This window comes from Streptomyces sp. NPDC045470 (assembly GCF_040646595.1).
Classification (GTDB): Bacteria; Actinomycetota; Actinomycetes; order Streptomycetales; family Streptomycetaceae; genus Streptomyces.
On the sequence record NZ_JBEZAN010000010.1, the window covers coordinates 1 to 57,671 of the forward strand.

Annotated in this window: 46 protein-coding genes and 2 pseudogenes (1 of these 48 running past the window's edge); 14 read left to right on the plus strand and 34 right to left on the minus strand. The window is 71.2% G+C overall.

The genetic code is table 11. From position 1 onward, the window contains the following. Positions 1-361: 361 nt before the first annotated feature. A complete protein-coding gene (locus AB0A97_RS25250) occupies positions 362-2,185 on the minus strand; it encodes an FG-GAP-like repeat-containing protein (RefSeq protein WP_361154018.1) in 1,824 nt (607 codons plus the stop codon). A 249-nt stretch (positions 2,186-2,434) separates the two neighbouring features. Here AB0A97_RS25250 and AB0A97_RS25255 point away from each other — a divergent pair. Continuing rightward, positions 2,435-3,273 (plus strand): IS5 family transposase gene (locus tag AB0A97_RS25255; RefSeq protein ID WP_361154022.1). Its coding sequence is split into 2 segments (ribosomal slippage): positions 2,435-2,759 and positions 2,759-3,273, totalling 840 coding nucleotides; the frame shifts between segments, so codons are not numbered across the junction. A 46-nt stretch (positions 3,274-3,319) separates the two neighbouring features. On the opposite strand, the gene AB0A97_RS25260 is transcribed toward AB0A97_RS25255, so the two are convergent. The 4 genes from AB0A97_RS25260 to AB0A97_RS25275 form a co-directional block, all read right to left on the minus strand. Continuing rightward, positions 3,320-4,618: a haloacid dehalogenase-like hydrolase gene (locus AB0A97_RS25260; RefSeq protein ID WP_361154025.1), complete on the minus strand. Its 1,299-nt coding sequence runs from the start codon at positions 4,616-4,618 to the stop codon at positions 3,320-3,322. A 129-nt stretch (positions 4,619-4,747) separates the two neighbouring features. Continuing rightward, positions 4,748-5,560 (minus strand): 3-oxoacyl-ACP reductase, encoded by an 813-nt coding sequence (locus AB0A97_RS25265; protein ID WP_031011077.1) that lies wholly within the window; start codon positions 5,558-5,560, stop codon positions 4,748-4,750. Continuing rightward, positions 5,561-6,928: an aldehyde dehydrogenase family protein gene (locus tag AB0A97_RS25270; RefSeq protein WP_361154027.1), complete on the minus strand. Its 1,368-nt coding sequence runs from the start codon at positions 6,926-6,928 to the stop codon at positions 5,561-5,563. A 13-nt stretch (positions 6,929-6,941) separates the two neighbouring features. Then, positions 6,942-8,309: a glutamine synthetase family protein gene (locus AB0A97_RS25275; protein WP_361154029.1), complete on the minus strand. Its 1,368-nt coding sequence runs from the start codon at positions 8,307-8,309 to the stop codon at positions 6,942-6,944. Between the two features lie 142 nt (positions 8,310-8,451). On the opposite strand from AB0A97_RS25275, the gene AB0A97_RS25280 reads away from it, so the two are divergent. The 4 genes from AB0A97_RS25280 (at position 8,452) to AB0A97_RS25295 (ending at position 12,209) form a co-directional block, all read left to right on the plus strand. After that, on the plus strand, positions 8,452-9,162 hold the full coding sequence (locus tag AB0A97_RS25280) for an FCD domain-containing protein (RefSeq protein ID WP_361154568.1): 711 nt from the start codon (positions 8,452-8,454) through the stop codon (positions 9,160-9,162). A 114-nt stretch (positions 9,163-9,276) separates the two neighbouring features. Further along, positions 9,277-10,749 (plus strand): ethanolamine permease, encoded by a 1,473-nt coding sequence (gene eat / locus AB0A97_RS25285; RefSeq protein ID WP_361154032.1) that lies wholly within the window; start codon positions 9,277-9,279, stop codon positions 10,747-10,749. Between the two features lie 49 nt (positions 10,750-10,798). Further along, positions 10,799-11,494 carry a gamma-glutamyl-gamma-aminobutyrate hydrolase family protein gene (locus AB0A97_RS25290; RefSeq protein WP_361154035.1) on the plus strand — a complete coding sequence of 232 codons (696 nt, stop codon included), beginning with the start codon at positions 10,799-10,801 and terminating at the stop codon, positions 11,492-11,494. A 181-nt stretch (positions 11,495-11,675) separates the two neighbouring features. Further along, complete coding sequence (locus AB0A97_RS25295) at positions 11,676-12,209, plus strand: hypothetical protein (protein ID WP_361154037.1); 534 nt, start codon at positions 11,676-11,678, stop codon at positions 12,207-12,209. Positions 12,210-12,225: 16 nt separating this feature from the next. On the opposite strand, the gene AB0A97_RS25300 is transcribed toward AB0A97_RS25295, so the two are convergent. After that, entirely contained in the window at positions 12,226-13,173 is a 948-nt protein-coding gene (locus AB0A97_RS25300) for a LysR family transcriptional regulator (RefSeq protein ID WP_361154040.1), read from the minus strand. A gap of 71 nt (positions 13,174-13,244) precedes the next feature. Here AB0A97_RS25300 and AB0A97_RS25305 point away from each other — a divergent pair. Beyond that, positions 13,245-14,369 (plus strand): annotated as a pseudogene (locus tag AB0A97_RS25305) (TDT family transporter); the annotation flags it as partial. A 269-nt stretch (positions 14,370-14,638) separates the two neighbouring features. Here the strand turns inward: AB0A97_RS25305 and AB0A97_RS25310 are convergent. The 3 genes from AB0A97_RS25310 to AB0A97_RS25320 form a co-directional block, all read right to left on the minus strand. Beyond that, positions 14,639-15,382, minus strand: a complete 744-nt coding sequence (locus AB0A97_RS25310) for a helical backbone metal receptor (protein ID WP_361154043.1) — start codon at positions 15,380-15,382, stop codon at positions 14,639-14,641. 97 nt (positions 15,383-15,479) lie between these two features. Then, positions 15,480-18,077 (minus strand): ABC transporter permease/substrate binding protein, encoded by a 2,598-nt coding sequence (locus tag AB0A97_RS25315; RefSeq protein ID WP_361154046.1) that lies wholly within the window; start codon positions 18,075-18,077, stop codon positions 15,480-15,482. Then, positions 18,070-19,383 carry a betaine/proline/choline family ABC transporter ATP-binding protein gene (locus tag AB0A97_RS25320; protein WP_361154049.1) on the minus strand — a complete coding sequence of 438 codons (1,314 nt, stop codon included), beginning with the start codon at positions 19,381-19,383 and terminating at the stop codon, positions 18,070-18,072. The genes AB0A97_RS25315 and AB0A97_RS25320 overlap by 8 nt, the downstream gene beginning before the upstream one ends. A 255-nt stretch (positions 19,384-19,638) precedes the next feature. Here AB0A97_RS25320 and AB0A97_RS25325 point away from each other — a divergent pair, with 255 nt between their 5' ends. The 3 genes and pseudogenes from AB0A97_RS25325 to AB0A97_RS25335 all read left to right on the plus strand — a co-directional run bounded on the left by AB0A97_RS25325 (position 19,639) and on the right by AB0A97_RS25335 (position 22,445). Beyond that, positions 19,639-20,553, plus strand: coding sequence for a 5'-3' exonuclease (locus tag AB0A97_RS25325; protein WP_361154570.1), 915 nt, complete (start codon positions 19,639-19,641; stop codon positions 20,551-20,553). Between the two features lie 48 nt (positions 20,554-20,601). Next, on the plus strand, positions 20,602-21,459 hold the full coding sequence (locus tag AB0A97_RS25330; protein WP_361154052.1) for a siderophore-interacting protein: 858 nt from the start codon (positions 20,602-20,604) through the stop codon (positions 21,457-21,459). A 182-nt stretch (positions 21,460-21,641) separates the two neighbouring features. Then, positions 21,642-22,445, plus strand: a pseudogene (locus AB0A97_RS25335) (ADP-ribosylglycohydrolase family protein). Between the two features lie 321 nt (positions 22,446-22,766). On the opposite strand, the gene AB0A97_RS25340 reads toward AB0A97_RS25335, so the two are convergent. After that, positions 22,767-24,248: a PLP-dependent aminotransferase family protein gene (locus AB0A97_RS25340; protein WP_361154055.1), complete on the minus strand. Its 1,482-nt coding sequence runs from the start codon at positions 24,246-24,248 to the stop codon at positions 22,767-22,769. A gap of 28 nt (positions 24,249-24,276) precedes the next feature. Here AB0A97_RS25340 and AB0A97_RS25345 point away from each other — a divergent pair, with 28 nt between their 5' ends. After that, on the plus strand, positions 24,277-25,167 hold the full coding sequence (locus tag AB0A97_RS25345; protein ID WP_361154058.1) for a methyltransferase domain-containing protein: 891 nt from the start codon (positions 24,277-24,279) through the stop codon (positions 25,165-25,167). 150 nt (positions 25,168-25,317) lie between these two features. On the opposite strand, the gene AB0A97_RS25350 is transcribed toward AB0A97_RS25345, so the two are convergent. The 11 genes from AB0A97_RS25350 to AB0A97_RS25400 form a co-directional block, all read right to left on the minus strand. Next, the gene (locus AB0A97_RS25350) at positions 25,318-28,131 is read right to left on the minus strand and encodes a DEAD/DEAH box helicase (protein WP_361154061.1); all 2,814 of its coding nucleotides are present in this window, start codon (positions 28,129-28,131) and stop codon (positions 25,318-25,320) included. 476 nt (positions 28,132-28,607) lie between these two features. Then, positions 28,608-29,561, minus strand: coding sequence for a twin-arginine translocase subunit TatC (tatC, locus tag AB0A97_RS25355; protein ID WP_361154063.1), 954 nt, complete (start codon positions 29,559-29,561; stop codon positions 28,608-28,610). Between the two features lie 68 nt (positions 29,562-29,629). Next, entirely contained in the window at positions 29,630-29,917 is a 288-nt protein-coding gene (tatA, locus tag AB0A97_RS25360; protein ID WP_361154066.1) for a Sec-independent protein translocase subunit TatA, read from the minus strand. 207 nt (positions 29,918-30,124) lie between these two features. Beyond that, positions 30,125-30,328 carry a hypothetical protein gene (locus AB0A97_RS25365; RefSeq protein ID WP_361154068.1) on the minus strand — a complete coding sequence of 68 codons (204 nt, stop codon included), beginning with the start codon at positions 30,326-30,328 and terminating at the stop codon, positions 30,125-30,127. A gap of 87 nt (positions 30,329-30,415) precedes the next feature. After that, positions 30,416-30,676: a hypothetical protein gene (locus AB0A97_RS25370; RefSeq protein ID WP_361154071.1), complete on the minus strand. Its 261-nt coding sequence runs from the start codon at positions 30,674-30,676 to the stop codon at positions 30,416-30,418. A gap of 21 nt (positions 30,677-30,697) precedes the next feature. Next, positions 30,698-31,648, minus strand: a complete 951-nt coding sequence (locus AB0A97_RS25375; protein WP_031011131.1) for a WYL domain-containing protein — start codon at positions 31,646-31,648, stop codon at positions 30,698-30,700. Positions 31,649-31,669: 21 nt separating this feature from the next. Then, a complete protein-coding gene (locus AB0A97_RS25380) occupies positions 31,670-32,659 on the minus strand; it encodes a WYL domain-containing protein (RefSeq protein WP_361154073.1) in 990 nt (329 codons plus the stop codon). A 195-nt stretch (positions 32,660-32,854) separates the two neighbouring features. Next, the gene (locus AB0A97_RS25385; protein ID WP_361154076.1) at positions 32,855-33,229 is read right to left on the minus strand and encodes an FKBP-type peptidyl-prolyl cis-trans isomerase; all 375 of its coding nucleotides are present in this window, start codon (positions 33,227-33,229) and stop codon (positions 32,855-32,857) included. A gap of 57 nt (positions 33,230-33,286) precedes the next feature. Continuing rightward, a complete protein-coding gene (locus AB0A97_RS25390) occupies positions 33,287-34,279 on the minus strand; it encodes an FKBP-type peptidyl-prolyl cis-trans isomerase (protein WP_361154573.1) in 993 nt (330 codons plus the stop codon). A gap of 198 nt (positions 34,280-34,477) precedes the next feature. After that, complete coding sequence (gene pafA / locus AB0A97_RS25395) at positions 34,478-35,839, minus strand: Pup--protein ligase (RefSeq protein ID WP_361154079.1); 1,362 nt, start codon at positions 35,837-35,839, stop codon at positions 34,478-34,480. Positions 35,840-35,848: 9 nt separating this feature from the next. Further along, entirely contained in the window at positions 35,849-37,117 is a 1,269-nt protein-coding gene (locus tag AB0A97_RS25400; protein ID WP_361154081.1) for an MFS transporter, read from the minus strand. 121 nt (positions 37,118-37,238) lie between these two features. Between AB0A97_RS25400 and AB0A97_RS25405 the strand changes: the two genes are divergently transcribed. After that, the gene (locus AB0A97_RS25405) at positions 37,239-38,285 is read left to right on the plus strand and encodes a LacI family DNA-binding transcriptional regulator (protein WP_361154084.1); all 1,047 of its coding nucleotides are present in this window, start codon (positions 37,239-37,241) and stop codon (positions 38,283-38,285) included. Between the two features lie 172 nt (positions 38,286-38,457). Here AB0A97_RS25405 and prcA read toward each other — a convergent pair whose 3' ends face one another. From prcA to arc, 6 genes are all read right to left on the minus strand, one after another. After that, a complete protein-coding gene (gene prcA, locus AB0A97_RS25410) occupies positions 38,458-39,252 on the minus strand; it encodes a proteasome subunit alpha (protein ID WP_361154086.1) in 795 nt (264 codons plus the stop codon). A gap of 63 nt (positions 39,253-39,315) precedes the next feature. Continuing rightward, the gene (prcB, locus tag AB0A97_RS25415) at positions 39,316-40,161 is read right to left on the minus strand and encodes a proteasome subunit beta (RefSeq protein ID WP_361154088.1); all 846 of its coding nucleotides are present in this window, start codon (positions 40,159-40,161) and stop codon (positions 39,316-39,318) included. Continuing rightward, entirely contained in the window at positions 40,142-40,474 is a 333-nt protein-coding gene (locus tag AB0A97_RS25420) for an endonuclease domain-containing protein (protein ID WP_361154090.1), read from the minus strand. Before AB0A97_RS25420 ends, prcB begins: the two co-directional genes overlap by 20 nt. Before the next feature lie 100 nt (positions 40,475-40,574). Beyond that, a complete protein-coding gene (locus AB0A97_RS25425) occupies positions 40,575-40,793 on the minus strand; it encodes a ubiquitin-like protein Pup (RefSeq protein ID WP_003981605.1) in 219 nt (72 codons plus the stop codon). 177 nt (positions 40,794-40,970) lie between these two features. Beyond that, positions 40,971-42,482 (minus strand): depupylase/deamidase Dop, encoded by a 1,512-nt coding sequence (gene dop / locus AB0A97_RS25430; RefSeq protein ID WP_361154094.1) that lies wholly within the window; start codon positions 42,480-42,482, stop codon positions 40,971-40,973. A 276-nt stretch (positions 42,483-42,758) separates the two neighbouring features. Further along, the gene (gene arc, locus AB0A97_RS25435) at positions 42,759-44,525 is read right to left on the minus strand and encodes a proteasome ATPase (RefSeq protein ID WP_125057258.1); all 1,767 of its coding nucleotides are present in this window, start codon (positions 44,523-44,525) and stop codon (positions 42,759-42,761) included. A gap of 241 nt (positions 44,526-44,766) precedes the next feature. Here arc and AB0A97_RS25440 point away from each other — a divergent pair, with 241 nt between their 5' ends. Further along, entirely contained in the window at positions 44,767-45,054 is a 288-nt protein-coding gene (locus AB0A97_RS25440) for a ferredoxin (RefSeq protein WP_030017428.1), read from the plus strand. 15 nt (positions 45,055-45,069) lie between these two features. On the opposite strand, the gene AB0A97_RS25445 is transcribed toward AB0A97_RS25440, so the two are convergent. From AB0A97_RS25445 to AB0A97_RS25455, 3 genes are all read right to left on the minus strand, one after another. Continuing rightward, positions 45,070-45,663 carry a hypothetical protein gene (locus AB0A97_RS25445; protein WP_361154097.1) on the minus strand — a complete coding sequence of 198 codons (594 nt, stop codon included), beginning with the start codon at positions 45,661-45,663 and terminating at the stop codon, positions 45,070-45,072. A gap of 225 nt (positions 45,664-45,888) precedes the next feature. Next, positions 45,889-46,797 (minus strand): tRNA (adenine-N1)-methyltransferase, encoded by a 909-nt coding sequence (locus AB0A97_RS25450; RefSeq protein WP_003981600.1) that lies wholly within the window; start codon positions 46,795-46,797, stop codon positions 45,889-45,891. A gap of 827 nt (positions 46,798-47,624) precedes the next feature. Further along, complete coding sequence (locus AB0A97_RS25455; RefSeq protein WP_361154100.1) at positions 47,625-48,935, minus strand: site-2 protease family protein; 1,311 nt, start codon at positions 48,933-48,935, stop codon at positions 47,625-47,627. A gap of 570 nt (positions 48,936-49,505) precedes the next feature. On the opposite strand from AB0A97_RS25455, the gene AB0A97_RS25460 reads away from it, so the two are divergent. Both AB0A97_RS25460 and AB0A97_RS25465 read left to right on the plus strand, forming a co-directional pair. Beyond that, on the plus strand, positions 49,506-50,396 hold the full coding sequence (locus AB0A97_RS25460) for a PD-(D/E)XK nuclease family protein (protein ID WP_361154576.1): 891 nt from the start codon (positions 49,506-49,508) through the stop codon (positions 50,394-50,396). 13 nt (positions 50,397-50,409) lie between these two features. After that, positions 50,410-51,081, plus strand: coding sequence for a response regulator transcription factor (locus AB0A97_RS25465; RefSeq protein ID WP_003981597.1), 672 nt, complete (start codon positions 50,410-50,412; stop codon positions 51,079-51,081). Between the two features lie 170 nt (positions 51,082-51,251). Here AB0A97_RS25465 and AB0A97_RS25470 read toward each other — a convergent pair whose 3' ends face one another. The 4 genes from AB0A97_RS25470 to metH all read right to left on the minus strand — a co-directional run. Then, complete coding sequence (locus AB0A97_RS25470; protein ID WP_361154104.1) at positions 51,252-52,841, minus strand: ABC transporter substrate-binding protein; 1,590 nt, start codon at positions 52,839-52,841, stop codon at positions 51,252-51,254. A gap of 164 nt (positions 52,842-53,005) precedes the next feature. After that, a complete protein-coding gene (locus tag AB0A97_RS25475) occupies positions 53,006-54,616 on the minus strand; it encodes an ABC transporter substrate-binding protein (RefSeq protein WP_361154106.1) in 1,611 nt (536 codons plus the stop codon). 374 nt (positions 54,617-54,990) lie between these two features. Then, positions 54,991-55,692, minus strand: a complete 702-nt coding sequence (locus AB0A97_RS25480; RefSeq protein WP_361154109.1) for an HAD family phosphatase — start codon at positions 55,690-55,692, stop codon at positions 54,991-54,993. A 168-nt stretch (positions 55,693-55,860) separates the two neighbouring features. Beyond that, positions 55,861-57,671, minus strand: the 3' portion of a protein-coding gene (metH, locus tag AB0A97_RS25485) for a methionine synthase (protein WP_361154111.1). Its footprint extends 1,699 nt past the window's final position; the window shows 1,811 of its 3,510 coding nt (coding positions 1,700-3,510); its start codon lies off the right edge, out of view; its stop codon occupies positions 55,861-55,863.

A 57,671-nucleotide genomic window follows, 5' to 3' on the forward strand; every position in this document is an offset into this window, starting at 1 on the left:
TCCCCACAGACGTCCAGCTCGCCGCCTGACCTCCGCCAGTCAAACCACCCCAAACTGAACCCGGGCGCCTTGACGGAAGACATAGAGGCACCCCCACGCCGTTCAGGCGTGGGAGAGTGCGTGCTGGGGGTCCCCCAGCGGTAGCGGGGAGTCGCGCGGCAGACGGGAATGTGATGACAGGACCTAATGCTGGATTCCTCTTTCACCGGGTATATGACCCGGTGAAAGAGGAATCCAGCACTTAAGTTCTGTCCGGCAAATCATGTGACTGTCAGCTCGTTGCCTCTCGGCGTGGGGTGTGGCGGGTCGTGGGCAGGAGAGCGGGAGTTTCGGGGTGAGCTGGAGCTGACCGGGCGGTTCGTCAGCGACTTGGGCAGCGGTCTTGCAAGACGGGGTCCTGGACGCGGACCTCCCCCGTTTTGCCGACATGCAGGAATTCGGCGTATCCGTCTCCGTCAACGTCGGCGAACTGAATCTCCTCCGGCGGGATGGCGGTTTCCGGGTCCGGCACGATCTGCCCGATGTCGTGGAGGGCTTTGCACGATGGCTCGCGCGTGAGCCAGGCCCGTGCGCCGCCTTTGGGGGTGATGAGGATCGGGTCGGCACGCCCGTTGCCGTCGAGGTCGGCATACCTCATCTCACGGTCGAAGACGTGCGTGCTGAGCATCTCGGGAGGGGACCAGCCCACCCGCGTCGGGCCGTCCTTGCCCTTGACCGTCTGGTTGTACCAGACGGTCACCTTGCTGCTCGGTTCGATCCGCAGGTAGTCGACCCGCCCGTCTCCGTTGACGTCGGCGAACTGGATCTCCTTGAGGTCCGGCACGATGTCGGCGGTATCGCGCAAGGGAACGTCGGCGTCACCGCCGTACTCCTTCTGACACATGCGTTCGCCGGCCGGTTTCCCTTCGACCCAGGTGTGGACGGCCACCCCGCCGGTCTTGTCGACCACAATGCAGTCGGGCCAGCCGTCGCCGTCGATGTCGCCGAAGCGCAACGCATCACCGTCCGCGCGGGGCGCGGGGACGTAGGAGTTCTTGTGATACTCGCCGGTGCGCAAGCGGTTGTCCTCGATGCCGCCGTTCCACCAGAACTTGAATGTCTGGTTCTTGTAGACCGTGACGTAATCGGCTTTCTGGTCCTTGTTGATGTCGAAGAACCAGAACTTGTTCGTGGCCGGGAAATCCTCGGGCGGGTTGACGCCGACATCCTGCCGTGGCGGGCTCGGAGTGCTCGAACCGGTCTGCGTCGGGCCCGGAGTGCCCGAACCGGTAGCAGCGATAGGTGATTTGGGGTTGGGGCCGGATGAGTCGGCGTCCGATTCCCACGGCATCGGAGCGAAGTACAGGACCGAGGCGACGACCGCCAGGGCGGCGACCGAGGCGATCGCGATCGTCGGGCGCTGTTTCCTGGAGGGCTTCTCCGCAGCCGGGGTGTGCATGCGGGCCGGTGCCGCCGGTTCGGGCCCGGGAACGTACGGCTCGGTGCGCGTCGCGAGGAGGAGGCGGCGGAGAGCGGTGAACGTCCGGTGCTGGGGCGAGTCGGCCTTGAGGAGGCTGAAGTGGTCGCCCGGCAGGGCGGAGCTGTCCGGGAAGACGGACTGCGCCGAGGCGCGGGACACCACGCCGTCGCTCTCGCCCGCGTACACCGACACCGGGATGGGGCAGGTCCGGTCGGTGATCGCCGTGGCGTGCACGACGTCCCGGACGACCGTGCGCAGGGTTGCGCTGACCTGGTCGTTCAGCGGGCGCAGATCCTTCTCCTGCGGATGGCGCCCGCCCAGCGCACGCCGTCGTAGGGAGAGCAGCAGTTCCGAGCCGTTGCTCGGACAGGCGAGCATGACGAGCCGCTGGATCCGGGCGAGTTCGGTGCCTCTGCCGTCGTGGAGCATGCGGGCCAGGTACCGCTGGGCGACCAGCCCTCCCTGGCTGTGGGTGACCAGGAGCAGTTGGTCGTACGCGCCGGCCTCCGTGACCAGGTACTCCTTGAGGCTGTCGGCGACCGTGTCGATCGACGGGAACACCCGCAGCGGATTGACCGGCAGCAGCCCGGTCGCGTACTCGAAGGTCAGCGGCTCGACGAACCCGAGCCCCCGGTCCGCGGCGATCAGGCCGCGCAGCGGCTCCCACACCTTCGGCCCGGACATGAACCCGTGGACCATCACGAGCCCCAGTCGGCTGTCCCCCACGATGCCGCTCCCTTCTCCAAGAGCTGGAACGTTCACCGTAATCCCGCTTCTGATCCCGCTCTTCACGTACAACGTGGGAGTGGCCAAAAGCCCGCTCTGGAAACAAGATCAGCGGCGCGATATGGACACTGGCGCGCAGGGGGTCGGATTCTGGCTCTGGGTTCTGCCCGGCGGATCGTGTGACTTTCTGACTGGTCGCTCGTTGGTTGGATCATGGGTCGGGTGATCTGAGCGAAGTGCGAGTGGTCGTTGCCGGAGCCGCATCTGCCTGTGCCGGGTGGCAGGGGCGGGTGGTGGAATGGCCACCGCACTGTGCTCAAAGGGGTCCTGTTCCGGATCCGGACTGGTGTCCCGTGGCGTGACCTGCCGGAACGCTACGACTCGTGGGAAACCGTCTATGAACGGCATCGCCGCTGGTCGGCGGACGGTACGTGGAGCCGGATTCCGCAGGCGGTCCATGCTGACGCGGACCTGGCTGGCCGGATCGCCTGGTCGACGGCCGGCGTCGGTTCGACGTCCTGCCGGGCTCATCAGCACGCGGCGGGCGCCCGCAAGGCGGCGCCGCGGGCCCCGAAAAAAGGACCACGCCCCGGCACCACCGGCCCGATGAAGGACTGGGACGGCCCCGGGGCGGCCTGACCCGCAAGATCCACCTCGCCGGTGAAGGCGGCTGCCGCCCGATGTCCCTCCTGATCACGCCGGGTCAGTGGGGCGACACCCCGCAGATGGTCGAGGCCCTGGACCGGATCAGGGCTCCCCGGCCGCTTGGCGGCCGGCCCCGGACCCGGCCGGACCATGTCTGCGGTGACAAGGCGTACGGCTCCCGCCGGAACCGCCGCCACCTGCGAAGGCGCTACATCCGGCACACGATTCCGGAGCCGAAGGACCGGCGGGCAAACCGGCGACGCAGAGGCTGCGTCGCCGGTCGGCCCGTCGGCTTCGACCGCGACCGCTACCGCAACGAGATCGAGCGGACCGTCAACCGGATGAAGAACTTTGGCGCGGTCGCTACCCGTTACGGCAAGCGGGCCTACGTCTTCCACGGCACCATCACCGCAGCAACGATCCGACTATGGCTCCGTCAGTGATCCGCCGGACAGAACCTGGGCGGGGCGGCCCTCCCCGGCTGCCGGGTCAGGCGTGGGTGCGGTCCTTCTGGTCGGGGACCACCGTGCCGTCGGGGCGCCGGACCGCGCCGAGACCGCCGTCGGTGTTGGTGTAGCCCTTGGTCGCGCAGGGGTACGTACCGGCCTTACGGGGCAGCGGCTCGATGAACATGGGGTTGACCACCCAGCGGCCGTCGGCGTTGTCGTAGCCGCGGCACATCAGTTCCGGTTGGTTGCGGTTGATGGCCAGGTGAATGCCGGTCGCGTCGTTGACGAAGGTGACGTCGGTGTTGGCGTCGCCGCCGCCGAGCGCGATGCGGTGCGCGGGGTCCTGGAACCGCCATGCCTCGGCGCCCTTGATCTTGAAGATCTCCTGGTTGATCAGGCAGCGCTTGCCGTCCATGTACGGCAGCACCTCGCCGTGGCCGTCCTTGACATCGCCGCAGCCGCGGATGCCGGTGGTGAACCTGCCGTTCTTCATCAGGCTGCGGACGCCGATGGTGTGCGCGCGGTCGACGCCGACGCCGCCGGACCACGCCTCGGCGACGGTCTCCGAGGAGGCGGAGACGATGTAGACCTCGAAGCCCGCCGCCTTGAGGGTGCGGATCAGGTCCTTCTGCTGGTCGTAGTAGCGGACGTAGCCGGCCAGCCGGTGGGTGCCGACGGTCTGCTTCGCGCCGACGGGCGCGGCGAGGCTCTCGGCGCGGGCCTGCCGGGTGTACGAGGTGAGCTGGGCCGGGGTCAGGCCGGCGAAGAGCTGCGGGACCCAGGCGTACTCGGGCTTGGTGCGGCGGTGGTTCCACTCGCCCGCGAAGGCGGCCTTGCCGTCCATGGTGCGGGCCGTGCCGCGGATCTCCATGATCTCGTCGGCGCAGGCGGCGTTCTTGGAGGTGGGCAGCGGGCGGCCGGCGGGTACGGAGGTGCCGCACGCCTTGGTCAGGGCGCGGGCGGCCGCCGTGGTCATCCAGGGGCTGGTGGCCTGCCAGCTCTTGGGGCGCAGGATCTTGTCGTGCTTCAGGGACCAGGCGAGCGTGGCGTCGGTGATGTCGTTCTTGACTACGGTGTTGTCCCAGTCGAAGGCGGCGACGGGGCGGCCCTCGGGGCCCGGCTTCGGGTGGGAGCAGGTGCCGCGCTCGTCGATCATGCGTTGGATCTTGGCGCGGTTGTTCCCGTACCACGTGATGTTCTTGGAGAGCTGCGGACAGCTCGTACGCTCCGGGGCCTTCGCGGGGTGCGCGGGCGCGGCGACCGCGGGTCCGGTGGCCGCGAGGGTGGTGACGGTCGCGGCGGCGGCGAGTCCCAGGGCGAGGGCGTGTCTGGTGCGCATGGTTCTCCGGTGATTGGGGCGGAATGTCGGCAGTGACGTTCCTGCGGGCAGAAGCACAGCGGGACCGGCGCGCCGGGGCGCCGGTCCCGGTGGTGATCTTCGGACTGTATCCGCGAAGGAGGCTGCGGCCTACACGGGTGTGACGTACGCCCCTGCGATTCCGCCGTCCACCAGGAACTCCGCGGCGTTCACGAAGGACGCGTCGTCGCTGGCCAGGAAGGCGACCGCGGCCGCGATCTCCTCCGGTTCGGCGAACCGGCCGACCGGGACGTGCACCAGACGGCGCGCGGCGCGCTCCGGGTCCTTGGCGAACAGTTCCTTCAGCAGCGGCGTGTTCACCGGCCCCGGGCACAGAGCGTTCACCCGGATGCCCTCGCGGGCGAACTGCACGCCCAGCTCGCGGGACATCGACAGCACACCGCCCTTGGAGGCGGTGTAGCTGATCTGCGAGGTGGCGGCGCCCATGACGGCCACGAAGGACGCCGTGTTGATGATGGAGCCCTTGCCCTGGCGCTGCATGTAGGGCAGCGCGTGCTTGCAGCACAGGTAGACGGAGGTGAGGTTGACCTCCTGGACACGCTTCCAGGCGTCCAGCCCGGTGGTGAGGATCGAGTCGTCGTCGGCGGGCGAGATGCCGGCGTTGTTGAAGGCCACGTCCACCGAGCCGTACGTGTCGTACGCCGCCTTGAACAGCGCCTCGACCTGGTCGGAGTCGGTCACGTCCACCTGGACGAAGGTCCCGCCGACCTCCTCGGCGGCGGCCTTGCCGGCCTTCTCGTCGATGTCGGCGCAGACCACGTTCGCGCCCTCGGAGGCCAGGCGGCGGGCGGTCGCGAGGCCGATGCCGCTGCCGGCGCCGGTGATGACGGCGGTGCGGCCGACGAGGCGACGGCACACGGGGGTCGCGCTGCCTTCGGTGGCCGCGGCGGTCTGGTCGGTCACTTAGCTCTCCTCGGTGCTGATGAAGACGTTCTTGGTCTCGGTGAAGGCGGCGAGCGCGCCGGGGCCCAGCTCCCGGCCGAGGCCGGACTGCTTGTAGCCGCCGAAGGGGGTCCAGTAGCGGACGCTGCTGTGCGAGTTGACGGAGAGGTTCCCGGCGGCGACCGCGCTTGACACCCGCAGGGCGCGGCCGACGTCGCGGGTCCAGATGGAGCCGGACAGGCCGTAGTCGGTGGCGTTGGCGAGCCGTACGGCGTCGGCCTCGTCCTCGAAGGGGATGACGACGGCGACCGGGCCGAAGATCTCCTCGACGGCGGTACGGTCGTCCGGCCGGCCCTCCAGAACGGTGGCCGGGTACCAGAAGCCCTTGCCCTTGGGCGCCTCACCGCGGATGGCGGCGGGCGCGTCTTCGGAGACGTACGACCGTACGCGCTCGCGCTGGGCCGCGGAGATCAGCGGGCCCATCTGCGTGGCGGGGTCGGCCGGGTCGCCCGCGACGAACGCCTTCACGGCCGGCTCCAGCAGCTCCATGAAGCGGTCGTGGACCGAGCGCTGGACCAGGATGCGGCTGCGGGCGCAGCAGTCCTGGCCGGTGTTGTCCAGGAAGGAGCCGGGGGCGGCGGACGCGGCGCGCTCGATGTCGGCGTCGGCGAAGACGATGTTGGGGCTCTTGCCGCCGAGTTCGAGGGTGAGGCGCTTGGTCCGCGCGGCGCACTTGGCGGCGATGTGCCGGCCGGTGGTGGTGGAGCCGGTGAAGACGACCTTGGCGACGCCGGGGTGTTCGACCAGAGCGTTGCCGGTGACCGCGCCCTCGCCCGGCAGGACCTGGAACAGCCCCTCGGGCAGGCCCGCCGCCAGCCCGTACTCGGCGAGGCGGAGCGCGGTGAGCGGGGTGGTCTCGGCGGGCTTGAGCAGGACGGCGTTGCCGGCCGCGAGCGCGGGGGCGGTGCCCCAGGCGGCGATCGGCATCGGGAAGTTCCAGGGCGCGATGACGGCGACGACGCCCAGCGGCTCCTGGACGGTGATGTTCAGGCCGCCGGCGACGGGGATCTGGCTGCCGGTCAGCCGCTCCACTCCCCCGGCGGCGTAGTGCAGCAGGTCGACGACGTTGGCCGCCTCCCACCGGGCGTTGCCCAGGGGGTGACCGGCCTCGGTCAGCTCCAGCCGGGCCAGTGACTCGCTGTTCTCCTCGACGACCCCGGCGAACCGCCGCAGGACGCGGGCCCGGTCGCCGGGCGGCAGCGCGGCCCACTTCTCCTGCGCCGCGGCGGCCCGCCGGACCGCGGCGTCCACCTCGGCGGGGGTGGTGACGGGGACGACGGCTTCCAGTTCCTCGGTCGCCGGGTTGATGATGCGCAGCTCTTGCAACACGTCGCAGCTTTCCTTACATGCGCTCGAAGGAGCGGAAGCGCTCCCAGTCCGTGACGGCGGCGTCGTACGCGTCCTGTTCGACGCGGGCCATGTGGAGGTAGTGCTCGACGACCTCGTCGCCGAACGCTTCGCGGGCGATGGGGCTGGCCTCCCACAGGGCGGCGGCCTCGCGCAGGGTGGCGGGCACGTGGTCGGCGTCGCCCGCGTAGGCGTTGCCGGTGCACGCCTCCGGCAGCTCCAGCTCGTGCTCGATCCCGTACAGGCCCGCGGCGACCATGGCGGCGACCGCGAGGTACGGATTCACGTCGCCGCCGGGCAGGCGGTTCTCCAGGCGGTGGCCGGGGCCGTGGCCGATGACGCGCAGCGCGCAGGTGCGGTTGTCCGGGCCCCAGGCGACGGCGGTGGGGGCGAAGGAGCCGGGCCGGAAGCGCTTGTAGGAGTTGATGTTGGGGGCGTAGAAGAGCGTGAAGTCGCGCAGCGCGGCGAGTTGTCCGGCCAGGAAGTGCCGCATGACCGTCGACATGCCGTACGGGCCCGAGTCGTCGGCCAGCACGGGCTGCCCGGCCTCGTCGCGCAGCGAGAGGTGGATGTGGCAGCTGTTGCCCTCGCGCTCGTCGTACTTGGCCATGAAGGTCAGCGCCATGCCCTCCTGGGCGGCGATCTCCTTGGCGCCGGTCTTGTAGACGGAGTGCTGGTCGCAGGTGGTCAGCGCCTCGTCGTAGCGGAAGGCGATCTCGTGCTGGCCGAGGTTGCACTCGCCCTTGGCGGACTCCACGGTCATCCCGGCGGCACCCATCTCGTTGCGGATGCGGCGCAACAGGGGTTCGACCCGGCCGGTGCCCAGGACGGAGTAGTCGGTGTTGTACTGGTTGGCGGGGGTCATGCCGCGGTAGCCGCGGCTCCAGGCGTCCTCGTAGGTGTCGCGGAAGACGATGAACTCCAGCTCGGTGCCCGCGTACGCGCTCCAGCCGCGCTCGGCGAGCCGGTCGAGCTGGCGGCGCAGGATCTGCCGCGGGGAGGCGGCGACCGGAGAGCCGTCGTGCCAGGCGAGGTCGGCGGTGAGCAGGGCGGTGCCGGGGTTCCACGGGGTGCGGCGCAGAGTGGCGGCGTCGCCGTGCATGGCGAAGTCGCCGTAGCCGTGCTCCCAGGAGGACATCGCGTAGCCCTGCACGGTGTTGACGTCCACGTCCACGGCGAGGAGGTAGTTGCAGCCCTCGGTGCCGTGCTCCAGCACCTCGTCGAGGAAGTGACGGGCCGCGAACCGCTTGCCGGTGAGCCTGCCCTGCATGTCGGTGAAGGCCAGGACGACAGTGTCGATCTCCCCGGTGTCGACGAGCCTGGTCAGCTCCTCGACGGAGAGCGGGGGCGTGCGGTCTGCCACGGTGGTGCCTCCTGTCGCTGCATCCGGAGGTCATAAGGTAGGCCCACGAACCATTGGTTGGGAAGGGGTTCCGGTGGACGGTGCGGACAACGGCGCGGCGGGCTCCGCGCAGGACGGTCCGGCGCGGCGCCCGGCCGACCGGCTGGCGCCCGTACTGCGCCCGGTACGGGCGGGCAACGGGTTCGAGGAGGCGCTGGAGCAGATACTCCAGGTCGTCCGGCTGGGCCTGGTACCGGGCGGCGAACGCCTGCCCGCAGAGCGGGAGTTGGCGGAGCGGCTGCACATCAGCCGGGTGACGCTGCGCGAGGTGCTCAAGGTGCTCCAGGACGAGGGGCTGGTGGAGAGCCGGCGCGGCCGCTACGGCGGTACGTTCGTCCGGCCGCGCGGCGAGTCGGCGGGCGAGGACGAGCTGCGGCGCCGCATCGGGAAGGTGGACGTCGAGGACACCCTGCGGTTCCGCGAGGTGCTGGAGGTGGGCGCCGCCGGGCTGTGCGCCGCGCACGGGCTGGACGACGGGCAGGCGCGGCGGCTGCGGGAGGCCCTGTCCGCCACCCACGACGCGCCACTGGCGGACTACCGGCGGCACGACACGCTGCTGCACCTGACACTGGCCGAGCTGGCCGGTTCGCCGTCGCTGGCGGCGCAGTACGCCGCGGTGCGGGCGGGCGTCAACGAGCTGCTGGACTGCATCCCGCTGCTGGTACGCAATCTGGAGCACTCCCAGGCGCAGCACACCGCGCTGGTCGAAGCCGTGCTGGAGGGTGACGCGGACGGCGCGCGGGAAGTGATGCGGGAACACTGCGCGGGCACGGCGGCGCTGCTGCGCGGGTTCTTGACGGGCCCGTCGGCGTAACCAGTCTTTTACGCAGGGGGCTTGCGCTCGGCCGCACCACGAGACAAAGGTATGCGGCTAAACCATTACTGTACTTCCCCCCTCACTCACCCCTCGGCGAGGCAGGAGCGGCTCATGGCCGACAGCACGGACCCCCGTACCGCACCGCCCGCGGCCACCGCAGCCGGCGACTCCGCATCCCAGGACGCCTACCTCCGGAAGCGCACGCTGCGGCGCGGCAGCGCGGGCCCGCTCCTGCTCACCGGCCTGGGCGTCGCCTACGTCGTCTCCGGTGACTTCTCCGGCTGGAACAACGGCCTGGCCCAGGGCGGCTTCGGCGGGCTGGCCATCGCCGCGGTCCTGATGGGTCTGATGTACACCTGTCTGGTCTTCGCGCTCGCCGAACTGGCCTCCGTCCTGCCGACGGCGGGCGGGGGCTACGGCTTCGCGCGGCGCGCGCTGGGCACCTGGGGCGGCTTTCTGACCGGCACGGCCATCCTCATCGAGTACGTGCTCGCGCCCGCCGCGATCTCCCTCTTCATCGGCGACTACGTCGAATCCCTCGGCCTGTTCGGACTGACCTCCAGTTGGCCCGTGTACCTGGCCTGCTTCGTGGTCTTCATCGGCATCCACCTGTGGGGCGTGGGCGAGGCCCTGCGCTTCAGTCTGGCCGTCACCGCCGTCGCGGTCGCCGCGGTCGTCGTCTTCGCGGTCGGCGCGCTCAGCGACTTCCACGTCGGCGCGCTGGACGACATCCCGGTCGACTCCGGCGCGTTCGGCGCGAGTTCGTGGCTGCCGTTCGGCGTCCTCGGCATCTGGGCGGCGTTCCCGTTCGGCATGTGGTTCTTCCTCGGCGTCGAGGGCGTGCCGCTGGCCGCCGAGGAGACCAGGGACCCGGCCCGTACGCTGCCGAAGGCGATGGCCGCCGCGATGGGCATCCTGCTGCTGCTCGCGCTGGTCACCTTCGTCGCCGCGACCGGCGCACGGGGCTCCGCCGCCATCCAGTCCGTGGGCGACCCGCTGGTGCAGGCCCTCCAGCCGCACGGAGAGCCCACCACCGTCTCCCGCATCGTCAACTACGCCGGTCTGGCGGGCCTGGTGGCCTCCTTCTTCTCCCTCATCTTCGCCGGGTCGCGGCAGCTCTTCGCCCTCTCCCGGGCCGGCTACCTGCCCCGTTTCCTGTCCCTCACCAGCCGCCGCAAGGCCCCGTACCTGGCGCTGCTGGTGCCCGGCGCGCTGGGTTTCGCGCTGGCCGCCGCGACCGGCGACGGCGCCCGGATGCTCAACATCGCCGTCTTCGGCGCCACCATCTCCTACGCCCTGATGTCGCTCTCGCACATCGTGCTGCGCCGCCGCGAGCCGCGGTTGCCCCGCCCGTACCGCACCCCCGGCGGCACCCTCACCTCGTCCGTCGCCTTCGTCCTGGCCTGCGCCGCGCTGGTGGCGACGTTCCTCGTCGACCGGCAGGCCGCCTTCATGGCCCTCGGCGTCTACGGCGTCGCCCTGGCGTACTTCGCGTTCTACTCCCGGCACCGGCTGGTCGCGGCGGCTCCGGAGGAGGAGTTCGCGGCGCTCGCGGCGGCCGAGGCCGAACTGGAACGCGACTGACCGGCAGCCCGCCGGAGCAGCGCCCGCAACCGCACCATCCGGAGGTCCCGTGTCCACGCACCCGCCCCTCATCGGTGTCACCACCTACGTCGCCGACGACGCCCGCTGGGGCGTCTGGGCCCTGCCCGCCGCCGTGCTCCCGGCCGGCTACCACCGGCTCGTGCAGCGCTGCGGCGGTCTCGCCGCGCTGCTGCCGCCCGGCGACCCGGGCACCGCGGCCGCGGCCGTCGCCCGGCTGGACGGCCTGGTGATCGCGGGCGGTCCGGACGTGGAGCCCGTACGGTACGGAGCCGACACCGACCCGCGCACCGGTCCGCCGGCCCGTGACCGGGACACCTGGGAGCTGGCGCTGATCGACGCCGCGCTGGCGGCACGCGTGCCGCTGCTCGGCATCTGCCGGGGCCTGCAACTGCTGAACATCGCCCTCGGCGGCACCCTCGTCCAGCACATCGACGGGCACGCGGGCCCGGTCGGCGTCTTCGGCCGCCACGAGGTCAAGCCGGAGCCGGGCACCCTGCTCGGCGGCATCCTGCCCGAGGCGGTGTCCGTACCGACGTACCACCACCAGGCCGTGGACCGGCTCGGCAGCGGCCTGCTCCCGTCGGCCCACGCGGCGGACGGCACGGTCGAGGCCCTGGAGCTGCCCGGCGTCGGTCACTTCGTCCTGTCGGTGCAGTGGCACCCCGAGGCCGGGGACGACACCCGGGTGATGGACGCGCTGGTGGGGGCGGCGGGCGGTTCCTGAAATCCGTTCCCGAGAACTGCAAATTGCTGCGGCAAACCCATCCGTTTCGGCGATGCCATCTCCACCCGGAGCCTGGATACGCTCGCTGCACCGGCGCTGACCTGCGTCGACGCCGTGGGGCTCGGCTGTTCCCCGACGAGCCCGGCTTCGTGCTGTCCTTCCTACGGAAGTGGGTTCCGCCATGACAAACCGACGCCACCTGAAGTCCGCCGCCGTGGGACTGTCCTCCGCGCTGGCCCTCGGACTCCTCGTCCAGTACGGCTCCCCCGCCGTGGCCGCCCCCGGCCAGTGCGGGGGCAGTGAGAGCGACTACATCCAGGCCCCGCAGGAGGGCGGCAGAGCGCGGTTCGAGCTGTCCAAGCCGTACACCCAGGACGGCACGAAGGTGCGGACCGTACGGTTCGACGCGGGCAACTCGATGACGGTCGTGCCGACGGACTCCACCGCGACGGCGGACGGATTCTGGTTCTTCGAGGCACCGAACGGCAGCCATCCCGCCAAGAAGGGAGTGGTCACCTTCGTGACACGGGTGTCCATGCCCGACGGGTCGCGGTACCAGACCGTCTTCACCGTTCCGGTTCCGGTCTGCAATCCCCGCAATCGCCAGCGCCCCACCAATGTCTTCCAGATCCGAGGGGACCGCACCCTCACCTACACCGCCCCCGACGGCCGGAGGGCCACCGGCGCGGACGCGGCCTACCAGGCCGACCGCTGACCCGGCCGCGCCCCGGTCACGGCAGGGCCCGGGTCAGCCCCAGCAGGTGGCGGGCCGGGCCCGCGGGCCGGTGCCCGGCGGGCCAGACGGCCCGCAGGTCGCGGCCGAAGCGCGTGCCGCGCACCGGGACCTCGACCAGCCGCCGTGCCGCCAGCTCCTCCCCCACGGCCAGCTCGCTCAGCACGGACGGCCCGGCGCCGCTCACCGCGGCGGCCTTGACCGCCGTCGTGGAGGCCAGTTCCAGCAGCGGTGCCGCGAGCCCGCCGTGCCCGGCCAGTGCCGCGTCCAGGACCTGGCGGGTGCCGGAACCGCGTTCGCGCAGGATCAGCGGGGTGGCGGCCAGTTCGGCCGCTGTCAGCTCCGTACGGCGCCGGGCCCACGGGTGGGCGGGCGCGGCGACCACCACCAGCCGGTCGTGGCCGATGACCGCGCCGTCCAGCCCGGCGGGCACGTCCAGCCCCTCCACGAACCCGAGGTCCGCCGCGCCCGTGAGGAGCCGCTCGGCGACGGCGGCGGAGTTCCCGGCGAGCAGGGAGACCGCGGTGTCCGGGCGCTGGGCGCGCAGCGCGATGAGCCAGCCCGGCAGCAGGTACTCGGCGATGGTCATACTGGCGGCGACCCGCAGCCGCGAGTCCCGCCGCCCGCGCAGCGCCTGCGCGCCCGCGTCGAACGCCTCGGCGGCCTCCACCACCTGCCGCGCCCAGTCCGTGACCAGGGCGCCCGCGTCCGTCAGGCGCGAGCCGCGCGGTGAGCGCTCGACGAGGGCGACGCCCAGTTGCTGCTCCATCGAGCGCAGGCGGCTGCTGGCGGCGGGCTGGCTGATGCCCCGCTCGCGGGCCGCCCGCCCGAGGCTGCCGAGCCGGGCGACGGCGAGCAGCAGCTCCAGCGCGCCGAGGTCCGGTACCCGATGCGAGAGCGGAACCACCGGGTCCGTCCCGGTCTGCCCTTCATTTCCTGCACCCATAACCCCACCTTATGGGCTCATAGGCGCGAGGTCCCTGGTGGGAGGCGGTGCGCGGGCCGACCCTGGAAGACATGCCACCCCTGACGCAGCCTTCCGCCCGCACCGGCCGCCGCCTCTCCGCCCGCTCCTCCGACACGTCCCCGGCCCTGCGTCACCTCGGTCCCAACTGGTACGCCGCCGTCATGGGCACCGCCATCGTCGCCAACGCCGGCGCGACCCTGCCGCTGCACTCCCCCGGTCTGCGCGGCGCGTACGTGGCGGTCTGGGCCCTGTCCGCCGTCCTGCTGGCGGCCCTGCTGACCGCCCGTACCGTCCACTGGCTCCGCCACACCGACCAGGCGCGGCGCCACCTGCTCGACCCGGCGGTCGCGCCGTTCTACGGCTGCCTGGCGATGGCCCTGCTGGCGGTCGGCGGCGGGACGCTCGCCGTCGGCCCGGACGTGCTCGGCGAGCGGGCCGCCGTCGCCGCCGACGCGGTCCTGTGGTGCGCCGGTACGGCGGTGGGCCTCGCGGCGGCCGCGGCGGTGCCGTACCTGATGGTGGCCCGGCACCGGATCGAGGCCGGCACCGCCTCCCCCGTGTGGATCCTGCCGCTGGTCGCGCCGATGGTCTCCGCGGCGCTCGGCCCGGGTCTGGTGCCGCACCTGCCGGCCGGGCAGTGGCAGGAGGCGATGCTGCTCGCCTGTTACGCGATGTTCGGGATGTCGCTGCTGGCCACCCTGCTGGTGCTGCCGCTGGTCCTGACCCGGCTGATCCACCACGGCCCGCTGCCGCTCGCACTGAGCCCGACGCTGTTCCTGGTCCTCGGGCCGCTCGGCCAGTCCACGACCGCGGTCAACAACCTCGCGGACGCCGCGCCGGGCGCGGTCGGCGCCGGGTACGCGCAGGCGATGAGCGGCTTCGCGCTCCTGTACGGCGTGCCGGTCACCGGCTTCGCGCTGCTGTGGCTGGCGCTGGCGACGGCCCTGGTCGTCCGGGCCTTCCGGGCCGGGATGACGTTCTCGATGACCTGGTGGGCGTTCACCTTCCCGGTCGGTACGTGCGTGACGGGCGCGGCGGGCCTGGCACGGCACACCGGGCTCGCCGCCTTCACCTGGCTCGCGGTGGGGCTGTTCGCCGTGCTGGTGGCGGCCTGGCTGACGGCCGGGGCCCGTACCGCGCTGGGGCTGGCGCGCGGTCAGCTCCTCGTACCGCCGCCGGAGAAGCCGGGGGCGGCGGCCCTGGCGGGCACGACGGCGATCGCGGCCCGGCTGGTGCCTTCGGCCCCGGCGGGCACGGTGGCTCCGGTGGTTTCCGCGTCCACGGTGGTTCCGGTGGATTCCACGGCGTCGGTGTCCTCGGGCACCTCCATGGCCCCTGAGACCTCCGTGACATCTGAAGCCCCGGCAGCCTCCTCGACCCCGGCGGCCACGGCAGCCCCGGTAGCCTCGCGCCCCCGGTAACCCCGCGGCCCCGCCGGTTGCGCTCAGCGGGCCGCGTCCAGCGCCGCCCCGAGCATCGCCGGCGCCTCCGCCAACGACGGCCCGTACCACGTCAGATGACGCCCGCTGACCAGCGCGGACGGCAGCCCCGGGAACGCCTCGGGGCCGTCGTCCGCCGCGAAGCGGTACGGCTCGTCCGGAAGCACCACCAGGTCGGCGCCGCGCGCGTTCAGCTCCTCGACCGGGACGCGCGGATACCGCTCGGCGTGGTCCGCGTAGAGGTTCCGCACACCGAGCCGGGCGAGCAGGTCACCCGCGAACGTGTCCCGGCCCAGCACCATCCAGGGCCGCCGCCAGATCGGCACCACCGCGCCGCGCGCGTCCGCCGCCTCGGTCCGTACGTCCCGCCAGGCGTCCGCCGCGTCGTCCAGCCAGCCGGGCCTGGGCAGCCGGCAGCCGCGCACCAGGACCCGTTCCAGCTCGCGCAGCGCCTGGTCCAGGTCCCGGACCTCGGTGACCAGGACGTCCAGTCCGGCGGCCCGCAGCGCGGCGAGGTCCGGCGCGCGGTTCTCCTCCTCGTTGGCCAGGACGAGGCCGGGCGCGAGGGCGGCGATCCGGGCGGTGTCCGGGTTCTTGGTGCCGCCGACGCGCGGCACGTCCAGTCCGGCGGGATGGCTGCACCAGTCGGTGGCGCCGACGAGCAGGTCGGGCGCGGTGGCGGCCACGGCCTCGGTGAGTGAGGGCACGAGGGAGACCACGCGCGGGGCGCGGTGCTGACCGGTCGTCATCACCCCACCGTACGCGGGCGGGGCCGCGCCCGACGCGGAACGGCCCCGCCCCCGGCCGTACAGCCGGGGGCGGGGCCCACGTGGTGCGTTCAGCGCCTCACTTCACCGGCGCCATCTTGTCGACGATGCCCGGGTGGGCGTCGATCCACTTCTCGACACCGTCGTTCTCGTGACCCTTGCCGGCGTCCTGGATCTCCTTCTCCAGGCTGCCCAGCTCCTCGGGCGACATCTTCCAGTTCTTCAGCCAGCCGTTGAACTCCGGGAACTTCTCCGGGAATCTCTTGTGGCCCAGCGACTTGATCTGGTTGTTGTCGCCCCAGGTGTGCTTCGGGTCGGCGAGCTTGGTCAGGTCGTACTTGCTGTACGCCCAGTGCGGCGACCAGAGCACGACCGCGATCGGCTCCTTCTTGGCGTAGGCGCGGTCCAGCTCGGCCAGCATGGAGCTGGTGCCGGCCTCGGTGACCTGGAAGTCGTCCAGGCCGTACGCGGGCGCGACGGTGTCCTTCAGGCGCTTCATCTCACCGGTGCCCGGCTCGATGCCGATGATCTTGCCCTTGAACTCGTCCTGGTGCTCGCGCAGGTCGTCCAGCGTCTTGACGTCCTTGACGTAGGACGGCACCGCGATCTCCAGCGACGTCTTGTCGTACCAGGCGCCGATGTCGACGAGATCGTCCTTGTACTGGTCCCAGTACTGCTTCTGCGCGACCGGCAGCCACCCGTCGAACTCGACGTCGATCTGCCCGCTGGACAGTCCGGTCCACATCGGGCCGACGTCCAGGTTGCGGATGTTCGGCTTGTAGCCGCGCTTCTCCAGGACGTTCTTCCACAGGTACGTGGTGGCGATGCCCTCGTCCCACGCCGGGTAGCCGATGTTCGGGGCCGCGCCGGCGTCCTTGCCCTTGGCGTACGTGGCGTTCGCCGACGGGGCGAACGTGTCGACCAGGCCCGGGTTCTTCTTCAGCCAGTTGCGCACGCCGTCCTGCTCGTGGCCCTCGCCGGCGCTCTTGACCTCGTTCTCCAGGCTGGTGAGCTGCTTCTCGTCCAGGTGGAAGTTCTTCATCCACTTGGCGACCTCGGGCTCGTCCTGGGCGAAGCCCTTGCGGCCCAGCAGGTGCAGGCTGTCGCCCGAGCCGAAGGAGCCCTTGGGGTCCTTGAGCTTGGTCAGGTCGTACTTGTCGTACGCCCAGTGCGGCGACCACAGCGTGACGGCGATCGGCTTCTTGGCCGCGTACGCGCGGTCCAGCTCGGTGAGCATGGACGCGGTGCTGGACTCGGCGACCTTGTACTCGTCCTCCAGGCCGTAGTCCTTGAGGACCTTGTCCTTGAGGATCTTCATCTCGCCGGCGCCCGGCTCGATGCCGGTGATCTTGCCGCCGAACTCACCCGCCCTGCCCTTGAGGTCGTCGAGGGTCTTGACGTCCTTCATGTACGACGGGACCGCGATCTCCAGCGAGGTCTTGTCGTACCAGGCGCCGAGGTCTTCGAGCTTGTCCTTGTACTTCTTGTAGTACTCGGCGTGCGTGGTGGGCAGCCAGGCGTTGGTCTGCACGTCGATGTCGCCGCGGGCCTGACCGGTGAACAGCGCGCCGGCCTCCAGCGCCTGCGCCTTCGGCTTGAAGCCGCGCTGTTCGAGGATTTCCTTCCACAGGTACGTGGTGGCCTTGCCCTCGTCCCAGTTGACGTACCCGAGGGTGATCGGGCGGCCGCCGCCGTCGGTCTTCGCACCTTCCTTGCCGAAGACGTTCAGACCGCCCGCGACCAGCGCGAGCACGACCACGCCGACCATCGCGACGGAGGTGGCGGGCTTCCAGTACAGGAACTTCGCGCCGCCCAGCGCGGCCTGCGCCTTGGCCAGCGCGCGGCGGCCCAGCGGCGAGACCCGCTCGTTGAGGGCGCCGGTCATCCGGTCCAGGTACATCGCGAGGATGACGACGGCGAGACCGGCCTCGAAGCCGAGGGCCACGTTCACGGAGCTGACCGCGTTGTAGACCGACGAGCCCAGACCCTCGGCGCCGACCATGCCGGCGATGACGACCATGGACAGGGCCAGCATGATGACCTGGTTGATACCGGCCATGATCGTGGGCAGCGCCAGCGGGAGCTGCACCCGGAAGAGGGTGCGGCGCGGGTGCGTGCCGAACGCCTCGGCGGCCTCGACCAGTTCGCCGTCGACCTGCCGGATGCCCAGCTCGGTCATCCGGACGGCGGGCGGCATCGAGAAGATGATGGTCGCCACCATGCCGGGCATCACGCCGATGCCGAAGAAGAGGATGCCGGGGATCAGGTAGACCATCGCGGGCATCGTCTGCATCAGGTCCAGCACCGGGCGCAGCGCGCCGCCGACGGCGCGGTTGCGGGCCGCCCAGATGCCGAGCGGCACCGCGATGACGATGGTGATGATGCAGGCCACCAGCACCAGCGACAGGGACTGCATGGTGGCCTGCCACTGCTCGATCGAGTCGATCAGGGCGAAGCCGGCGAAGGTCAGGACGGCGGCCGGCAGGCCGCGCAGCCACCAGGCGAGCACCGCGAAGATGCCCATCAGCAGGAACGGCTGCGGGGCGGAGAGGACCGCCTCGATGCCGTTGTACATGTCCGTCAGGACGTGCGAGACGAAGTCGAAGAGCCACGTGAGGTGGTTGCGCAGCCATTCGACGCACGTGTTGGCCCAGGAGCCGACATCGATTCTAGGCACCGGCGATCACCTTGCCCTCGGGCTTGCCGCCCGTCATGCCGTCGGGTTTGCCGTCGGGCTGGACGTCCGCCTTGCCGTCGGCGGTCGCCTTCTTGCCGTCGGAGGGGGCGGCGTCTTCGGCGGCCCGGGCCTCGGTACGGGCCTGGGCGGCTTCCGCATCCGTGGCGTTCGTCTCCGTGGCCTTTGTCGCCGTGTCCTTCGTCTCCGTGGGGTCCGCCTGCCCGGCGGTCCCGCCCGCCTGTCCGCCCTCACTGAGTACGGACAGCAGCCGCTGCACCGGCACCGCGCCGGCCAGCGCACCGTCCGCGTCGACGACGGCGACCGGTACGGTCCCGGCCGAGCAGGGGCCGAACAGCTCCGCGACCGGCGTGTCCAGGTGGACCGTGGCGGGCGTGGCGGCGAGGAAGTCCTCGGCCGTACGGATCTCCGCGCCGTTGTCCGCGGTGCGGCCCAGCACCTCGTCGACGTCGACCATGATGGCCCCGGCGGTGAGCACCCGGGAGCGGTCGACGTCCTGGATGAAGGAGGCCACGTAGTCGTTGGCGGGGGTGAGGAGGATGTCCTCGGCGCTGCCGGTCTGGACGATGCGGCCGTCGCGCATGACGGCGATCCGGTCGCCGAGACGCATGGCTTCGTTCAGGTCGTGGGTGATGAAGACGATGGTCTTCTTCAGCGTCTTCTGGAGCTCCAGGAGCTGGTCCTGCATGTCGCGGCGGATCAGCGGGTCCAGCGCGCTGAAGGACTCGTCCATCAGCAGCAGGTCGGCGTCGGTGGCCAGCGCGCGGGCCAGGCCGACCCGCTGCTGCATGCCGCCGGACAGCTCGTCGGGCCAGGACTTCTCCCAGCCTTCGAGGCCCGCGAGGTGCAGTGCCTCGGTGGCGCGCTTGTCGCGTTCGGCCCGGGGCACGCCCTGGACCTCCAGCCCGTACGCGGCGTTCTCCAGCACACTGCGGTGCGGGAAGAGCGCGAAGTGCTGGAAGACCATGGAGATCTTCTCGGAGCGGACCTTGCGCAGTTCCTTGTCGCTGAGCGAGGTCAGGTCCTGACCGTCGAACCGGACGCTTCCGGCGGTCGGCTCCAGCAGCCCGTTGAGGGTCCGCAGCAGCGTGGACTTACCGGATCCGGACAGACCCATGACGACGAAGATCTGGCCCTCGTCCACGGAGAACGACGCGTCGATCACCGCGGCGGTCGTTCCGTCGGCCCGTAGCTCCTCGCGGCTTGCACCGTCTTCGAGCCGTCGTACGGCGTCCTCGGGTCGTCTCCCGAACACTTTGTACACGTGCTCGGCTTGCAGCCTGGCCACATACACCTCTCGAATTGACTGTGTACGCCCCGCCTCCCCCGTCGGCAGGTCGTGGCGCGGTACGGGTCGGGCCCGCCGTTAACCGATGGAAATGTTGAATATCCACCGGCTCCGCTCCGGCCGCGCGCCTGCCCCCTTTGCGAAATGACAAACGTATTGGTGACCCAGTTCACACACGTGTCCGTCCCGCCTCCGCGGCACCGCCCGGCCGCATCACCGGGCGTACGGCATCATCGGGGTGTGACTCGACGCCTGATGCTCCTCGACACCGCCTCCCTCTACTTCCGCGCCTACTTCGGCGTGCCGGAGTCGGTCCGGGCTCCGGACGGCACGCCGGTCAACGCGGTGCGCGGGCTGCTGGACTTCATCGCCCGGCTCGTCCAGGACCACCAGCCCGACGACCTGGTGGCCTGCATGGACTTCGACTGGCGCCCGCAGTGGCGGGTCGACCTCATCCCCTCGTACAAGGCGCACCGCGTCGCCGAGGAGGCGCCGCCCGGCTCCCCCGAGCCCGACGCCGAGGAGATCCCGGACACCCTCTCGCCGCAGGTCCCGGTGATCGAGGAGGTGCTCGACGCGCTCGGCATCGCCCGGGTCGGCGCCGCCGGGTACGAGGCGGACGACATCATCGGCACGCTCACCGCCCGCGCCACCGGGCCGGTCGACATCGTCACCGGCGACCGCGACCTGTTCCAGCTGGCCGACGACGGGCGCGGGGTCCGCATCCTGTATCCGCTCAAGGGTGTCGGCACCCTCCAGATGACCGACGAGGCCCTGCTGCGGGAGAAGTACGGCGTGGACGGCAGCGGTTACGCCGATCTGGCGCTGCTGCGCGGCGACCCCAGCGACGGCCTGCCGGGCGTGCCGGGCATCGGCGAGAAGACCGCCGCCAAGCTGCTCGACCGGTACGGCGACCTGGCGGGGATCATGGCCGCGGCCGACGACCCGGCGTCCGAGCTCACCCCCTCCCAGCGCAAGCGGCTGACCGAGGCCCGGCCGTACGTCGAGGTCGCGCCGCAGGTCGTACGGGTGGCCGCCGACGTGCCGGTGCCGGACTTCGACGCCGCGCTGCCCGACGAGCCGGCCGACCCGGAGCGGCTGGAAGCGCTCGCCGACCAGTGGGGACTGGGCGGCTCCTTGCAGCGGCTCCTGGCGACGCTCCGCCCCTGAACTGTTAGGTTAGGTAAACCTAACAAGACCGTGGCAGGGGAGATCGTCGTGGCAGCAGAGCGTCCGGCCCGCAAGAAGCCCAAGCTCATTCACGCGCAGGTGCTGCGCACCGAGCAGCTCACGCCGCACATGGTGCGGGTGGTGCTGGGCGGTGACGGCCTGGCGGAGTTCTCGGCGGGCGAGTACACCGACCATTACGTCAAGCTGGTCTTCCCGGTCCCCGGCGTGGACTACCCGCAGCCGCTGGACATCGCCGAGATCCGCGCCGCCTTCCCCCGCGACCAGTGGCCCAGGACCCGTACCTACACCGTGCGCACCTGGGACCCGGACACGCGGGAACTGGCGGTCGACTTCGTGGTGCACGGCGACACGGGCCTCGCGGGGCCGTGGGCGGCGCAGGCCCGCCCGGGTGACGAGGCACTGCTCCTGGGCCCCGGCGGCGCGTACGCCCCGAACCCCGACGCCGACTGGCACCTGCTCGCCGGTGACGAGAGCGCCCTGCCGGCCATCGCCGCCTCCCTGGCCCGGGCGCCCGAGGACGTGCCCGTCCACGCCTTCATCGAGGTCGCCGGCCCGAAGGAAGAGCAGAAGCTGGAGGCTCCGGCCGGCGCCGAGATCACCTGGCTGCACCGCGGCACCGCACCGGTCGGCGCGCGGCTGGTCGAGGCCGTCCGCGCGCTGGACTTCCCCGCGGGCCGGGTGCACGCTTTTGTCCACGGCGAGGCCGGCTTCGTGAAGGAGTTGCGCAAGTTGTTGCGCGTCGAGCGGGAGGTGCCGCGCGAGGACCTGTCGATCTCCGGCTACTGGCGCAACGGCCACGACGAGGACGGCTGGCAGGCGTCCAAGCAGCAGTGGAACCAGCAGGTCGAAGCCGAACAGGAGACCGCCCGGCCTGCCGCTTCCTGACGTGCCTCCGGGGCCGGGAGTGGAATCCGTGCAGCGGGCGATCGGTGCCGTGGTCGGCTCGGCCGCCGGGGACGCCCTCGGTGCGCCCTTCGAGTTCGGCCCGCCGGGGACGCCCTCGGTGCGCCCTTCGAGTTCGGCCCGCCGGGCGCGTACACGGCCCGCTTTCCCGACGGCCGGGGACCATGTGCGGAGGCGGCGGCCGGGCCCCCGGCGAAGCCACGGACGACACGCAGATGGCGGTACTGACCGCCGAATCGCTGCTGGAACGCGGCGGACTCGACCTCCCCGACGTCTTCCGCAGATTCCAGCGCCGGGCCTCGGCCGAGCCGAAGGGCATCGGTCTGCAGACCGAGGACGTGCTCGGCAACGGCGAGCCGTGGGACCGGGCCGCCGCCCGGCACTTCCAGGTCAACCAGCGCGCCGCGGGCAACGGTTCACTGATGCGCGCCACGCCCGCCGCCGTGTACTTCGCCGGGTGGTGTCCATGGACGCCGCCCGGCGGCTGTCCGCGCTGACGCACGGGGACCCGGCGGCCGGGGAGGGGGGCGCTGTTCCACGCGTTGCTGCATGCCGCTCTGCGAAGCGACGACCCGCTCGACGCCCTGCCGGACGCACTCTCCCACGTCCGCCTCGCCCACCGCGCGCGCTGCGCCTCCGTCCTCGCGCCCGGCTGGCACCCGGACCAGGCCACCGAGTTCAACGGCGCGGTGTGGCCCTGCCTCGGCTCCGCCGTCTGGGCACTGCGCACCACCGGCTCGTACGAGGACGCGCCGCGGGCCGCCATCGACCTCGGCGGCGACACCGACACCGTCGCCGCGGTCACCGGTGGTCTGGCCGGAGGGGTCCACGGAGTCGGCGCGATCCCCGAGCACTGGATACGGGAGCTGCACGTACCGCTGCCCGGGTTCGGGGGCAGGGTGCTGCGGGTAGACGAACTGCGGGCCCTGGCCGAGGAGTTGGCGTGCACCGCGGTCGGCCCGTGCTGACCGTGGCCGGACCGTACAGGCCATGGCCGGGCGGCGCGCCCCCTTACGGAACGGCGCCCTCCGACCCGTACCACCTCGCATTCCAAGAGCAGCGCGGCCCCGTGGACCGTGCGCATCCACCGGAGCCCCACGCCCCCGGCAGCACCACCCCGTGTCGTCGCTGCACAACCGAACGCACGCACGGCGTGTCGGACGGCACCCCACGACGCACACGACACGCCGGTCCGACGCGTCGGCCACGGACCGACACGCCCGCCCGACCCTCCCCGTAGCGCTGTACGGGCCGACGCGCCCTCCCCGGACCGTGCGGCGGCGCCGCGCTCACTCCAGCACGCTGCCGATGACCGCCAAGCCCGCCGCGATCTCGGTCGCCGTGCTCGCGGCGTACCCCAGCACCAGCCCTGGCCGTCCAGGGCCCTGTCGGTGCCAGGAGAGCGGCTGCACCTTGACCCCCCGGAGGAGCGCGGCCGCCGCCAGGTCCGTATCGGCGAAGTCCGCGTCGAAGGTCACCGTCAGATGCAGACCCGCCGCCGCGCCCTGCACGACCGCTCCCGGCAGGTGGGTACCGATGGCCTGGATCATCGCGTCACGACGCGCCCGGTGCCGCTTTCGGAGCTGCCGCAGCCGGCGTTCCAGCTCGCCGCTCTCCATCAGGTCGGCCAGCACCCACTGCGGCAGCGCGGCGTTGCCGAGGTCGGTGAACCGCTTGGCGTCCACCAGCGCGCCGTGCAGTTCCGGCGGAGCGACGACCCATCCGGTCCGCAGCGCCGGCGCCAGCAGCTTCGAGACGCTCCCGGCGTAGCAGACGTGCTCGGGCAGCATGGCGCGGAGCGCGGGCACCGGCGGCCGGTCGTAGCGGTGTTCGGCGTCGTAGTCGTCCTCGATGATCAGGCCGTCGCCGTCGGCCGCCCAGCGCATCAGCTCGCGGCGCCGTGCCCCGCCGAGCACCACCCCGGTCGGGAACTGGTGCGCCGGTGTCACCAGGACGGCGGGAGCGCCGGAGGCCCGCAGGTCCCGGACCCGGATGCCGTCGGCGTCGACCGGTACCGGCGGTGTACGCATACCCCAGTACCGGAGGTGCTGGCGGGCCCCGAGCGACCCCGGGTCCTCCACCGCCACTTCGCGAACGCCCCGGCGGCCCAGCACCTGGGCCAGCAGACCGAGCGTCTGCGCGGTGCCGGAGACGATCAGCACCTCGTCCGGGGCGACCGACAGACCGCGGTTGCGGGCCAGCCACTTCGCGACGGCGCGCCGCAGCTCCGGAGTGCCGCGCGGGTCCCCGTACCCGAAGCCGGGGGCGGCGTGCGTGCCGAGCACCCGGCGTTCCGCGCGCGACCACGCGGTACGCGGGAACGAGGCCAGGTCGGGCGTGCCGGGGCTGAGGTCGATCCGGGCCGGTGCCGCCCGCACCGTGTCGAAGACGTCCGCTTCCGGCTCGGTGGTGAACACCGCGCCCGGCGGTGGCGTCTGGGCCGGACGCGCGGGCGCCGGTGCCGCGGCCGCGACGGGAGCGGCGACCACGACCGTGCCGCCGCGGCCGCGGCCGACCGCGTGCCCGTCCTCGATCAGCCGCTGGTACGCCTCGGTGACGACGCCCCGGGAGACCCGGAGTTCCGCTGCGAGCGTGCGGGTGGCCGGCAGCCGGTCGCCCACCGCGAGGCGGCCGTCCGCGACGGCGAGCCGCAGGCGCTGTGCCAGCCAGTCGGACAGACCGCCCGCGGGCGCGTCGGCGGTGTTCAGTTGGAGGAAGTCGGACCCGGCCGTTATGGACCGGTCGGCCGCCACGTCTTTGGATCTGGGCACCGGACCATTGTCGGCCCAGAGTGGCGGCATGAGAACAGCAACGACGGAGCAGACGACCGGCGGCCCGCACGAGGACAGCCACGCGCTCCGGACTCCCACACCCCGCGAACACCCTTACGTGCACGGGTACTCGGACCATGAGGCCCGGCGGCTCACCGACCAGGCGGACACCCTGGCAGCGCTCCTGCACGCGGGCACGGTGTACGAGGCGGGCAGCCGGGTCCTGGAGGCCGGATGCGGGGTTGGCGCCCAGACCGTGCATCTGGTCGCCTCCAGCCCGGGTGCCCACATCACCGCGGTCGACATCTGCGCGGACTCGCTCGACCAGGCCCGCGCCCGCCTCGCCGCCCGTCCGCACGCGGCGACGGTGCGCTGGCAACAGGCCGACCTGACCGACCTGCCGTACGCCGACGCCTCCTTCGACCACCTCTTCGTCTGCTTCGTCCTGGAGCACCTGCCCGACCCCGCACGGACATTGGCGGACCTGCGGCGCGTCCTGCGGCCGGGCGGCGGCATCACCGTCATCGAGGGGGACCACGGATCGGCGTTCTTCCACCCGGACAGTGCCGAAGCCCACACCGTGATCGGCCACCAGGTCCGACTGCAGGCCGCGGCCGGCGGCGACGCGCTGATCGGCCGGCGGCTGCAGCCGCTGCTGACCGCCGCCGGGTACGCGGGGGTGGCGGTCCGGCCGCGTACGGTCTGCGCCGACGCGACCCGGCCGGGACTGGTGGACAGCTTCACCCGCAACACGTTCATCGCGATGATCGCGGCCGTACGGGACGACGCGCTGGCCGCCGGGCTGACGACCGAGGCCGAGTGGGAGCGCGGCATCCGCGAGCTGCGCCGGACGGCGGAGGACGGCGGAACGTTCCAGTACACCTTCTTCAAGGCCACCGCCGTCAATCCGCCCGTGTGACGCGCCACGCTCTCGCACGTCCGCCCGGCACCCGGGCCTCGGGAGCCGGGCGGACAGACCGCGGGTCCGTCCCTCACCCGAAGAACGGACCCGCACGACGTCACACCGGAGACCGGGGCCCGGCCGGGCCCCGGAAGCGGCCTCGCGGCCTCACCCCACCGACGAGTACGCCACCACGCCCCGCAGCACCGCGTCCACGGCCTTGCGGGCGTTGCGCGCCACCTCCGGGGGTGCGGCGGCGGCGATCTGGCCGAGGATGTCGATCAACTGCTTGCACCAGCGCACGAAGTCGCCGGCCGGCATCTCCGCCTCGCGCAGCACCTCGTCCAGGCCGAATCCGGAGGCCCAGCGGTACGCGGCCCAGGCGAAGCCGAGGTCCGGCTCGCGCTGGCCGACGCCCTCCGCCTGGTTGATCTTGTGGTCCTCCTCCAAGGCGTCCAGTCGGCCCCAGATCCGTACCATCTCGGCGAGCGCGTCCCGCGCCTTGCCCGACGGCAGCTTCGGCGCCACCGCGTCGTCCGCCTGCCGGGCCTCGTAGACCAGGGCCGAGGCGCAGGCGGCCAGTTCGGCGGGGCCGAGCCCGTTCCAGACGCCGGCCCGCAGGCATTCGCTCGCCAGCAGGTCCAGTTCGCCGTAGAGCCGCGCCAGCCGCCGGCCCTCGTCGGTGACCGTGTCACCTTCCAGGTAGTCAAGTCCGGTCAGCAGGGCGCAGATCCGGTCGAAGGTGCGCGCGATGGTGTTCGTACGGCCCTCGATACGGCGCTCCAGCTGCCGCGTGTCACGCAGCAGCCGGTGGTACCGCTCGGCCCACCGCGCGTGGTCCTCGCGCTCGTCGCAGCCGTGGCAGGGATGCGCCCGCAGCTCCGTACGCAGCCGCGCGATCTCCCGGTCGTCGGCCGCCGCCGCCCGCTGCTTGCGGTGCCGCTCCGGCGCGATGTGCCCGGCCTTCGTCCGCAGCGCGGACGCCAGGTCCCGGCGGGACTGCGGGCTGCGCGCGTTGAAGGACTTCGGGATGCGCATCCGGTCCAGGGCCGCCACCGGGACCGGGAAGTCCATCGACGCCAGCCGCTTGACCTGCCGCTCGGCGGTCAGCACCAGCGGCCGGGGGCCGTCGTGCGCGTCGTAGCCGCGGTGCCCGTTGGTGCGCCCCGACGGCATGCCCGGGTCCAGCACCAGCGCCAGCCCCGCGTACTTGCCCGTCGGTACGTGGATCACGTCGCCCGGCCGGAGCTTCTCCAGCGCCGCGGCGGCCGCGGCCCGGCGCTGCGCGGCGCCCTGCTTGGCCAGCTCCGTCTCCCGGTCCTTCAGCTCCCGGCGCAGCCGCGAGTACTCCTCGAAGTCACCGAGGTGGCAGGTCATGGACTCCTTGTAGCCGTCCAGGCCCTCCTCGTTCTTCTGCACCTGCCGCGAGATGCCGACGACCGACTTGTCCGCCTGGAACTGCGCGAACGACATCTCCAGCAGCTCTCGCGAGCGGTGCCGCCCGAACTGCGAGACCAGGTTGACCGCCATGTTGTACGACGGCTTGAAGGACGAGCGCAGCGGATACGTCCGTGTACCGGCCAGGCCGGCCAGGGCGCCCGGGTCCATGCCGCGCTGCCACAGCACCACCGCATGGCCCTCGACGTCGATGCCGCGGCGCCCGGCACGGCCGGTGAGCTGCGTGTACTCGCCGGGGGTGATGTCGGCGTGCTGCTCGCCGTTCCACTTGACCAGCTTCTCCAGGACGACCGAACGGGCGGGCATGTTGATGCCCAGCGCCAGCGTCTCCGTCGCGAAGACGGCCTTGACCAGCCCCTTCAGGAACAGCTCCTCCACGACCTCCTTGAAGGTCGGCAGCATGCCGGCGTGGTGCGCGGCGATACCCCGCTCCAGCCCCTCCAGCCACTCGTAGTAGCCGAGAACGTGCAGGTCCTCATCGGGGATCCCGGCCGTCCGCTCCTCCACGATGGCGCGGACCTCGGCCCGCCCCTCCTGGTCGTTGAGCCGCAGCCCCGAATACAGGCACTGCTGCACAGCCGATTCGCACCCGGCCCGGCTGAAGATGAACGTGATCGCCGGCAGCAGGCCCTCGCTGTCCAGCCGGTCGATCACCTCGGCGCGGCCCGGCGTCCAGATACGGCTGCGCTGCCGCCGCTCGCGCTCGCGGTCCGCCTCCCGCTGGTTGCGGCCCCGGCGCTTGTCCCGGCCGAACGTCGGGCGGCTGTTCTCCATCCGCGCCAGCCGCTCCAGGTCCGGGTTGACCTCCCGGCGCCCGGCACCGGAACGGCCCTCCCGCTCCTCGAAGAGGTCGTACATCCGGCGCCCGGCGAGCACGTGCTGCCACAGCGGCACCGGGCGGTGCTCGGAGACGATCACTTCCGTGTCACCGCGCACCGTGTCCAGCCAGGCGCCGAACTCCTCCGCGTTGGAGACCGTCGCGGACAGCGAGACCAGCGTGACGGACTCCGGCAGGTGAATGATCACCTCTTCCCAGACGGCACCGCGGAAGCGGTCGGAGAGGTAGTGCACCTCGTCCATCACCACGTAACCGAGGCCGTTCAGCGACTGGGAGCCCGCGTACAGCATGTTCCGCAGCACCTCGGTGGTCATCACGACCACCGGCGCCTCGGAGTTGACGCTGTTGTCACCGGTCAGCAGGCCGACCCGGTCCGCGCCGTAGCGCCGAACCAGGTCCTGGTACTTCTGGTTCGACAGCGCCTTGATCGGCGTGGTGTAGAAGCATTTACGGCCCTGCTCCAGGGCCAGGTGGACGGCGAACTCGCCCACGATCGTCTTGCCGGATCCGGTCGGGGCCGCGACCAGCACGCCCTTACCGGCCTCCAGGGCCTGGCACGCCTCGATCTGGAACGGGTCCAGCGCGAAGTCGTACATCTCACGGAAAGGGGCGAGTGCGGTGGCCTGCTCCGCCGCCCGCAACTTGGCGGCGGCGTAGCGCTCAGCAGGGGACATGTCCTCGGTCATCGTGCTTACGAGCCTACCGGCCACCTCTGACAACGAGCCGATCATTATGGACGCCCTTTACCGGCCCTCCCCCGGACACACCACTCCCCCACGCTCACCGGCCGGGGACGCCGGGGCCATCAGGGACGCCGCTATGACCAGCGGCGGGACTGGCGGGGCGAGGTGGTGCGGGGCGAGGGGGCTGCGCGGGGCGAAGTGGTGCGGGGCAGCGGGGAACGAGGTGGCGCGAAGCGGGGCCGCCCCCGCGCGGTTCCCGGCCGCCGCCCCCGGGTATCCCCCCGCTGGGGGGACGAGCGCGTTCGATTCGCCCCGTAGGAGCGCCGCCCCCGCACAGCGCCTCGTAGGAGCGCCGCCCCCGCACAGACCGCGGGGCGGCACGCGCTCAACGCGTCACCGCCCCGGTCGTCCCGCCCGCCTCGCGCCACGCCGCCGCCCCCCGGCGACGGCGTCCGCGCTGCGTCGCGCAGCCGCCTTCGTTACGTCGCGTCGTCGAACCCGTTGCGGCGCGGTGCCGGGTCGCCGGTGGCCTGTTCCGGAAGCATCCGGTGGCCGGTGGCGGGGTCGAGTCCGTCGATGCTCTCGGGGGTCAGGTCGAGCTGTGACGCCTCGTCGTCGTCCAGTTCCCGGTCCGGGTCGGAGCGCCGGCGACGGCGGTCGTTGAACAGGCACACACCTACCGCGCCGAAGTACAGGATCACGATCGGGGCCGCGAGCAGGCCCATGGTCAGCGGGTCGCCGGTGGGGGTGGCGATCGCGGCGAAGATGGTGATGCCCAGCACCATGAAGCGCCACCAGCTCAGCACCCGGCGCCCGGTGATCACTCCGCCGAAGTTCAGCAGGATCAGCAGCAGCGGCAGCTCGAAGGCCAGGCCGAAGACCACGACCATGCGCGTGACGATGTCCAGGAACTCGTCCGCCGGGAAGAGGTTGGACCACTCGCTGGGCGTCAGCCCGACCAGCGCGGCGGCCGTGGTGGGCAGGACCGCGTAGGCGAGGTAGGCGCCACCGAGGAACAGCGGGACGCCCGCCGCCACGAAGCTGAGCGCGTACTTCTTCTCGGTGTTGTGCAGGCCGGGTGCGAGGAACGCCCACAGCTGGTAGAGCCAGACCGGGCTGGCGATGACGACACCCGTGGTGAGCGACACCTTGAGCAGGATCGTGAAGGGCGCCAGCATGCCCTGAGCCGTGATCTGCGCGCAGGGGTGGCCCGGCGGCGTGCCGGCGGACGTCCCACGCGGGCAGCCGACGCTCTCGATGACCGGGCCCGTGATGAAGTGGGCGATGTCCTTGTAGTAGAGCATGGCCACGGCAGTGACCACGCCGATCGCAAGGACCGACTTCAGCAGTCGGTTGCGCAGCTCACGCAGGTGTTCCGCGAGCGGCATCCGCCCCTCGGGGTCCTTTTGCTGTTTGCGGGCAGACTTGAGCAACCCACGTCCTCGTCTCGTGCATCAGCCGCCACCGGCCGACCGGGCCGGCGGAGCTGGGTCGGCTCCGGTCAGCTGTGGGTGGTGCGGTTCGGCTCGGCGACGGGACGCGAGCTGTTCACATCGCCCGGGGCCGCCTGGATCGTCCGCGGCGCGGCCTGGGAGTCGGCGGAGGAGGCGTCCTTGCCGGCGGCCTCGCCGTCGCCGCCTTCCTTCTTCATGGCCTTGGCCTCGCTCTTGAGGATGCGGGCCGACTTGCCGAGCGAACGTGCCATGTCCGGGAGCTTCTTCGCGCCGAACAGCAGCACAATGACGACGAGGATCAGAATGATCTCGGGGGCCCTGAGGTTGCTGAGCATGTGCGACTACCTTCTCGCCGGGTCGGCGTCTACTTCGGTGCCTGCCGTGGGGGTCGGACGGGCGTGCTAGTGCTGACAGCGATCGTAACGTTCGGCGGTGAACGGGCGGCAAGGGACGTGCGTACCGTAGGTTTCCGCCCCCGCCTCGCGGTCTGAACTGCGAACAGCAGCGTACCGCCCGCACACCCGTAGCAGCAGGGTGCGGTATCAGTCCCGAAGGGATTCGTGGGCTCGCGAGGCCAGCGGTACGGCCGCCCGCTCCAGGTCCTGCGCGGCCCGCTGGATGCGCTCCGAGGTCTGTCCGACCTGGCGGGCCAGCCGTCGTACCTCCACGAAGACGCGGACGGCGAGGACGCCGAGGACGGCGATGCCGAGGAAGCCGAGGGCGATGGCGATCATGGGCCAGAGCATGGGGCGAAGCCTATCGGGGGGTGCGAGCGTGACAGATGACACACATAAAGGGTCATGTCGGACGGATGGACTCGGTGGCCGGGCACCTCAGCCCATGTGCAGCCGCAGGGTCCGGACCCCGCCGCCGGTGAGCAGCTCGACGATCCGCTCCCCCGCCGGTTTGCGGACCGCGCTGCCGCAGTCCGGGCAGGTGAAGGAGTAGAAGGTGGTACGACTGCTGGCGCCGATGGCCAGGCGCAGCGCGTCCGACGCCAGCTCGAAGCAGCCCCGGCAGTCGGGGCAGGCCGCCTTGAAGAGCACCGGGCCGGTCAGGGTCGTGGGCATCCCGCCCGCCATGGTCGTCGTCATCGTGCCGCCGCCCTCCGCGTCCTATTCGCCGTACGCCGCGAGCGCCTGCCGGGACGCCTGGCGCGCGCTGTCCGCCAGGGCCTGCGGCGAGACGATGCGGCCGTCCCGGCCCAGGCGCAGCGCGAGCCGCCGCAGCGAGGCGGGGTCGGGGGTGCGCAGGGTGATGCGCAGGCCGCCGTCCGGCAGCTCCTCGGCGCTGTCGTGCGGGTAGTACTCGGCCACCCAGCGTCCGCCGGGCGCCACCTCGATGACGACCTCGGGGTCCTCGGCCGCGGGCTGCACCAGCCCTTCGGACAGGTCGCGCAGTTCGACGGGCGGCGGGTCGGCGGGGGCGTCCAGCAGTTTGATCTCGGCGACCCGGTCGAGCCGGAAGGTACGGCGCGCCTCCGAGAGGCGGCACCACGCCTCGACGTAGGTGTGACCCACCGCGAACAGCCGGATCGGGTCCACCTCGCGCTCGGTCAGCTCGTCGCGCGCGGGTGAGTAGTAGCGCAGCCACAGCCGGCGGCGCTCGGCGATGGCCCGGTCGACGTCGGCGAAGACGCCGCCCTCCGACTCGAAGGTGACCGACACCCGGGAGCTGGCGCCGGCCGCCTCGCCCGCCGCGGCCTCCAGCTTGGCGGTGGCGCGCAGCAGCGCCTGCCGGTCGCCCTCGCGCAGTCCGGGCAGGGTGGCCACGGCGCGGGCCGCGACCAGCAGGGCGGTCGCCTCGTCGGCGGCCAGCCGCAACGGCTCGGCGACGTCGTCGGGGTTGTGCCACCAGATGCGGTCGCCGTCGGTGTCGATGTCGAGCAGGTCGCCGCCGCGGAAGCTCGTACCGCACATCGGCAGCACGTCGAGGTCGCCGATCAGCTCGTCCTCGGAGATGCCGAAGGCGCGGGCGACGTCGGAGACGCGGGCGCCGGGGCGCTCGCGGAGGTAGGTGACCAGCGACAGCATCCGCCGGGTCTGGTCGATCGCGTTGGTAGCCATGGAGTGTGCGTCCCGTCCTTCTCAGCCCTTGGCCACGGCGCGCAGCCGGTCCACGACGTCGGCCCGCAGCTCGGCGGGTTCCAGCACCACGACGTCGGGGCCGAACTCGACCAGCCAGGCGTCGAGCCCGTGCCCGTACGGGATCTCCAGTTCGTCCCAGCCGTCGCCCAGCTCGCGGATGCTCAGCGCGCGGGCGCGCAGCGGGTAGCCGTGGTCGGTGCGCAGTCTGATCCGGGCGGTGCCGGTGGCGGTCTCCCCCGCCCAGCTCTCCACCGTCTCGCGGACGGTGACGTGGTCGGGCACCTCGGCGGTGAACTTCCCCTGCCGGGAGCGGACCTTGCCGGTGATGCGGGAGAGCCGGAAGACCCGTTCGGCCTGCCGTTCACGGTCCCAGCCGGCGAGGTACCAGTGGCCGCGCCAGCACTCCAGTATCCACGGTTCCACCTGCCGCTGCTCGGGGCGGGCGGCGTTGGACTTGCGGTAGTCGAAGACGACGGGCCGGCGGTCGCGGCAGGCGAGCATCAGCGGCTCGAAGGCGGCCTCGTGGGCGGGGATGCGGGGTTCCAGGGCGCTGTGCGGCTGCTGCGCCTCGAAGCTGCCGTCGTCCTGGAAGGGCACGCCGGCCGCGCGCAGCTTCTGCAGTGCGCCACTGGCGGCGCCGGCCAGCCGGGCCTGCTGCCAGATCTTGGCGGCGAGTCCCAGGGCGGCGGCCTCGGCGGCGTCCAGGGTGATCGGGGGGAGGCGGTTGCTGTCGCGGCGCGCGAGGTAGCCGGTCTCCCCGTCCAGTCCTTCGACGGTCTCGATGACCAGGCCGAGTTCGCGCAGGTCGTCCTTGTCGCGCTCGAACATCCGGTTGAAGGAGTCGTCGCTGCCCGTACCGGCGTCCCCGGAGCCGAACGTCTCCACGTACGCCTCGATGGAGGACCGCAGTTCACGTTTGGTCAGCGGGCGACGGGTGCCCAGAAGGCACAGCGCCAGATTCATCAGCCGCTCGGCCTTGGCAATGGCCATCGACGCCCTTTCTTGTCGGACTCCCGACCGATGACCGTACCGCTCCGGGGACCTGCGGCAAAGCCGAGGGTCCGGACCGTGACGGGCGGCGGGGGCGGCGGGCGCCCGGCGGGCAAGGACGAGGGCCCGTGCCGGGTGGCACGGGCCCTCGGTGCGGGCCGGCCGCCGCTGTGCCGCGGCCGGCTGCCGTCGTTCTCAGGCGGAGATCAGGTCACAGACGAAGATCAGCGTCTCGCCCGGCGCGATACGGCCGCCACCGGCGCCGCGGTCGCCGTAGGCCAGGTGCGGGGGGATGGTCAGCCGGCGGCGGCCGCCGACCTTCATGCCCTGCACGCCCTGGTCCCAGCCGGAGATGACCTGGCCGGCACCGAGCTGGAACTCCAGCGGGTTGCCGCGGTTCCAGCTCGCGTCGAACTCCTCGCCGGAGCTGAAGGAGACTCCCACGTAGTGGACCTTGACGAAGTCCCCGGCCTTGGCGACCGGCCCGTCACCCTCCCACAGGTCCACGATCTCCAGGTCGGTGGGGACCGGACCGTCAGGGAAGTCGATCTCGGGCTTGTCGATGTTCACGAAAGTGCTCCTACGAAAGAATCTGCACAGCTACCCGCACAGTCTGGCAGATCATGTTCAGACGGTGCCGACGATGTCGACGGAGAACACCAGGGTGTTCTTCGCCAGCTCGCTCTGCGGATTCGCGCCGTAGCCCAGCTTCGGCGGAATCACGATCTCCACCCGGTCACCGACGTTCTTGCCGACCAGGGCCTGGTCCCAGCCCTTGACGACGGCACCGGTGCCGATCTGGAAGGCGGTGGCGCCGCCGTGGTCCCAGGAGGAGTCGAACTTCTTGCCGTCCTCCCACTTCACACCGGTGTACTGCGCGATCAGGCCGTCGCCGGCCTTGACCTTCGGGCCCTTGCCCTTGACCAGCACCTGCTCCTTGAGCTCGGTGGGCGCCTTCTCCCCCTTGGGGACGGTGATCGTCGCGGCCTTCTCGCCCTCCGCCTTCACCTCGGGCATGCCCTCCTCCGGCGCCGCCTGCTCGCCCTCGGACTTGCCCTTCTTGTCGGCCTTGCCCGCGCCGACCACGTCCACGACCCACACCAGGCCGTCCTCGGGCTTGATGCCGGACTGCGGGTTCAGGTTCTCGCCGACCAGCGCCTTGGCGGTGCCCTCGACCTCGAAGCGGCTGCCGACCTTCTGGCCCGCGACCGCCTCCATCACCTTCTGCGGCAGCTGCTGCTGGGTCGGCTGGTCACTGATCTCGCCGACGATCTGCGTGCGCGGCGCCTTCGCGTCCGCACCGGGCTGCTTGGTCCAGGTGCTGCCGAGGTTCTGACCGGTCTTCATGGCCTGCGCCGCGAAGTCCAGACGTACGTAGTCGCCCTTCTTGACCTCCGCGCCCGAGCCCTCGTGCAGCGTCTTGGTGACCGCCTCGCCGGGCGCCTTGGCGTCCTTCGGGACGGTGATCTTGGGCTGCTCCCCGGGCTTCCCCTCCACCTTGGCGACCGCGGCGGCCGACGACCCCTTGCCGTCATCGGACCCACAGGCGGCGGTGAACAGCAGGAGGGGAACGGTCAGCGCCGCGGCGGCGGCGCGGCGGGTGTTCTTCGTGAAGTTCATGAAGTCCAACTCGGGGTCGTGGGGTGGGTGGGCGATGCCCGCCACTCTACGACCTGACCCTGAGTGCGTTTCCCCGTGCGACACAACGACACAGCGGCGCCGCACCGCAGAGTGCCGGGAGCGCGGGCGCTCCCGGCACCGGCACGACCGAGCCGTCACCGTATCCGGTGATACACCGGATACGGTGACGAACCGGACTCACATCCCCGCGATCAGCTTTTCCACCCGGTCGTCCACGGACCGGAACGGGTCCTTGCACAGCACCGTGCGCTGCGCCTGGTCGTTGAGCTTCAGATGCACCCAGTCCACGGTGAAGTCGCGGCGCTGCTCCTGCGCCCGGCGGATGAAATCACCGCGCAGCCGGGCCCGGGTGGTCTGCGGCGGCACCGACTTGCCCTCGAAGATCTTCAAGTCGTTGCAGATACGGGCCGCCTGGCCCTTCCGCTCCAGGAGGTAGTAGAGGCCCCGGCGGCGGTGGATGTCGTGGTAGGCGAGGTCTATCTGCGCCACCCGCGGATGCGACATGGTGATGTTGTTCTTGGCACGGTAGCGCTCGATGAGCTGGTACTTCATCACCCAGTCGATCTCGGTGGAGATCCGGTCGAGATCCTCTTCGCGTACGGCTTCGAGGGTGCGGCCCCACAGTTCCAGGACCTGTTCGACCGTGCCCGTACGGATACCGCGCCGTTCTACGAAGTCCACCGCCTTCTCGTAGTACTCCTGCTGGACCTCCAGGGCGGACGCCTCCCGGCCGCTGGCCAGCCGCACCTTGCGCCGGCCCGTTATGTCGTGGCTGACCTCCCGGATGGCCCGGATCGGGTTCTCCAGGGTCAGGTCGCGCATCACCGTGCCCGCCTCGATCATGCGCAGGACGAGGTCGGTGGCGCCGACCTTCAGCAGCATGGTCGTCTCGGACATGTTGGAGTCGCCGACGATGACGTGGAGCCGGCGGTAGCGCTCCGCGTCGGCGTGCGGTTCGTCGCGGGTGTTGATGATCGGACGGGAGCGGGTCGTCGCCGAGGAGACGCCCTCCCAGATGTGCTCGGCGCGCTGGCTCACGCAGTAGACGGCCCCGCGCGGTGTCTGCAGGACCTTGCCCGCGCCGCAGAGCAGCTGACGGGTCACCAGGAACGGAATGAGAATGTCCGCGAGCCGGGAGAACTCCCCGTGCCGGGCCACGAGATAGTTTTCGTGGCAACCATAGGAGTTTCCGGCGGAATCGGTGTTGTTCTTGAAGAGATAGACGTCGCCCGCGATTCCTTCCTCGTGCAGGCGGCGCTCGGCGTCGACCAGCAGACCTTCGAGAATGCGCTCGCCGGCCTTGTCGTGGGTGACCAGCTCGGTCACGTTGTCGCACTCGGGAGTTGCGTATTCCGGGTGCGATCCCACGTCCAGGTACAGGCGGGCGCCGTTCCGCAGGAAGACATTGCTGCTGCGGCCCCATGACACGACACGGCGGAAGAGGTACCGAGCCACCTCGTCAGGAGACAGTCGGCGCTGTCCCCTGAACGTGCATGTGACGCCGTACTCGTTCTCCAGCCCGAAAATGCGGCGGTCCATGACTGAACATTACGCCTGATGGCCTGCTCTGAAACCGGGTTGGGCGGCCTCGTTCCGATCATTTTCCGCCGTGGCCTGCACAGCATCGCTCACGACGCCACGTCCACGGGGAGAAAGAAAGCGCTTTGTCGACAGGAGTACGAGCAGTGCGGCGACACCGCCCGCCCCCGCCACACCGAACCCGGCGGCCGGGCCGCCCCGCTCCACCGCGGGCCCGACCACCGTCATCCCCAGCGCGGACCCGACCCCGAACGTCGTCACCAGCCAGGAGAACGCCTCGGTGACCGTCCCCCTGGGCGCGTGTCCGTCCACGACGACGAACGCGCACGCCAGCGCCGGCGCCAGAAACACCCCCGCCACCCCCGTCAGCAGCGTCATCCCCACCACGCCCGGCGTCAGCGCGAGCGGCAGGTAGCCCAGCGCCAGCAGCGCCACCAGCAGCCGCAGCCGGTTCTCCGGGTGGCCGGGCCACTGCCGCGCGCCGTACACCACTCCGCCCAGAAGGGCGCCCACGCCGAGCGCGGACAGCAGGTAGCTGGAGACCATTCCGCCGCCGTGCTCGTCGGCGTACGCGACCGCCGCCACCGCGATGGACCCGAGCGCCAGCCCCACGAAGAAGAACGAGGCGATCAGCACCAGCATCCCGGAGGACCGCAGGGCCCCGAGCCAGTGCGCCTCACGCGGCGCGCTGCGCCACTGCCGCGAAGGCGCGGAGGCGACCACGGAGAGCGCGCCGAGCACCCCGATCACGTTGATCACCAGCAGCGCCCACCGCTCGGACCAGAGCGCCACACACATCGTCACCAGCAGCGGGCCCACCGCGAAGAGCACTTCCTGCGCCACCGCGTCCAGCGCGTACGCGGCATGGACCCGGTCCGCGCGCTTGAGCACCCCCGGCCACAGCGCCCGCAGCCCGCCCTCCAGCGGGGGCGTGAAGAACCCGGCTATCACCATGGCCGCGTACGCCACAGGCAGCGGATCGAGACCGACGACCGCCAGCAGCGCCATGCCCAGGGCGGAGACCACGGCCGAGGGCAGCATCACGCGCGGCTGCCCGTACACGTCCACCGCGCGCCCCAGGAGCGGCTGCCCGATCGCGTTGCACACCCCGTACACGGCGGAGAGGACGCCCGCGAGGACGTAGCTGCCGCCCTCAGCGCGGGTGAAGAGCACGACGGCGAGCGGTCCGGTCGCGTTCGGCAGCCGGCCGATCAGCGTTCCGGCCAGCAGCCGGGCCGCGTGGCGCGTCCTCAGCAGTTCCGCGTACCCAGCGGCCATGCCCGCCTCTTCTCCCCTGGCACGGCCAGGAAGTGTTACGTATAACGTGCGGCGTCATACGTACCATGGACGCAACCCGCGGGTCCACACCGCGACGTACGACGCGAGGAGCCCGGCCCCGGTGACCACCCACGAGCAGCCGACAGCAGCGCGTCCCGGCGCCCCCTCCGCACCCCGTGTCACCAGCCGCGACGTCGCCCGCGCCGCCGGCGTCTCGCAGGCCGCCGTCTCCCTCGTGCTGGGCGGCAAATGGCGCGGCCGCGTCTCACCCCGCAAAGCCGACGCGGTACGCACCGCCGCACGCGACCTCGGCTACCGCCCCAACCTTGCCGCGCGCAACCTGCGGACCGGCCGCACCCGCACCGCCCTGCTCGTCGTCCCCGCCTTGACCAGCGAGTACTTCGCCCGCGTCTACACCGGCGCGGCGCGCGCGGCCGCCGACCACGGCTTCGGTGTCGTCCTGTACCCCTCCCCCGAGGGCATCGGCCCGGCCCGTGACCCCTTCGCCTCGGCGCGCGCGGCACTCGACGGCGTCATCGCCTCCTCCATGGCCACCGACGCCCTGACGGCCATGCGCGGCGAGGAGCTGCCGCTGGTCATGCTCGACAGCGATCCGGACGACGCCCAGGCCACCGCGACCGTCAACCCCGACATCGCCGACGGCGTCCGGCGGCTCACCGCGCATCTGCTCGCCCTCGGCCACCGCCGCATCACCCACCTCGCCGCCGCCATCGACTCCTGGACCTTCCACGTACGGTCCGCCGCCTTCGCCGAGGCGCTGCGCGGCGTCCCGGACGCGGACGTGCGCAGCGAGCCCGCCGCGCTCAGCGTGGAAGCCGGTCTGCACGCGGCCCACGCGGCCCTGACCCGGCCGGGCCCCCGCCCGACCGCCCTCCTGTGCGACGACGACCTGCTGGCGGCCGGCGCCTGCAAGGCGGCTCGCCGGCTGGGCCTGCGGGTGCCGGAGGACGTCTCCGTCACCGGCCTCGACGACCTGGCGCTGGCCATGGCCGTGGAACCGGAACTGACGACCGTACGACTGCCCGCCGAGGAGGTCGGTGCCGCCGGGATGCGCGCCCTGATGACCGCCCTGGACGGCGGCGCGCCGGAGACCGTGACACTGCCCGTCGAACTGCTCGTGCGCGGCTCGACGGCGCCACCGCCGTAGGGAAACGGTGCCGCCGCTGCAGCGGGCGCGGGCAAGGCGGCCGCAGCGGCCCCGGAACGCGGCGCGCCCCGGCGGGTGCATACCCACCGGGGCGCGAGAAGGCCCGTGCCGTACGGACGGCGGCGCGTAAGGACGGCGGCGTACGGTCCCGCCGTACGCCGACCGTGTCGCGTCACGACGTGCCGGAGCCGCCTTCGGAGCCGGAAGTGCCCTCGGCGTCCGCGGAGTCCGAGGCGTCGTCCGCGGCTTCCCCGGAGGCCGCGGTGCCGTGCTCCTCCAGCAGCCGGGAGAGCTGACGGCCCAGGATCCGCTTGAACTTCCGCTGCTGCGGACGTGTTCGGTCCAGGGTCGCGACCTCCAACTGGTCGGCGGCCAGGGTGCGTTCACCGCCGTTGTTGTCGCGGGAGAGCGACTCGACGGCCAGCTTCAGCGCCTCGCCCAGCGTCATGCCGTCGCGGTGTCGCTGATCGAGGTAGCTGCTGATCTGATCGGCGTTGCCGCCGACCGCGACCGAGCCGTGCTCGTCCACGATCGAACCGTCGTGCGGCAGCCGGTAGATCTGGTCGTCCTCGGGGGCGTTGCCCACCTCCGCGACGATCAGCTCCACCTCGTAGGGCTTCTCGGCGGCGCTGGAGAAGATCGAGCCGAGGGTCTGGGCGTAGACATTGGCAAGGCCGCGGGCGGTCACGTCCGCGCGGTCGTAGGTATAGCCGCGCAGGTCGGCGTAGCGCACACCGCCGATGCGCAGATTCTCGAACTCGTTGTACTTGCCGACCGCCGCGAAGGCGATGCGGTCGTAGATCTCGCTGACCTTGTGCAGGGCCCGGGAGGGATTCTCGGCGACGAAGACCACGCCGTCGGTGTACTGCAGCACCACGACGCTGCGGCCGCGCGCGATACCCTTGCGGGCGTACTCCGCCCGGTCGGCCATGGCCTGCTGGGGTGAGACATAGAACGGCGTCGACACCGGCTATCCGTCCCTTTCTGTCAATGACTCTCTCAGTGGCGCGTGCATGGCGGTCTCCCGTCCTCAGAGCAGCGCGGCACGCGGGCCGTCGGGCCGGTCGAGCCGCTGCTCGTGGATGGCGCGGGCGATCTCCGACACCTCCGCCTCGGTGTACCGCTTGAAGCCCTCGTCGGTGATCACCGTGACGATCGGGTAGATCCGTCGGGCCATGTCCGGGCCGCCGGTCGCCGAGTCGTCGTCCGCGGCGTCGTACAGCGCCTGGACCACGGCCGTGGCGGCCTGGTTCTCCGTGAGGTCGTCGCGGTAGAGCTTCTTGAGGGCACCGCGCGCGAAGACCGAGCCGGAGCCCGTCGAGGCGAAGCCGTGCTCCTCCGAGCGCCCGCCGGTCACGTCGTACGAGAAGATGCGGCCCTTCTCGCGGTCCACGTCCCAGCCGGCGAACAGCGGCACCACGGCCAGGCCCTGCATGGCCATGCCGAGGTTGCTGCGGATCATCGTCGAGAGACGGTTCGCCTTGCCCTCCAGGGAGAGTTGGGCGCCCTCGACCTTCTCGAAGTGCTCCAGCTCCAGCTGGAAGAGCCTGACCATCTCGACCGCGAGACCGGCCGTGCCGGCGATGCCGACGGCGGAGTACTCGTCGGCCGGGAAGACCTTCTCGATGTCGCGCTGCGCGATGACGTTGCCCATCGTCGCGCGGCGGTCACCGGCGAGCACCACCCCGCCGGGGAACGACGCCGCGACGATCGTGGTGCCGTGCGGCGCCTCGATGGTCCCCTGCACGGGCAGCGGCGGACGCCGGCCCGGCAGCAGTTCCGGCGCGTGCTCCCCGAGGAAGTCCATGAACGACGAGGACCCGGACGTCAGGAAGGCAGCTGGTAGATGCCCGGCGTTACGAGTGTTGGCTTCCACACGTTTCCTTCCGGATATTCGGCCGCCGCCCCAGGACGTCCGGCCGATCCTTGAATTGGCCCAGCGCTGCGTTGCAGCTGAAGCACAGTACGTCCCGGACCTTACCTGTCCTGCGGTCATGATTCACATGCACGCGGGAACGGACCGGACGACGGCAGCGGCGGCCCTTCACCTTCCGGCCCCCACGACCGTGCGCCGACACCCGGGACGGCTTGTGCGTACGCGCTCGCCGAGCGCGCGTACCGGCGATTCCGGGAGCACGCGGCAGCCTGTGCGGCCGCACGCTCCCGGAGCCGGAGCCGGGGACCGTCACGCCGGTTCGCGCACACGGCTCGCGCGGCGTGCGCGGACCGTGCTGGCCCGCTGCGTCCGCACGTCCGGTGCGCCGGCCGCCGACGGAACCCGGCGATCGGTTACTGTCCGCCCTTTTGCACGAACGACCGCACGAAATCCTCGGCGTTCTCTTCGAGCACGTCGTCGATCTCGTCCAGCACGGAGTCGACGTCGTCCGACAGCTTCTCCTGCCGCTCCTTGAGATCGTCCGCGGCCTGCGCGTCCTGCGACTGCTCCTCGACCTCCTCGGTCGAACGCGTCGCCTTCTGCTGTCCGCCGCCGGTGTCCTTGGTCGCCATGTCCCTCACCCCGCTCGGTTCGCCCCGCTCGATGTGACTGTCAAGATCAGACCCTACAAGGAAGGTCTGACATCGGCCCTGTTCTCGGTCGTCTTCGTACAACGTCCGGGAGTCACCCCGATGATTCCCGGACGGGGGACCTTTAGCCCCGGATCGGGTGCCCGATCCGGCCCGCCGTCACCCTCCGGACAGGACCCGCACCAGGTCCTCGGCCGTACGGCACCGGTCGAGCAGCTCTTTCACGTGGTTACGAGTGCCGCGCAGCGGTTCGAGCGTCGGCACCCGTTGCAGAGAGTCACGGCCCGGCAGATCGAAGATCACCGAGTCCCAGGAGGCCGCCGCCACGTCGTCCGCGTACTGCTCCAGGCACCGGCCGCGGAAGTACGCCCGGGTGTCCTCCGGCGGCGCCTGGACGGCCCGCGCCACCTCCTCGTCGGTCAGCAGGCGCTTCATCTTGCCGCGGGCCGCGAGACGGTTGTAGAGGCCCTTGTCGGCCCGTACGTCGGCGTACTGGAGGTCGACGAGGTGGAGGCGGGCCGCGTCCCACTCCACGCCGTCCCGGCGCCGGTAGCCCTCCATCAACTCCCGCTTGGCCACCCAGTCCAGTTCGCCGGACAGGCTCATCGGGTCGTGCTCCAGGCGCCCCAGCACGTCCTCCCAGCGGGCCAGGACGTCCTTGGTCTGCTCGTCGGCGTCCGCGCCGAGCCGGTCCTCCACGTACTTGCGCGCCAGCTCGAAGTACTCCATCTGGAGTTGTACGGCGGTCAGGGTCCGGCCGCTGCGCAGGGTGATCAGGTGGCGCAGCGTCGGGTCGTGGGAGACCTGGTGGAGGGTACGTACGGGCTGGTCGACGGCGAGATCGACGGCGATGAAGCCGTCCTCGATCATGGACAGGACCAGCGCCGTGGTGCCCAGCTTCAGGTACGTGGAGATCTCGGAGAGGTTCGCGTCGCCGATGATCACGTGCAGCCTGCGGTACTTCTCGGCGTCGGAGTGCGGCTCGTCGCGGGTGTTGATGATGGGCCGCTTGAGGGTGGTCTCCAGACCGACCTCGACCTCGAAGTAGTCGGCCCGCTGGCTGATCTGGAAGCCGTGCTCGTGGCCGTCCTGGCCGATGCCGACCCGGCCGGCGCCGGCGTAGACCTGGCGGGAGACGAAGAAGGGCGTCAGATGCCGCACGATGTCCGAGAACGGGGTCTCCCGCTTCATCAGGTAGTTCTCGTGCGTGCCGTAGGAGGCGCCCTTGTTGTCGGTGTTGTTCTTGTAGAGGTGGATGGGCTGGGCGCCGGGGACCTGGGCCGCGCGCTCGGCGGCCTCGGCCATGATGCGCTCCCCCGCCTTGTCCCAGAGCACCGCGTCGCGCGGGTTGGTGACCTCCGGCGAGCTGTACTCCGGATGCGCGTGGTCGACGTACAGACGTGCCCCGTTGGTGAGGATCACATTGGCCAGCCCGATGTCCTCGTCGGTGAGCTGGCTGGCGTCGGCGTTCTCGCGGGCGAGGTCGAAGCCTCGGGCGTCCCGCAGCGGGTTCTCCTCCTCGAAGTCCCAGCGGGCGCGTCGCGCCCGTTGCATCGCCGCCGCGTACGCGTTGACGACCTGGGACGAGGTGAGCATGGCATTGGCGTTCGGGTGGCCGGGGACGGAGATCCCGTACTCCGTCTCGATTCCCATTACTCGCCGTACGGTCATGCGGCCCTCCTTGCCCGGCGGCGCCCCCGGATGGGGTCGGCGCTCAAGTACCGCTGCGCTTCCGGTCCGTGTGCGGCCCCCGCTTCCGCAGTGCGTGACGCGGCGGTACCGAAGAGCCTAGAACGCCTTTGCGGCGCTGGGGAGATCATTACAGTCATTGCTCCAGTCCGGTTTTCACCTGCTCCGTCGCAGCCTTCCGGGGATCACCCGCGGAGCCCCGGAAACGCGTCCGGCTGCGGACGCCCCGTGCAGGACATCCGCAGCCGGTCGGCGGTGTTACAGGTATTGGCCGGTATTCGCCACCGTGTCGATGGAGCGGCCGGTGTCCGCGCCCTGCTTGCCGGTGACCAGGGTGCGGATGTAAACGATCCGCTCGCCCTTCTTGCCGGAGATGCGGGCCCAGTCGTCCGGGTTGGTGGTGTTGGGCAGGTCCTCGTTCTCCTTGAACTCGTCCACGCACGCCTGGAGCAGGTGGGCGACGCGAAGACCCTTCTGGTTGTGTTCGAGGAATGCCTTGATGGCCATCTTCTTGGCGCGTCCGACGATGTTTTCGATCATTGCGCCGGAGTTGAAGTCCTTGAAGTACAGGACTTCCTTGTCACCGTTGGCGTAGGTGACCTCCAGGAAGCGGTTCTCCTCGGATTCCGCGTACATCTGCTCGACGACCGACTGGATCATCGCGCTGACCGCGGCCTTGCGGGAGTCGCCGTGCTCGCCGAGGTCGTCGGCGTGCAGCGGCAGGCGCTCGGTGAGGTACTTCGAGAAGATGTCCTTGGCGGCCTCGGCGTCCGGACGCTCGATCTTGATCTTGACGTCCAGCCGGCCGGGGCGCAGGATCGCCGGGTCGATCATGTCCTCGCGGTTGGAGGCACCGATGACGATGACGTTCTCCAGGCCCTCCACGCCGTCGATCTCGGAGAGCAGCTGCGGGACGATGGTGTTCTCCACGTCCGAGCTGACTCCGGACCCGCGGGTGCGGAAGAGGGAGTCCATCTCGTCGAAGAAGACGATGACGGGGGTGCCCTCGCTCGCCTTCTCCCGGGCCCGCTGGAAGACGAGGCGGATGTGCCGCTCCGTCTCACCGACGTACTTGTTCAGCAGCTCGGGGCCCTTGATGTTGAGGAAGAAGCTCTTCCCCGCGGGCTGGCCGGTCACCTCGGCGACCTTCTTGGCGAGCGAGTTGGCGACCGCCTTGGCGATGAGCGTCTTGCCGCAGCCGGGCGGTCCGTAGAGCAGTACGCCCTTGGGCGGGCGCAGTTCGTGCTCCTTGAACAGGTCGGGGTAGAGGTACGGGAGCTCGACCGCGTCGCGGATCAGTTCGATCTGGCCGCCCAGACCGCCGATCTTCGTGTAGTCGATGTCCGGGACCTCTTCGAGGACGAGCTCCTCGACCTCGCTCTTGGGAATGACCTCGTAGACATAGCCGGAGCGGGGCTCCAGGAGCAGGGCGTCGCCGGCGCGGATGTTGATGTCCAGCAGCGGCTCGGCGAGCCGCACCACCCGCTCCTCGTCGGTGTGCCCGATGACCAGGGCGCGCTCGCCGTCCTCAAGGATCTCCTTGAGGGTGACGATGTCCCCGGCGTTCTCGTACTCCATGGCCTCGACCACGTTGAGCGCTTCGTTGAGCATGACCTCCTGGCCACGCCGCAGCTCGTCGAGGTCCACGCTGGGACTGACGTTCACCCGGAGTTTTCGGCCTCCGGTGAAGATGTCGGCCGTACCGTCCTCGTTCGCCTGCAGGAAGACGCCGAAACCGGCCGGCGGCTGCGCGAGCCGGTCGACCTCTTCCTTGAGGGCCACGATCTGGTCACGCGCCTCGCGCAGGGTGTTGGCGAGTCGCTCGTTCTGTGCCGAAACACCGGCCAGGTTGGTCTGCAGCTCGACGATCCGCTCTTCGAGAATCCTCGTGTGACGCGGAGAGTCGGCGAGCTTGCGTCGCAGGACGGCGATCTCCTGCTCAAGATAGGCAACCTGACCGGCAGGGTCGTCGGACCCCCGCCCCGGCCGGATGCCGCGGTTGATGTCGTCGTCGTGGGCTGCCACGGTCCTCACCTCCTCCAAGGGGAGCTGGACGCTTCCTGACCCTACCTGGGCCGGTGCAGGTTGAAACCCCTAGATCGAAAAGACTGTCGGGGTGTGTCCGATCTTCACCCTTGCGCACGTCCTCACCTCAGGGGGATACCCACCCAACAACATCAGAAAGCGGACGGTTGTATCGTCGAGACGGTCAACACCCGTCAGGGTGGGCCCCATTTGATTCACGTACGCAGGAACGGCAGGCGAGATGACGGCGCAGGACGAAGCACTGGAGGTCTGGATCGACCAGGACCTCTGCACCGGCGACGGCATCTGTGCGCAGTACGCGCCGGAGGTCTTCGAACTCGACATCGACGGTCTGGCTTATGTGAAAAGCGCCGACGACGAGCTGCTCCAGGACAAGGGGGCCACCACCCCCGTCCCGCTGCCGCTGCTCAACGACGTACGGGACTCCGCGAAGGAATGCCCGGGCGACTGCATCCACGTACGCCGCGTCGCGGACCGGGTGGAGGTCTACGGCCCGGACGCGGAGTAGTCGCCGTGTGACCGATCACACACGCTCGGTGTCGGAAGAGGCGGGAAGTTCGCTCCGGACGAACTTCCCGCCTTTCCATTGCCACTTGGTCGGCACCCGGACGTCCGGGCAGCAGCGCGGCACGCCGGTCGAGGAGTAGCCCAGGAGTGTCGCGGCGACCACACCGTCGCGTACGGCGAAACCGTCCACGCTGCGCTGCTGTGCGGGCGCGAGAAGGGTCGCGACGACCCGCGGGGCTCCCTTGCCCGCCTTGCCCCCCGCGGGGCCGGTGAGGACGTACACGCCGCTGGGCGGGGTGCCCGTCTCGGTGTGGCAGCGCACCACGGCGACGGTCTCGGAGCTGCCGTCGCCGTCCAGGTCGCCGCTGGCGCTGTCCACCACGTCGAGGCGGTTCGGGCCGCAGTCCACCGGATAGGCCGCGGCGCGCGGGTCGGGGGCCGGGGCGGCGGCCGCGCGGGCGGCGGAGGCGGCGTCGGTGGTGGCCGTGGCGTCGGGAGGCTGGACGAAGGACGCGGCCGCGACCACCGCCGCCAGGGCGGCAGCGGTGGCGAGCCAGTGCAGGGCGCGGGTGCGGGTGTGCGGAAGGTCCTGGCCGGCCGTGAACTGCACGCGGGGTAACTCCTGTGAAGAGCTGTGGCGGTGGGAGTGCCCAGCATCGTTCCACAGGCCGGGCCGCCGGGGAACACTCGGGCGGGGTTTCCCGCCGGGCCTCCACCCGCTGAACGCGACGGCGCCGCCGACGGTTCCCGTGGGGCGGGAACTGGTCGGCGGCGCCGGACGGTTCGAGGGGGCGTGCGAGGCGGGCCGGCCGCGCTGGCCGGGGCGTGCGCCGGGTCAGCCGCGCTCCGCGCCCCCGCTGGAGCTGCCGGGACCGGAGTAGTCCTCGCCGTACGCGCCCTTGGCCGGGCGACGGCGGCGCAGCGGCGGCTCGACACCGTCCGCGAGACGGCGGGCGGTCAGCAGGAAGCCGGTGTGCCCGATCATGCGATGGTCGGGGCGGACGGCCAGGCCCTCGACGTGCCAGGTGCGGACCATGGTCTCCCAGGCCGACGGCTCGTTGAAGGTGCCGTGCTCGCGGATGGCCTCGACGGTACGGGCCAGCTGCGTCGTGGTGGCCACGTACGCGCACAGGATGCCGCCCGGGACGAGCGCCTTGGAGACGGCCTCCAGGCACTCCCAGGGGGCGAGCATGTCCAGGATGACCCGGTCGACGTCGGTGTCGGAGAGGTTGTCCTGGAGGTCACCGACGGTGAGTGTCCACGCCGGGTGCGGACCGCCGAAGTACCGCTCGACGTTCTGCGTGGCGATCTCGGCGAAGTCGGCGCGCCGCTCGTAGCTGTGCAGCATGCCCTGGTCGCCGATGGCGCGCAGCAGGAAGCTGCTGAGCGAGCCGGACCCCACCCCCGCCTCGACGACGCGAGCGCCGGGGAAGATGTCGGCCATCGCCAGGATCTGCCCCGCGTCCTTGGGGTAGACCACGGCGGCGCCGCGGGGCATGGACAGGACGTAGTCGGGGAGCAGCGGGCGCAGCGCGAGGTAGGCGACGTTCCCGGTGGTACGGACAACACTGCCCTCGGGAGCACCGATCAGCTCGTCGTGGGGGAAGGCTCCCTTGTGGGTGTGGAAGCTCTTGCCCTCTTCGAGCGTGAACGTGTAGTGGCGTCCCTTGGGATCGGTGAGCTGGACCTGGTCCCCGACCTTGAAGGGCCCGCGACGGCGGGCGGCACCGGTCGGTTCGGACATGTGACCAGCCTACCGGGCGTGAGGGGTGCTCCGTACCAGGGTGGGGGCGGGGCCAAGGGGAGGGCGCGAGGGCAGGGAGAGGGCACGGGGGGCGGGGAGAGGTCGCGGGGGCGGGGCGTGGGCGGGGTGCGGGGCTCGGCCGGGCGCGTGGCGGTCGTCCGGCCGTACGGGCGGGGGGCGCGTGCCAGTGGCTACGGGCCGGGGCGCGTGCCGAGGTTACGGGCGAGGCCGGGGGCCGGGGCCCCGGGCAGTCGCCCGCCGTACGGGGCCGGACTGGGACGCGTGGCGGCCGCCCGCCATACGGGGCGGAGCGCGAACACCCCCAGCGGGGGCTTACCCAGGAGCGGCGGGCACCAAGCCGCCGAGCCGGGCCGAGTGGGACCGGGACGAAGTCCGGAGGCGGGGCCGGGGCCCGGGGCAGTCGCCTGCCGTACGGGGCCGGACTGGGACGTATGGCGACCGCCCGCCACACGGGGCGGAGCGCGAACGTCCCCCAGCGGGGGCTTACCCAGAGGCGGCGGTCACCAAGCCGCCGAGCCGAACCGAGTGAGCCCGGGACGAAGCCCGGAGGCGAGGCGGGGCCGGGGCCCGGGGCCGGGGGCCCGGAGGCGGTATGAAGCCGAGGCCGGATTCCGGAGGCGGGACGGAGCCTGAGCCGCAATCCGGAAGCGGGCCGAAGCACGGGGGTGGGCCGGCGCCCGGAGGGGTGGGCCGGCGCCCGGAGGGGTGGGCCGGGCGGCGTGGGCGGCCGCCTTACGGGGCGGGTGTGGTCGTCCCCCCAGCGGGGGCTTACCCGGGCGGGCGGGGCGGGAACCGTGTGGCAGCGGTCAGGACGGGCGGGCCATGGCGGCGACGAAGGCGCGTTCGACGTCGGCGGTGGACAGGACTCCGTAGATCTCGCCGGTCTCCTCGACCACCAGGTACTCGGTGGCGGGGGTGGCGCGCAGGTAGTCCAGCAGGTCCTCGCCGGCCAGTTCGGCGGAGACCCGCATCCCGTCCTTGAGGTCCTGGGCGAGGCCGCTGACGGCGACCCAGGGGCGGCGGTGCTCGGGGACGCCGACGATGGCCGTCTCGCGGACCACGGCGGTGGGCCGGCCCACCCGGTCCACGACGACCAGGGCGCGCGCGCCCGCGTCGTTGGCCCGGCGCAGGGCCTCGGAGAGCGGGGTGTCGGCCTCCACCGGGACGGCGCGCCGGGTGAGGGTGCGGGCCTGGAGGTCCGGGAGGCGTTCGCGCAGGCGGGCCATGCGCAGGCTGTTGCCCGCGCCGGTCCAGATGATCGCGGCGAGGATCGCGGCGAGCAGCGCGTCGGTGATCGAGTCGGCGCCGCCGAGGTCGGTGGGGGTGTTGCCCAGGGCGCCGGTGTGGGTGAGCAGCGGCAGGCCGATCAGGACGGAGACGGCGAGCGCGCGGCCGACCCAGGCGGCGGCGACGGTGCCGGTCATCGGCTTGCCGGTGAGCTTCCACACGACGGCGCGGAGCATCCGGCCGCCGTCGAGCGGGAGGCCGGGCAGCAGGTTGAAGACGGCGACGATGAGGTTGGAGATCATCAGCCCGGCGAGCAGCACACCGGGTACGGTGCCGGGCTCGACCACCTTCATCGCGCCGTAGAAGACGCCCGCGAGGACCAGCGAGAGCAGCGGGCCGACGAAGGCCAGGACGAACTCGCGGCCGGGCGTCTCGGACTCCTTCTCGATCTCGGAGACACCACCGAAGAACTGGAGCTGGATACGGCGCACGGGGAGCTTGAAGCGCAGCGCGGCGACGGTGTGCGCCAGCTCGTGGACGAGCACCGAGGCGTAGAAGGCGACGGCGAAGAAGAGCGAGACGAGGTAACGGGCGGAGCCGAGCTCCGGCAGGATCCGTTCGAGCTGGCCGCCGAAGACCCAGGTGATCAGGGCGGCGACGACGAACCAGCTGGGGGCCACGTAGACCGGTACGCCGAAGGGGCGGCCCATGAGGATGCCGCCGCCGGTGCGCCTGCCCCGGCCTTCCTTGGCCGGGCGCTGCGCGGAGGGGCGGTTCCCGGACGGCCTCGTACGGCCGGTGGCGCGGGCCGGGTCGGACGGTCCGGGCGGGTCGGGCGGTCCGTGGTGCGCGGACTCCTCAGGGTCCTGCGACTTCCCACTCTCGTCCACGGCGTCCCCTCGTCGGTTGCGGCCTTCGCTCCTGTCCGTCCAGGTGCTGTCCGGTACGGCTTGTCGATCATGCAGGGCGAAGGGGTCTGGCGTCGATGGTATGCGGAGTGCTTCGCGACACCCTGCCTCGGTCTCCCATTGTGATCCCTCGGTTGCGGTGGCTGTCAGTGGCGGGCCGTAGGGTCGGGTGTCATGGGAACGAGCACCGAAGAGGCCGGGCCGGACGCCGCGGACGCCGGACAGAGCAGTCAGGGCGGAGGCGGACAGGCCCGACAAGGCCGACAGGGCAAGGCGTCCGGCGAGGCCCCGGCGGACGGAGCGGCGGTGCAGACCGGCGCGCCCGGGGCGGTCGGCGATCCCGGGCCGCCCGGCGCGCCCGAGGCGTCCGGCGAGCCCGGTGAGTGCGGCGCGCCCGGCGAGGCTGTGACATCCGCCGCAGTCACCGTGCCGGATCCTGCCCCCGTGCCCGTGCCCGCTCCCGGGCCCCAGGCCGACGCCGGGCTCGACACGGCCGTCGGCACGCCCCCGGCCGGCACCGGCACGGACCCGGTCCCCGGCGCCCCCGCTCCCCTGCCCTCCTCAGCCCTGCCCGCCGCCCCTCCCGTCTCGCTCTCCCCGTCCCGGGCGGGCGACTTCATGCAGTGTCCGCTGCTGTACCGCTTCCGTGTGATCGACAAGCTGCCGGAGAAGCCGAGCCCCGCGGCGACGCGCGGCACGGTGGTGCACGCGGTGCTGGAGCGCCTCTTCGACGCTCCGGCCGCGCAGCGTACGGCGGGCGGTGCGCGCTCGATGGTGCCGGGCGAGTGGGAGAAGCTGCTGGCGAAGCGTCCCGAGCTGGCCGGGCTGTTCGAGGACGATCCGTCGGGCGAGCGGCTGGCGGCGTGGCTGGCGGACGCCGAGGCGCTGGTGGAGCGGTGGTTCACGCTGGAGGACCCGACGCGGCTGGAGCCCGCCGACCGCGAGCTGTACGTGGAGACGGTGCTGGACTCGGGGCTGCGGCTGCGCGGCTTCATCGACCGGGTGGACGTGGCGCCGACGGGTGAGGTGCGGCTCGTCGACTACAAGACCGGCAAGGCGCCCCGCCCGGAGTACGCCGACGGTCCGCTGTTCCAGATGAAGTTCTACGCGCTGGTCATGTGGCGGCTGCGCGGCCGGGTGCCGCGGCGGTTGCAGCTCGTGTACCTGGGCAGTGGTGACGTGCTGACGTACGACCCGACCGAGGCGGACCTGCGGGGCGTGGAGCGCAAGCTGCTGGCACTGTGGGACGCCATCCAGCGGGCGACGGAGACCGGTGACTGGCGGCCGCGCCGTACGAAGCTGTGCGGGTGGTGCGACCACCAGGCGGTGTGCCCGGAGTTCGGCGGTACTCCCCCGCCGTACCCGCTGCCGGTTCCCGGGCCCGGCCGGGCTCTCCCCGTGGCGGTGTCCGGGGCGGGGCAGGGCAGAATGGACCTGGTCTAACGAAGGAGTTCCTGTGGCAATCCGCGTCCTGCTGGTCGACGACCAGCCGCTGCTGCGTACCGGTTTCCGGATGATCCTGGAGGCCGAGCAGGATCTCGCGGTCGTCGGCGAGGCCGGGGACGGTCTGCAGGCGCTGGAGCAGGTGCGGGCGCTGCAGCCCGACGTGGTGCTGATGGACATCCGGATGCCGCGGATGGACGGGGTCGAGGCGACCCGGCAGATCACCGGGCCGGCGAAGGACGGCCCGGCGAAGGTGCTGGTGCTGACCACCTTCGACCTGGACGAGTACGTGGTCGAGGCGCTGCGCGCGGGGGCCAGCGGCTTTCTGCTGAAGGACGCGCCGGCCCAGGAGCTGGTGCAGGCGATCCGGGTGGTGGCGGCGGGCGAGGCGATGCTCGCGCCGAGCATCACGCGTCGGCTGCTGGACAAGTACGCGGGTCATCTGCCGTCCGGTGAGGAGCCGGTGCCGGACACGCTGCACACCCTCACCGAGCGGGAGGTGGAGGTGCTGAAGCTGGTGGCGCGCGGTCTGTCGAACGCGGAGATCGCCGCGGACCTGTTCGTGAGCGAGACGACGGTCAAGACGCACGTCGGGCACGTGCTGACGAAGCTGGGGCTGCGGGACCGGGTGCAGGCCGCGGTGTACGCGTACGAGAGCGGGCTGGTGCGCCCCGGCGCCCAGTAGCCCGGCACACCGGCGCCGGCCGCGCCCCTGCGACGCGTACGAGGCGCACGAGGCGGCGAGAGGCGTACGACGCCGCACGGAGAAGCACGAGAACGGCCCGGCCCGCCCCGCTCCCCGAAGGAGCGGTGGCGGGCCGGGCCGTAGCCGTACGGAGCGGACGGGCCGTCCGGTCAGCCCTTCTTCAGCTCCCAGAAGCGGAAGACGGTGGTGGCGTCCAGCGTCCACTGGAGGCCGTCGACGTTCTGGCGGGCGACGGCGTACTGCTTGCCCTGCCACACCGGTATGACCGGCAGTTCCTCGGCGACGATGTCCTGCACCTCGCGGAAGGCGGTCTTGGTCGCCTGCCGGTCGGGCTGGCCGGCGGTGCCGGGCAGCAGCTTCGAGGTGATCCGCTTGGCGTCGTAGTGGTTGCGCAGGACGTTGTCCTTGCCGAAGAACGGCTGGGTGAAGTTGTCGGGGTCCGGGTAGTCGGGGACCCAGCCCTTGACGTAGGCGCCGTACTTCCCGGCTTCCACGCCCTGCTCGAACTCCTCGATGGGCACGCTCTTGACCTTGGCGTCGAAGAGGCCGCTGGCGTTGAGCTGCTGGGCGATCTCCTGGAAGGCCGGGACGGTGCCGGGGCCGTAGCGGACGGGGGTGGCCCAGAGGGTGAGCGGGACCTTCTTGTTGTTGTAGCCGGCGTCGCGCAGGGCGGCGAGGGCCTTGTCGGTCTGCGGCCGGTCGCCGTAGGTGGAGAAGAAGGCCGTGTTGTGGCCGGTGATGCCCGCGGGGACGATCGAGTACAGCGGTTCGGCGGTGCGCTTGTAGACGTCGCGGACGAGCGTGGAGCGGTCCAGCAGGTAGGCGACGGCCTTGCGGACGCCGAGCTTGCCGGCCACCGGGTCGCGCATGTTGAAGACCAGGTGCATGACCTCGGCGCTCTTGCCTTCGACGACCTGGATGCCCTGCGTCTGGCTGTCGGACGCCTGGTCCAGCGAGGCGATGTCCCTCATGGCCAGACCGCGGTAGGCGATGTCGATGGAGCCGTCCTGGACCGCCTTCTTCAGCGTGTCCTGACTGGTGAAGAACTTCATGGTCATGCCGGAGTTCTTGACCTTGGCGGGGCCCTTGTACGAGCTGTTGACGCCGAAGACGGCTTCGGAGGAGGCGTCGTAGTCGTTGAGGGTGTAGACGCCGGAGCCGACGGCCTTGTTGTCGGTGCGCAGCTTGTCGGGCGCGTACTCACGGTGGTCGACGATGGAGCCGGCACCGGAGGCGATCTTCATGGGGAAGGTCGCGTCGGGGCTCTTGAGGCGGAAGACGACCGTCCGGTCGTCGGGGGCCTCGACCTTGTCCAGACCGGCGAACATCACGGCCGGGCCGCGCTTGTCGTTGATCCGCTTGATCCGGTCGAAGGAGAACTTGACGTCCTCGGAGGTCAGGCTGTTGCCGTTGCTGAACTTCAGGCCGTCCTTGAGGGTGCACTTGTAGACGGTGCTGCCGCCCTCGACGAAGCCGCAGGAGTCGGCGGCCTCGGGCTCGGGGCTGGTGCTGCCCTTGGGGAAGCTCAGCAACGACTGGAAGACGTTGTTGAACAGCAGCCAGGAGACCGGGTCGTAGCCGGCGGCCGGGTCGGTGGAGACGACCTTGTCGGTCATGCCCATCACCACGGGTTCACCGGTCCCGGCGGCCGAACCCTCGCCGGTTCCGCAGCCGCTGAGCAGGGCGGCGACGAGCCCTGCCCCCAGCGGTGCGGCGAGCCACTGGTCGCGTTTCCTCACGTGCGTGTTCCTCACAGTCGTCCTGGCGGTTCAGCGGTGTGTCCGCACCGGCGGGTGCCGGTGTCGGTGTGCCGGCAGGGTGCCGTCATCGGTTGTGGTGGTGCGCGCCGTCTCGGGGATGCGGCAGCCGGCCGGCGCGCGGTGGCGCCGGCCGGAGGTCGTCGTCAGTTGCTGCTCACGCCGCGGCCCAGTTCCCAGATCTGGAGGGCCGAGGAGGAGTTCAGGGCCCACTCGGCGCCGGTGATGTCGTCGCGGGAGGCGACGTACTGCTTGCCCTGCCACAGCGGGAGGATCGGTACCTCGTCCGCGATGATGTCCTGGGCCTGCTTGAAGCCCTCGGCGGCGGAGTTGCGGTCGGTCTGCTGCCGGGTGGTGGGGATCAGCTGGGACTCGATCTTGTTGTTGCGGTACGGGGAGTTGAGGAAGTTCCCCTTGCCGATGAACGGCGCGATGTAGTTGTCCGCGTCGGGGAGGTCGGCGAACCAGCCCATGCCGTAGGCGGCGTACTTGCCCTCGGACTGCTCCTTGCGGAACTGGGTCCAGTTGTCGATGCCCTTGATCTGGACCTCGAACAGGCCGCTCTTGTTGAGCTGGCTCTGGAGTTCCCTGAACTCCTTGGCGGTGCTGGAGCCGTAGTGGTTCGCGGTGTAGGTGAGGGTGAGCTTCACCGGGGTGTTGATGTGCGCCTGCTGGAGGATCTTGCGGGCGGCGGGGACGCTCGGGTTGCCGTACTTGGTGAAGAACGAGTTGATGTGGCCGGTGAGACCCTTGGGCACCAGGGAGTACAGCGGGTCGCCGGCGTAGGAGTACACGTCGCGGACCAGCGCGGAGCGGTTGACCAACTGGGCCATGGCCTGGCGGACGGCCTTGTCGGAGACCGAGGGGTCGTCGGTGTTGAAGGCCAGGTAGCGGATCTCGGAGCCGGGTACGGCCGTCAGGGCGACGTGCTCGTCGCGGGCGTTCTCCAGGCCCTTGATCTGGTCGGGGGTCAGGCTGCGGTTCATCAGGTCGATGTCGCCCTTGCGCAGGGCCTTCTCCATGCCGTCGGAGTCCTCGAAGAACTGCATCTCGACGGTGGAGTTCTTCGCCTCGATCCCGCCCTTGTAGTCGGGGTTCTTGGTGAAGACGGCCTTGCTGATGCGCTCTCCGCTGTGCTCGACCTTGACGGTGTACGGACCGGAGCCGGACACCTCGAAGCCCTTGTAGAGGCCCTTGGCCGGATACACCTCGCTGTCGACGATGGCCGCCGCCGGGGTGGCGAGCTTCTGCGGGAAGGTGGCGTCCGGCTTCTTGAGGTGGAAGACCACCTCGGTGTCGCTGGGCGTCTCGACCTTGTCGACGTTGTCCACCAGGGAGATGGGGCCACGGTCGTACTTGATGGCCAGCATCCGGTCGATGGAGAACTTCACGTCCTTGGACGTCAGGGCGTGCCCGTTGGAGAACTTCAGTCCGTCGCGGAGTTTGCAGCGGAACTGCTCGTTCTGGGTGTCGCGGAATCCGCAGGACTCGGCGGCCTCGGGGACCGGCGCGGTGCCGCTGCGGGGCAGGCGCATGAGCGTCTGCAGGGTTCCGCGCAGCACGTTCCACGCGTCGACGTCGTACGCCTGCGCGGGGTCGAGCGGGGCGGGCGCGTCCTTGGTGGCCTCCAGTTGGGCGGTGGTGCCGACCTTGATCGGCTTGCCGCCTTCGCCGGAGCCGTCCGAACTGCCGCAGGCGGCGAGCGTGGGGACGAGCAGACCGGCCAGAGCCGGCAGCACCAAGGTCTTGCGATTCATCGTCGGCAGGTTCCTTATCAGCGCAGAGGTGTTGCTCGCGTTGACATTAGTAGGAACTGCCAGGGCCTCCGGGACACAACAGAGTTGAACGAATATCACGCCCGGATAACGGATGGCCGGTGATCGATATCCGGACGGTGGAACGAACCGTGCGTGCCTCCATCAATCCGGACACTTACCCCCAGGGAAACCAGGAGAAAGCCCCCCTGGAACGACCGCACGCCGCACTGTCGACGGGTCTGCGCGTGAGAAACGTCACTCCGCCATTGAGGTGATCGTCCGGCTGAATTCGGCCGCCGCATTCGTCACGGAAAATGAGCGGCCCGCTCCTTACAGTTTCTTCCGTTTTCAGCGGGACACGCTCAGTACACGTGTCACCGGCCGTCCGTGATGAGCGACCGGAGAAATGGGAGATCCACTTCTTCCAGCGAACCGACGACGGTACGGCCCGCGCCGGGGCCGATCGGGGCGACCGACGGCACCGCGACGACCTGGCAGCCGGCCGCCTCCCCCGCCGTCACACCGGTGACGGTGTCCTCCACCACGGCGCAGCGCCGGGGGTCCACACCGAGCCGGGCGGCCGCGGTCAGGTACGGGTCCGGGTGGGGCTTCGTACGGGGCAGGTCGTCGCCCGCCAGGGTCAGGCGGAAGTGCTCCGGGCCCAGGGAGTGCAGCATCCGGTCGATGACGGTGCGGTGCGAGGCGGAGACCAGGGCGGTGGGCACGCCGTGCGCGGACAGCTCGGCGAGCAGCCGACGGGCGCCGGGCATCAGCGGCACGCCGCGGGCGATGCGCTCGGCGAACCGGGCGTTGAGCAGCACGCTCAGCTCGTCCAGGCCGATGTCGGCGCCGGTCACCTCGATCAGGTACGCGGCGCTGCGCTTCATCGGCCCGCCGACGACGACCTGGCGGTGGTGGTCGTCCAGTACGTGGCCCAGTCCGGCGAAGACCTGGGCCTCCGCCTCCCACCAGAAGCCCTCGGTGTCGACGAGGGTGCCGTCCAGGTCGAGGAAGACGGCCTCCAGGGTGGCGCCGTCGGCCGTACGGGTACCTACCGCGGGGATGCTGCTGGTCATCCGTGCACCTCCGTACTCGCGCGTCCCCGGAGGGACGAAAGGGCCGGCCGCTCTCCCGCGAGGGGGAGCGGCCGGCCTCTACCGGACCGACCAGTGTACGGCTGAGCGGGGAGACGCGCGTGGCCCGCGGGGACTTCCGTGGCCCCGCCGGCCCCGGTACCACCGCTGCTACCGCGCGTTGAAGTACTTCGCCTCCGGGTGGTGGATGACGATCGCGTCGGTGGACTGCTCCGGGTGCAGCTGGAACTCTTCCGAGAGCTGCACCCCGATCCGCTCCGGCCGCAGCAGGTCGGCGATCTTGGCGCGGTCCTCCAGGTCGGGGCAGGCCCCGTAGCCGAGCGAGAAGCGGGCGCCGCGGTACTTCAGCGCGAACATGTCCTCGACGTCAGCGGGGTCCTCGCCCGCGAAGCCCAGCTCGGCGCGGACGCGGGCGTGCCAGTACTCGGCGAGGGCCTCGGCGAGCTGCACGGACAGGCCGTGCAGTTCCAGGTAGTCGCGGTAGGAGTCGGAGGCGAACAGCTCGGCGGTGGCCTCGCCGATCTTCGAGCCGACGGTGACGACCTGGAGGCCGACCACGTCCCGCTCGCCGGACTCCTCCGGGCGGAAGAAGTCGGCCAGGCACAGCCGCCGGCCGCGGCGCTGGCGCGGGAAGGTGAAGCGGGTGCGCTCGGTGCCGTCCTCGTTGAGCAGGATCAGGTCGTCGCCCTTGGAGTAGCAGGGGAAGTACCCGTGGACGACGGCGGCCTCCAGGAGGTTCTCGGTCTGGAGCTTGTCCAGCCAGCCGCGCAGCCGGGGCCGTCCCTCGGACTCGACCAGTTCCTCGTACGAGGGGCCGTCACCCGTACGGGCCTGCTTGAGGCCCCACTGCCCCTTGAACAGGGCGCCCTCGTCCAGCCAGGACGCGTAGTCGGCGAGCTGGATGCCCTTGACGACGCGGGTGCCCCAGAAGGGCGGGGTGGGCACGGGGTTGTCGGTGGACACGTCGGAGCGGACGGTACCCTCCTCCTGCTCCGGCTCCTTGATCTCGATGTCGCGCTTGGGGACGCGGCGCTGCTTGAGCTCGGGAAGGGTGGCGCCGGGCACGCCGCGCTTGACGGCGATCAGGGCGTCCATCAGGCGCAGGCCCTCGAAGGCGTCGCGGGCGTAGCGGACCTCGCCCTCGTAGATCTCGTGCAGGTCCTGTTCGACGTAGGCGCGGGTCAGGGCCGCGCCGCCGAGGATGACGGGGAAGTCGGCCGCCATCTTGCGCTGGTTGAGCTCCTCCAGGTTCTCCTTCATGATCACCGTGGATTTGACCAGCAGTCCCGACATGCCGATGACGTCGGCCCGGTGTTCCTCGGCGGCTTCCAGGATGGCCGAAACCGGCTGTTTGATGCCGAGGTTGACGACGTTGTAGCCGTTGTTGGACAGGATGATGTCGACGAGGTTCTTGCCGATGTCGTGCACGTCGCCGCGGACGGTCGCCAGGACGATGGTGCCCTTGCCGTCGGCGTCGGTCTTCTCCATGTGCGGCTCCAGGTAGGCCACCGCCGTCTTCATGACCTCGGCGGACTGGAGCACGAACGGCAGTTGCATCTGGCCGGAGCCGAACAGCTCACCGACCACCTTCATGCCTTCGAGCAGGGTGTCGTTGACGATGTCCAGGGCCGGGCGTTCGGCGAGCGCCGCTTCCAGGTCGGCGTCCAGGCCGTTCTTCTCGCCGTCGATGATGCGGCGCCGCAGCCGCTCCTCCAGGGGCAGCGCGAGCAGTTCCTCGGCCTTGCCCGCCTTCAGCGACTTGGCGGTGGCGCCCTCGAACAGCTCCAGGAGCTTCTGGAGCGGGTCGTAGCCCTCCTCGCGCCGGTCGTAGATCAGGTCGAGGGCGACCTTGACCTGCTCCTCCTCCAGGCGTGCGATCGGCAGGATCTTGGAGGCGTGCACGATCGCGGAGTCCAGTCCGGCCTTGACGCACTCGTCGAGGAAGACGGAGTTGAGCACGA

Bases quoted from the DNA above. Each gene is read 5' to 3' on its own strand.
- AB0A97_RS25380 (WP_361154073.1), bottom strand. From the start codon at position 32,659: ATGGCCATTGCCAAGGCCGAGCGGCTGATGAATCTGGCGCTGTGCCTT.
- AB0A97_RS25370 (WP_361154071.1), bottom strand. From the start codon at position 30,676: ATGACGACGACCATGGCGGGCGGGATGCCCACGACCCTGACCGGCCCG.
- AB0A97_RS25440 (WP_030017428.1), top strand. From the start codon at position 44,767: ATGACGGCGCAGGACGAAGCACTGGAGGTCTGGATCGACCAGGACCTC.
- AB0A97_RS25325 (WP_361154570.1), top strand. From the start codon at position 19,639: ATGCTCCTCGACACCGCCTCCCTCTACTTCCGCGCCTACTTCGGCGTG.
- AB0A97_RS25350 (WP_361154061.1), bottom strand. From the start codon at position 28,131: ATGACCGAGGACATGTCCCCTGCTGAGCGCTACGCCGCCGCCAAGTTG.
- AB0A97_RS25400 (WP_361154081.1), bottom strand. From the start codon at position 37,117: ATGGCCGCTGGGTACGCGGAACTGCTGAGGACGCGCCACGCGGCCCGG.
- AB0A97_RS25300 (WP_361154040.1), bottom strand. From the start codon at position 13,173: ATGGGTGCAGGAAATGAAGGGCAGACCGGGACGGACCCGGTGGTTCCG.
- eat (WP_361154032.1), top strand. From the start codon at position 9,277: ATGGCCGACAGCACGGACCCCCGTACCGCACCGCCCGCGGCCACCGCA.
- AB0A97_RS25480 (WP_361154109.1), bottom strand. From the start codon at position 55,692: ATGACCAGCAGCATCCCCGCGGTAGGTACCCGTACGGCCGACGGCGCC.
- AB0A97_RS25365 (WP_361154068.1), bottom strand. From the start codon at position 30,328: ATGCTCTGGCCCATGATCGCCATCGCCCTCGGCTTCCTCGGCATCGCC.
- AB0A97_RS25295 (WP_361154037.1), top strand. From the start codon at position 11,676: ATGACAAACCGACGCCACCTGAAGTCCGCCGCCGTGGGACTGTCCTCC.
- AB0A97_RS25425 (WP_003981605.1), bottom strand. From the start codon at position 40,793: ATGGCGACCAAGGACACCGGCGGCGGACAGCAGAAGGCGACGCGTTCG.
- AB0A97_RS25375 (WP_031011131.1), bottom strand. From the start codon at position 31,648: ATGGCTACCAACGCGATCGACCAGACCCGGCGGATGCTGTCGCTGGTC.
- AB0A97_RS25260 (WP_361154025.1), bottom strand. From the start codon at position 4,618: ATGCGCACCAGACACGCCCTCGCCCTGGGACTCGCCGCCGCCGCGACC.
- AB0A97_RS25345 (WP_361154058.1), top strand. From the start codon at position 24,277: ATGAGAACAGCAACGACGGAGCAGACGACCGGCGGCCCGCACGAGGAC.
- AB0A97_RS25310 (WP_361154043.1), bottom strand. From the start codon at position 15,382: ATGACGACCGGTCAGCACCGCGCCCCGCGCGTGGTCTCCCTCGTGCCC.
- AB0A97_RS25450 (WP_003981600.1), bottom strand. From the start codon at position 46,797: ATGTCCGAACCGACCGGTGCCGCCCGCCGTCGCGGGCCCTTCAAGGTC.
- pafA (WP_361154079.1), bottom strand. From the start codon at position 35,839: ATGGACCGCCGCATTTTCGGGCTGGAGAACGAGTACGGCGTCACATGC.
- dop (WP_361154094.1), bottom strand. From the start codon at position 42,482: ATGACCGTACGGCGAGTAATGGGAATCGAGACGGAGTACGGGATCTCC.
- AB0A97_RS25390 (WP_361154573.1), bottom strand. From the start codon at position 34,279: ATGAACTTCACGAAGAACACCCGCCGCGCCGCCGCCGCGGCGCTGACC.
- tatA (WP_361154066.1), bottom strand. From the start codon at position 29,917: ATGCTCAGCAACCTCAGGGCCCCCGAGATCATTCTGATCCTCGTCGTC.
- AB0A97_RS25475 (WP_361154106.1), bottom strand. From the start codon at position 54,616: ATGAATCGCAAGACCTTGGTGCTGCCGGCTCTGGCCGGTCTGCTCGTC.